Below are 57,671 nucleotides of genomic sequence, written 5' to 3' on the forward strand. Positions count from 1 at the left end.
CTTGCGCGCCAGGCCGTCGTAGCAGGCCAGGCGCGCGCTGGCGTCACCGAGCACCGAGCAACGTTCGATGCGCAGTTCGAGTTCCGGGGCGTCGGTGGTGGCAACCTGTGCCAGAGCGAGGGCAGGGGCCATGCCCAGGGAGAGGAAAAGGGCGGTTTTCGGTCGGACAGTCATGCAGATATTCCCGGTGAGATGTAAGCTTGCAGTTTAGTCCAGAGACTATATTAATTGCTGTTCGGTACGTCGCACACTTGGCAACAGATCTTGAAAAAATCGGGCGGCGCCGCACCTGAGTCTACCCAAACCAGTTGTGTACGAGGAGCTGTGATGACCCGCAAAACCCCTATCGAGCGCTATCGCAATATCGGCATCAGCGCCCACATCGACGCCGGCAAGACCACCACCACCGAGCGTATCCTGTTTTACACGGGCGTCAATCACAAAATCGGCGAAGTACACAACGGCGCGGCCACCATGGACTGGATGGAGCAGGAGCAGGAGCGCGGCATCACCATCACGTCCGCCGCCACCACCGCGTTCTGGAAAGGCATGGCCGGCAACTTTGCCGAGCACCGCATCAACATCATCGACACCCCGGGCCACGTCGACTTCACCATCGAAGTCGAGCGTTCGATGCGCGTGCTCGACGGCGCCGTCATGGTGTACGACGCCGTGGGCGGCGTGCAGCCGCAATCCGAAACCGTGTGGCGCCAGGCCAACAAGTACAAGGTGCCGCGCATTGCGTTCGTCAACAAGATGGACCGCGTGGGCGCGGACTTCCTGCGCGTGCGCGAACAGATCGCCATGCGCCTGAAAGGCGTGCCGGTGCCGATCCAGCTGCCGCTGGGCGCCGAAGACAACTTCCACGGCGTGATCGACCTGGTGAAAATGCGCGCGATTAACTGGGACGACGAGAGCCTGGGCGTGAAATTTACCTACGAGGACATCCCGGCCGACCTGCAAGCCGAGGCCCGGCAATGGCGCGACAAGCTGGTGGAAGCGGCGGCCGAAGCCACGCCCGAACTGCTTGACAAGTATTTGGAAGGCGAAGCCTTGACCGAGGACGAGATCAAGACCGGCCTGCGCCTGCGTACCATCCGCAACGAAATCGTGCCGATGCTCGCTGGCAGCGCTTTTAAAAACAAGGGCGTGCAGGCGATGCTCGACGCAGTGATCGACTACCTGCCGTCGCCGGTGGACGTACCGGCGATTGCCGGTACCGACGAGCAGGACCGGCCGATCGAGCGCCATCCGGCCGACAGCGATCCGTTCTCGGCGCTGGCGTTCAAGATCATGACCGATCCGTTCGTGGGGCAACTGACGTTCTTCCGCGTGTATTCGGGCGTGGTCAATTCCGGCGACACGGTGTACAACCCCACCAAGTCGCAGAAGGAACGGCTGGGCCGCATCCTGCAGATGCACGCCAACGAGCGCAAGGAGATCAAGGAAGTGTATGCGGGCGATATTGCCGCCGCCGTCGGGCTGAAGGGCGTGACCACTGGCGATACGCTCAGCTCGCCCGACCACGTGATCGTGCTCGAAAAGATGATCTTCCCCGAGCCGGTGATTTCGCAGGCGGTGGAGCCAAAAACCAAGGCCGACCAGGAAAAGATGGGCATTGCCCTGAACCGCCTGGCGCAGGAGGATCCGTCATTCCGCGTGCATTCGGACGAGGAATCGGGCCAGACCATCATGTCCGGCATGGGCGAGCTGCACCTGGAAATCCTGGTCGATCGCATGCGCCGCGAGTTCGGCGTGGAAGCGACGGTCGGCAAGCCGCAGGTCGCGTACCGCGAGACCATCCAGAAATCCGTCTCGGACGTGGAGGGCAAGTTCGTCAAGCAATCGGGCGGACGAGGCCAGTACGGCCACGTGGTGCTGGCGCTCGAGCCGCTGGAACCGGGCAAGGGATTCCAGTTCGTCGATGCGATCAAGGGTGGCGTGGTGCCGCGCGAATTCATCCCGGCCGTCGATAAAGGCGTGCAGGAAACCTTGCGCAGCGGCGTGCTGGCCGGATACCCGGTGGTGGACGTCAAGGTAACGCTCACCTTCGGTTCGTACCACGATGTCGACTCGAACGAAAACGCATTCCGCATGGCTGGTTCGATGGCGTTCAAGGAAGGCATGCGGCGCGCCGACCCGGTTTTGCTGGAACCGATGATGCAGGTCGAGGTGGAAACGCCGGAAGAGTTCATGGGCAACGCCATGGGCGATCTGACGGCGCGGCGCGGCATGGTGCAGGGCATGGATGAAATCGCCGGTGGCGGCTGCAAGATCATCCGCGCGCTGGTACCGCTGGCGGAAATGTTCGGCTACTCGACCACCTTGCGCTCGCTGTCGCAGGGCAGGGCGACGTACACGATGGAGTTCAAGCACTACGCCGCGGTGCCAAAACACATCCTCGACCAGATCGCAGTCTCGAAGTCACGTAACTAAAATCCTTCATCCCGCATCGGCGTACCGCCGCCCATGCGGGGATCCAATTTCCCTACTCAAATACTTTCAATTTCAGCTGGATCGACAACGCCCCATACAGCCGATCCTTGTACTTCGGCACCACCGCCACATTCACGCCCACGCTCTTGTACTCGAAGCTGGCAGTCGGTATCGCCGCCGGGAACCAGCCACCGTCGCGCATATTCGGATAGCCGTTGAACGCCCCGACCACCGCGCCCAGCCGCACCGGCCCGATCCTGAACGGCTGGTAATACACGCCCGCGTAGTTGGAATACTGCCGGTCGCTATTGTAAAAGCGTCCCACCGTCGCCGACGCGACGGTCGAGAAGCGGTATTCGGCGCCCAGGCCGGGATTGCTGTCGTTGAGGCTCTTGTCGCGATCGAAGTGGTACGAATAGAAGCCGGCATTGAGCCACACCTGCTGCAGTGGCGCCGACTCGATGACTTCGAACGTATCGGCCACGGCAGCGCCGGACCAGCCCGCCAGCGCCAGGACGGACAAAAGCAAACGCAAACGCAAATGCAAACGATTAGGCATGTAGTGGTTCCCGGCGATGAAAGACCGGTCATTATAGCCACTCCAGGCTCTATAATTGCGCAGCCGAAACTTAAAAACCACCGCCATGACGCTTGCCGCCCGAATACTTCCCTTGATGCTGATTGTGCTGCTGGCAGGCTGTTCCGCGGCGGTCAAGCAGCGCATCGCGGCTTGCAAGATCGGCGACTGGCAACAGATCGGCAAGACCGATGGCCTCGAGGGGGTACCGGCCAATTTCGCCGACCGCAAGGATTTCTGCGAGGACCATGACGATGGCGGCAAGTCTGCCACGGCCGACGCCGGGGCCCGCTACACCCTCGGCTGGCAGCAGGGCAATACCCAGATGTGGACCGCCATGGGCGTGGCCGATGGCGCGCGCGGTCTGCCGCAGCAGTTCGGCGTGCGCGCCGCCGCCGAGGACGTGCGCAAGCGTAAAACGCCACTGAACCAGGGCGCTTACGACGCTGGCTGGCTGAAAGGCAATGCACAGTATTGGGAAGGCATCGGCAAGCGCGACGGCGCGGCCGGCCAGCCGATCGGCAGCAAGGAAGCGGGCCGCAGCCAGGCCAGCCAGGCCGGCGTCCGCTTTGACGACGCTGCCTACAGCAATGGCTGGCAAGTCGGCAATCGCCAGTTCTGGCAGGACGCCGGGTCCAACGACGCCAGCAACGGTGTGCCGGACAGCGAACTGCTCAAGCGCGCGGCGCAAGCGCGCAGCGCCGGCGTGCAGGTGCAGGAGGACGTCTACCGCGCCGCCTGGAATGCCGAGATCGTCAATTACTGGCGCAACCTCGGGGCGCGCGACGCGGTGACGGGCTCCGAATTCGGGGTGCGCGGTCGCGAAGCCCGGCAAAAAGGCCTGAAGATTTTCGAGGCTGAATATCGCCAGGCGTGGGAACAGCGCCTGATGCAGCACTGGGAGCAGGTCGGCAAGGAAGATGGCTACGGCAAGCCGTTCCTGCTGGAAGAGCGCATCGCCAACGCCCGCCGCGACGGCGTCTTCGCCATCCCCGACACCCGCGCCATCTACACGCGCGCCTGGGAAGCGGAAAACGCCCGTTACTGCGTACCGGAAAACGCTTTCGAATACGGCCGCGCCAACCGGGCCATGGCGGTGGAAGTGTGCCAGCCACCGCTGCGCGACAAGCTCAAGCGCGCCTGGCTCAGCGGCCAGGACTTCGCCACTGCCGAAGCGCGGCAACGCCAGGCGGTCGACGACGCCCGCCAGCTCGAAGCGCGCCTGTACGACGGCCGCAAGCGCCTGGACCGGCTCGAGCGCGACCTTCGCAACAACCAGCCCACCAAGGAGAAGCCGGCCACCGACGACTCCGACAAACAGAACCGCCGCCGCGAACAGGAGCGCCGCGAGCTGATCGACTACCTGCGCCGCGTGGACCGCGAACTCGTCGAGGCCCGGATGTGGCTCGACCAGAACGAGCTTCACATGCAGAGCCTGCGCCGCGAGATCTATTAGTCACCACCGAATCATCACCAAATCATCACTAAAGCGAAACGATTTCCATTATCATCTGCGATCCTGTGTTCGATTGCTCATGACGATGAAAACCATTAATGTCCGGCGCTGGGCCTGGGTCCACAAGTGGACCAGCCTGGTGTGTACGGTGTTCATGCTGCTGCTCTGTATTACCGGATTGCCGCTGATTTATCACCACGAGATCGATCATCTGCTCGGCAACGCCATCGAGGCGCCGGTCATGCCGGCTGCCACGCCCAAGGCCAGCCTCGATGACGTGATCGCCGCCGGCAAAGCCTTGTATCCCCACAAGGTGATGATGTTCATGTCGCAGGAGGCCGACGCGCGCGAGATCTGGTACCTGACCATGGGCGATACGCCGACCGCCGAACAGTTCAAATCGATTGCGGTCGATGCCCGCACTGCAAAAGTGTTGGGCGAGCCCAGTTTCGAGGGCACGTTCCTGGGCGTGATGTTCCACTTGCACGTGGACCTGTATGCCGGCCTGTGGGGCAAGCTGTTCCTTGGCTTCATGGCGCTGCTGCTGCTCGTGGCAATCGTGTCCGGCGTGGTGCTGTACGCGCCCTTCATGCGCAAGCTGCATTTCGGCGAGGTGCGGCGCAGCCGTGGTCCGCGCGTGAAATGGCTGGACCTGCACAATATGCTGGGCATCGTCACGCTCACCTGGCTGTTCGTGGTGGGCGCCACCGGCATGATCAATACCTGGGCCGACCTGCTGGTGAAGTACTACCAGTACACCGAGGTCGCCGCCATGATCGCGCCGTACCAGGGCATGCCCACGCCGAGCAAGCTGGGGTCGATGGAAAAAGCCATGGACAACGCCATGGCGGCCGAACCGGCGATGCAGGTCGGTTTTGTCGCGTTCCCCGGCACGTCGTTTTCGAGCCCGCACCACTACGGCATCTTCATGCACGGCGACCAGCCGCTCACGTCGCGACTGTACAAGCCGGTGCTGGTCGATGCGCAAACCAGCGAGATCACCGACCGCCGCGAATTGCCTTGGTACCTGACCGCCTTGCTGGTCTCGCAGCCGCTGCACTTCGGCGACTACGGCGGCGGCTGGCTGCAGTTCCTGTGGGCGCTGCTCGATATCGCCACCATTTTCGTGCTCGGCAGCGGGGTCTACCTGTGGCTCAGGCGCGGCGTCCGGACCACCACCCCGGGAGAATCGCCATGACCGTACGTGTTACCCGCCTGTGGGGCGGCCCGCTGGCGATGGCGGTGCTGACCGTGATCGGCTTGCTGTCGGCGCTGCTGGGCGACGGCTTCTGGGACGCCCTGTCCGCGGTGGCGCTGGGGATACCGGTGCTCGCTTGCGCCTGGTTCGGCTGGCGCAGGCGTTGGCGTTGACGTTGCCGCAGCGCAGCGGAATCCGGTTGCGTTTTTTACACTATTGGTTATGATGACCGTTGATACCGCTCAGGAGCAACGATGACCAGCATTGCCCATCCCAACTACGACCGCCTGATCGACGCCGCCCGCAAATCGGGCCGGGTGACGGTGGCCGTGGCGCACCCGTGCGACCGCAGCGCGCTCGAAGGCGTGCTCGATGCCACCCGGCTCGGCCTGATTGCACCGATCCTGGTGGGACCTGCTGCGCGCATTCGCCAGGTCGCCGACGAAGCGGACCTGGACATCGGCGGGCTGTCCATCGAAGACACGCCGCACAGCCACGCCTCGGCTGCGCGCGCGGTCGAGCTGGTGCACGAGGGGCGCGCCGCCGTGCTGATGAAGGGCAGCCTGCACACCGACGAACTGATGGGCGCCGTGGTGGCCACCGCCACCGGCCTGCGCACCGCGCGCCGCCTGAGCCACTGTTTCGTGATGGACGTGCCGGGCCGGCCCGACCCGCTCATCATCACCGACGCCGCCGTCAACATCGTACCCACGCTCACCGACAAGGTCGATATCGTGCAGAACGCCATCGACCTGGCCCACGTGCTGCGCTTCGACCCGGTGCTGGTGGCCATCCTGGCGGCGGTGGAAACCGTCAGCGCCAAGATGCCGTCCACCATCGACGCCGCCGCGCTGTGCAAGATGGCCGACCGTGGCCAGATCACCGGCGCCATCCTCGACGGCCCGCTGGCCATGGACAATGCCATCGACCCGCACGCCGCCGCCATCAAGCACCTGGTGTCGCCCGTGGCCGGCCGCGCCAACGTGCTGGTGGCCCCTGACCTGGAAGCCGGCAACATGCTGGCCAAGAGCCTGAGCTTCATGGCCGGCGCAGCGGCGGCCGGCATCGTGCTGGGGGCGCGCGTACCGATTGTGCTCACCAGCCGCGCCGATACCGTGGCCGCACGCCTGGCCTCGTGCGCGGTGGCGGTGCTGGTCGCGCACGACCGCCTGCGCACCGTTGCAGTCGTGGCGTAAACCATGGCCCCGCGTGATTGCATCGTCGTCATCAACGCCGGTTCGTCCAGCATCAAGTTCTCGCTGTACGACGGCGCCGCGCTCGACCTGGCCATGCGCGGCAAGATCGAAAACCTGTACGCCGGCGTGACCCGTTTCGTGGCGCAGGACGCCGCCGGCGCCGTCATCGACGAACATCGCTGGCCCGACGGGCCGATCGACCATGCCACCGGCATGCGCTTCCTGATCGACTTCGCCCAGTCGCACCTGGACGGACGGCGGGTGGTTGCGGTGGGCCACCGCATCGTCCACGGCGGCGTCGATTACAGCGGCCCGCAACTGCTCACCGAGGCGGTGCTGGCGCGGCTCGATCAGCTGGTGCCGCTGGCACCGCTGCACCTGCCGCACAACCTGGCGCCGGTGCGCTCGATGCTGGCGATGGCGCCGCAGGTGCCGCAAGTGGGCTGCTTCGACACCGCTTTCCACACCAGCCAGCCGGCCGCGGCGCAGGCATTCGCGCTGCCGCCCCGCATCACCGATCTCGGCATCCGCCGCTACGGCTTTCACGGCCTGTCGTACGAATATATCTCCAGCCGGCTGCCGCAGTCCGATCCGCAGCTGGCAGGGGCCAGGGTGGTGGCGGCGCACCTCGGTAATGGCGCGAGCATGTGCGCCATGCTGGCAGGGCGCAGTGTGGCCAGCACCATGGGCTTTACGGCCGTCGATGGCCTGCCGATGGGCACGCGCTGCGGCGCGCTCGACCCCGGCGTGGTGCTGTACCTGATCGACGAACTGGGCATGGACGTGGCTGCGGTGCAAAAGCTGCTGTACCAGGAATCGGGCCTGCTGGGCGTCTCCGGCCTGTCGTCCGACATGCGCACGCTGGAACAGAGCGGCGACCCGCGCGCCAAAGCGGCGATCGCGCTGATGGTCTATCGCATCGGCCGTGAACTCGGCTCGCTGGCCGCCGCCTTGGGCGGGCTCGATGCGCTGGTATTTTCGGGCGGGATCGGCGAGAACAGCAAGGCGCTGCGCGCGGCAGTCTGCCGCGATGCCGCCTGGCTGGGCGTGCGGCTCGACACCGCTGCCAATGACAGCCGCGCTGACGGCATACGCCGCATCAGTACTCCCGACAGCAGCGTGGCCGTGTGGATAGTGCCGGCCAACGAAGAACTGATGATCGCCCGCCATACGCTGGACATACTGGAGCACTGATGAATACCGAAACCGTTTATCCGATATTGGCCGGCAAGCGCGCGCTGGTGGTGGGCGTGGCCAACGAACACTCGATCGCCTGGGGCTGCGCGCTGGCATTCCGCAAGCTGGGGGCGGAAGTGATCCTCACCTACCTGAACGAAAAAGCCTATCCCCATGTGGCGCCGCTGGCCGCCGACATCGACGCGCAGTTACTGCCGCTCGACGTCACCCAGCCGGGCCAGCTCGAAGCGCTGTTTGCAGTGCTGGCCGAACAGGGACAGCTCGACATCGTGGTCCACTCGATTGCCTTTGCACCGAAGGCCGACCTGCAGGGCGGCCTGCTCGATTGCTCGCTCGACGGCTTTTTGCAGGCGATGGACGTCTCGTGCCATTCGTTCGTGCGCATGGCCAAACTGGCCGCGCCGCTGATGACGCAGGGCGGCACCCTGTTCGCCATGAGCTACCACGGCGCCAACAAGGTAGTCCCCAACTACAACGTCATGGGTCCGGTGAAGGCGGCGCTGGAGGCAGCGTGCCGCTACCTGGCCTACGAACTCGGACCACGGGCGATCCGCGTGCATGCGATGTCACCGGGGCCCCTGAAAACCCGCGCGGCCTCGGGCCTGAAGGACTTCGACCGCCTGCTCAACGATGCGGTGGCGCGGGCGCCGATCGGCGAACTGGTGGACATCGTCGACGTGGGCAACACCTGCGCGTATCTGGCGTCACCGTATGCACATCGCGTGACCGGCAGCACCGTGTACGTTGACAGCGGCCTCAATATCGTCGCCTGAACTACCGGGTTCGGGGCAGGCGCGCCAGGAAGCCGTGGATCTGCGACACCACGGCCGCCCCTTCGCCCACCGCCGCCGCCACCCGCTTGGTGGAACCGGCGCGCACGTCGCCGATGGCGAATACGCCGGGCACGCTGGTTTCAAGGCTGGCGACCGGCCGCTCGATCTCATCATGACGGTGATCGTTTCGATCACCGGGTTGACCATTTCGAGCCAGCGCGTCATACCCGGTGACGATGAACCCCTTGTCATCGACCGCCACCCCGCAGTCGCCGAGCCAGCCGGTGTTGGGATCGGCGCCGATGAACAGGAACACGCGTTTGACATCGTAATCGCGCTCGGTGCCGTGCCGGGCGTCGCGCACCTTTACCCGGTCGAGTCCGCCATCGTCGGTGCCGTCGAGCTCCACGATCTGTGCGTGCGTGTGCAGCACGATGTTGGGCGTGGCGGCGATGCGCTCGATCAGGTACGTGGACATGGTGTCAACCAGGCTTTCGCGCCGGATCAGCATGTGTACACGTTCCGCGTGGGCCGACAGGTACACGGCGGCCTGGCCGGCCGAATTGCCCCCGCCGACCAGGATCACTTCGGCCCCCTTGCACAGTCCCGCCTCCAGCGGCGAAGCCCAGTAATACACGCCCTTGCCCTCGAAGCGCGCCAGGTTGGCCAGGTCTGGCCGGCGGTAGCGCGCGCCGCATGCCACCACCACGCTGCGGGTGCGCAGCCGCTGCAGGCTGCCGCACATTTCCACTTCCAGCGGCCGCACGTCGCACAGCAGCCGCGCTGCGGGTGCGGGAATGGCCATCTCCACGCCGAATTTTTTCGACTGCACATATGCGCGACCGGCCAGTGCGCGCCCGGAAATGCCGGTCGGGAAGCCCAGGTAGTTTTCGATGCGCGCGCTGGCGGCGGCCTGGCCGCCGTAGGCGCGCGTGTCCAGCACCAGCACCGACAAGCCTTCGGAAGCCGCATACACGGCAGTGGCCAGGCCGGCCGGCCCGGCGCCTACCACGATCGCATCCCACACCTGGTCGGAGTCGAGCGCGGGCAGGGTGCCCAGGCGGCGGCCCAGTTCGACGATGGTCGGATTTTTCTGCACGCCGCCATCGGGGAAAACCACCAGCGGCCAGTCGTCCGGCTGCGGTGCGTAGCGCTCGCACAACGCCCGCGCCTGGTCGGTGGAGGCCGGGTCGAGCACCTTGTGCGGCTGACCATTGCTGGACAACCAGCCGCGCAAAGCATGCATTCTGGAATTGTTGTTGGGTGATAGCAACACCGGTCCGCAGGCCGCGCTGTCCATCAATTCGACGCGCCGCAATATGAAGGCGCGCACGATGCGCTCGCCAAGCTCGGCCTCCGCCACCAGCAGCGCGCGCAGCGCGGCGGTGGTCAGCACCAGCACTTCCACCGTGCCCAGCGCGTGGCCGTTGACCAGCGTCGGGGCGTCGGACAACTGGCTCATCTCGCCGGCAAATTCGCCAGGTCCGTGCTCGGTGATGAGCGAGCTGTTACCGAGGCCGTCATAGCGGCTGATGCGGATTTTGCCGCTGACCACCACCATCAAACCGAACTTGCCGCGACCGGCTTCGAACAGCATGTCGCCATCGTTGAAAACAGCGCGCGCGCCGAAGCGCTCCATGCGTTTGAGCTCGGGCGGCGCGATGGTGGGCAGCGCTTGCGCGCTGCGTGACTGGAAGGTGTCTGGGAGTGTCATCGGACCAGTGTAGCGCGAATTTATGGTGCGCTGCCAGATGCGAAAGTGGGAGGGGCGAGCGGTGCATGGTGAGAATTGGTGATCATCATTTTGATTCTTTGAGCAGTTGCTGATTTTTACACGCAAGCGGCATCTAGAATGTGATCACAAGCTGATCATAAAACCAAGGCCAACCAATGGCCATGACATACACGGAGACCATAGTGACCTATCCGCACCAAGCCACCCACAGCAACACCACCCGCCGCGTCATCGTCAGCGCAGTCGCCTCGGCACTGGCGACCCTCATGGCCGGCAACGCCGCCATGGCGCAAACGGCAGCTGCTGCCGATGCTGCGCAGACCAGCGAGCCAGCGGCGCGCTCGCCGTCCGACGTGGCGCCAACCAGCGTCGTGACCGTGGTGGGTACCCGCAAATCGGTGGCCTCGGCGATCGACCGCAAGATCCGCAACGCCACCATCTCCGACTCGCTGGTGGCCGAAGACATCAATCAATTCCCTGACAAGAACGTGGGCGAAGCGCTGTCGCGCATCACCGGCGTGCAACTGACCCGCGATTTCGGCGAAGGCTCGCAGATCTCGATCCGCGGCGTGGAGCCCGACCTGAACCGCGTGGAAGTGAACGGCATGTCGGTACTGGGCACCAACGGCAACGCCGGTCGCGGCGCCGAGCTGCGCGAACTGGCTTCCGAGCTGATCGGTTCGATCGACGTGTACAAGGGCAGCACCGCCGACCTGACCGAAGGCGGCGTGGGCGGCACCGTGGTGATCACTACCCGCAAACCGCTCGACTTCAAGAAATTCACCGTCGCCACTTCCCTCGCTGGCGAACATTCGACCAGCCGTGGCGGCGTGCAGCCGCGCGGCAGCCTGCTGATCGCCGACCAGTACCTCGATGGCAAACTGGGCGTGATGGCCAACATCGTCTACGACGACGTGCGCACCCGTAACGACTACTCGCGCAACACCACCTGGCGCTTCCTGCGCGACTGGGACTTCTCGCCAAACAAGACCGTCAATTCGCTCGACCCGGCCGTGGCCGGCGTAGGTTCGGCGGCCGGTTGCGCCAGCGCGCCCGGCCTGTCCGCCGCCCAGAAAACCGCGTGCAGCCAGCAATGGTACGACTACTCGCCAGGCACGCCGCGCTACGGCATCTGGACCCGCGACCACAAGCGCTCGTCGGCCGAGCTGACCGCGCAATACAAGGTCAGCAACGAAATGAAGGCCTTCGTCAGCTACCAGGGCAATCGCCAGGACCAGCGACTGAACGACCGCAACTTCGGTACCGATTTTGGCAACGTCAATCGCCTGGCCAGTGCCGGTCGTGCACCGGTGTACGCCGCCAACGGCACCACCACGACCACCGGTACCTGCCTGCCGGCATCCACCAGCACCACGCCAGCCGGTGTCACCGTGGAGAACCACTACGTCACCGGCTACACCGTCGGCGACTGCAACTACGTTGCCGGCCAGGGCGGCCAGGGCGCCTTCAGCACTTCGGCGCGCGACTTCAAGCTCAAGATCGATTCCAACTACACCACCACCGGTTTCAACTACAAGGACGGTCCGCTGGAAGTGGACGGCCTGGCCGGACGTTCGCGTTCGACCTACCACAACGAGACCAATAGTATCGTCCTGACGCAAAATGCGCCGGGCCTGAAGGTCTCGCTCGATTCGCAGGGCCTGCCGCACTTCGACTTCCCGGCCGCTTACTCGCCGGACGCCGCCAGCTCGTACGTCAAGGCCGAACTGCAATACCGTCCTTACGAGACCAAGAACGACGAAGACCAGGTCAAGCTGGACCTGAAATACCGTTTGACCACGCCGTTCTTCACCAAGCTGTGGGGCGGCGCCCAGGCGCGCAATTCGTCGGCCCAGCGCTACAACGGCGGCGGCTACATCGCCAGCGGCGGCGCCGATCCGGCCAGCACGGCCGACGATATCTCGGTGCGCGGCGCCAACATCAACCAGACCATCACCTACGATCCGTACAATACGGGCGCGGTGCGCGGCCCTGATACCAACACCTTCATCAACGGCAATTACTCCAGCACCTACGTCAACAGCGCCAAGATGCAGGAGCTGATCAACGCCGTGCGCGGCAACTCGCCAGGCACCTTCTTTGGCGGCTACGACAAGATCTCGAACATTCCGTCGGGCTGGATGTCGCCGGTGTATAACAACGCCAAGCCGTATTTCGACACGTCGAACTTCAACTTCAACAACGTGTACAACGCCATCGGCAGCGACGGCAGGATGTATCCGCAAGTGCCGGCTTACATGGTCGACGAGCGTGTGCGCGCCGCGTACATCCGCGCCGACTTCGATACCGAGATCGGCGAGCACCAGATCTGGGGCAATATCGGCGTGCGCTACACCGGCACCAAGACCGATGCCAGCGGCTCGCAATCGATCAAGATCCGCCTGCAAAATCCGGGCGGCGCTGCCGGTTCTTCCGTCGACCGCGATCTCAGCTTCGGCACGACCACCGTCAAGACCAAGTACAACGACTATCTGCCGAGCTTCAACCTGATGGCCTGGGCGATTCCTGACCAGTTCATGGTGCGCTTCGGCCTGTCGAAAGTGATGTCGCGTCCGCGCATCGACCTGCTGGCACCGAACGTGGCCTGTATCATCGACAGCGGCAACCCTGCATTTGGCGGTGACAATATCGACGACTGCACGGCCGGCAACCCGAACCTGAAACCGTTCCGCGCCAAGAACACCGACCTGAGCTTCGAGTACTACCCGAGCGCCGACAGCCAGTTGAGCATGGGCCTGTTCAAGAAGGATATCTCGAGCTACATCCTGGAAAAACAGGTTGTCAAAAACGTCAACCTGCTCGGCGACGGTCGCTTGTTCGACGTGAACACCGCCTTGAACGGCGAAGGCGCCACCACCAAGGGTGTGGAACTGACCGCGCGTACCGCGTTCACCTTCCTGCCGGGCTGGATGAGCGGTTTCGGCGGCGACGTCAACTACACCCGCATGAGCTACGATTACGCCAAAGGTACGGAACGCATCAACCCGCTCGATGGTTCGATCCTGCCATACGCCGGCCTGTCGAAAAACAGCTATAACGCCGCGCTGTGGTACGACCTGGGCAAGATCAACGCCCGCGTCGCCTACAACTACCGCGACCGTTTCTACACCGGCACCAACGACGTTTCCGGCAACCCGAACTTCCAGGAAAAGACCGGTTTCCTGGACGCGAAGTTCCAGTACCGTTACAGTGATAACGTGACGTTCTCGATCGAAGGCAAAAACCTGACCAAGGAATCGCAGATCACCGACGCCGGTGACCTGTACCGTGTCAACGAACTTGCCTGGTCCGGCCGTCGTTACTTCTTCACCGTATCGATTAAAAACTAGGGAGACCCATGGCGCAAGCACCATTTGCGCGCGGACTCAAAACGGTGGCCTTCGCGGCCGCCGTTTTTTCGTTTGCGCAGAACATTGCATTAGCAGCAGAACCGACTTTCAATAACCCGCTGGTCAAGCACCGCGCCGACCCGCAAGTGGCGCTGCACAGCGACGGCTATTACTATTACACGGCCACCGTACCGGAATACGACCGCATCGAAATCCGCCGCGCACGCTCGCTCAACGACCTCGGCGCCGCCGAGGCCAAGGTGGTGTGGCGCAAGCACGCCAAGGGGGAGATGGGCGCGCACATCTGGGCCCCGGAGATGCACTATATCGACGGCAAATGGTATATCTACTTTACCGCCGGCCGCGCCGATGCGATCTGGGAGATCCGCCTGTACGTGCTGGTGAACGAGTCGGCCAATCCGCTGCAGGGGGACTGGAAGGAACTGGGGCAGTTGAAGACCGGTTGGGAATCGTTCGCGCTCGACGCCACCACGTTTGCACTGAACGGCAAACGCTACCTGGCCTGGACCCAGCGCGGCCAGGACGCCAAGGTCCACGCCACCAATATCTACCTGGCGCAGATGGACACGCCGTGGTCGATTACCGGCCCGGCAGTGCTGCTATCGAAGCCGGACTATGCGTGGGAGAAGGTCGGGCACGAGGTCAACGAGGCGCCAGCGGTGATCGTCAAGAACGGCCGCGTGTTCATGACCTATTCGGCCAGCGCGACCGATGCCAACTATGCACTGGGGTTGCTGACGGCGCCAGTGGCTTCTGACTTGCTCGATGCGGCATCCTGGAAGAAGTCGCCGGTGCCGGTATTTGCGAGCAGCGAGAAGAACAGCCAGTACGGGCCGGGGCATAACGCGTTTACGACCACGCCCGATGGCAAGACCGACATCCTGGTGTACCACGCGCGCAATTTCAGGGATATCGCGGGCGAGCCGCTCAAGGATGCCAACCGCCATACGCGGGCGCAGGTGCTGCGATGGAAAGAGGATGGTTCGCCGGACTTCGGGGCGCCGGTGGCGGATTGATAACCCGCACGGCCAAGGCCGCAAGGCCGGGGTCGGACCCTAATGCCGTTAAGTTAAGCTCAGCGTACCCGTCGTACCGCATCGGCGGACCGCCGCGAAGGCGGGTACCCAAGTTCTACGAAATTCGTCGAAATGCCGGCCAAATTGGGTCCCCGCCTGCGCGGGGACGACGTTTCGATGCTAACAAAATTAAAACTTCAGCTTAACTTAACGGCATTAGGGTCAAGGGGGTAAAAAGCGCCCGTACGGGGATTAAAGCGCCTCTTGCAACGCCGCTAACCAGTGCGAACGATACGCACTCCAGCCATTCAACACCAGCGGCGCCGCCACCGAGCTTCTTACCGCCGGCGCGCTGCCCCAGTGGTGCAGCATCCAGCCGCCGCAGGTCGTGCCGCTGGTGTCATCGGTGCTGCTGATGGCCTGGCCCGGCCGCAGTGCGGCCAGCAGCGGCGCAAACCACGGGTTGCCGGTGTAACTGCCTTCCACCACCACTGCGCCATCGGCGCCCAGCTGCGCGAGGCAGTAGTCAGACACCAGCACGCAGTACAGCGTGGCCAGTGCATACCGCTGGCGCGCATCGACCGGCGCCGGGCCAGTGATCGAACCGGTACGGCCCGCAAACGGACCGCCAGCCTGCGAGAAGCAGGGCAGGGCCATGGTCTGCTGGTCGATCAACCGCTGCAAATCCTCCACGGTACAGGTCTGCACGTCGGCGCCCGCCAGCTCGCCGAACTCGCGCCCGCCCATGAAGCGGATGCAGGCCACGGCCTGGCCCAGCGCATTGGTATTGGCCAGCATATCCGACCGCTCACGCAAGCCATCGAGCGGTTTGCCCGGCGCGGCGGCGATCACCCAAGTGCCGGTCGAGAGCACGGCAGGCTGCGCCACGCCATCGACGGCTGCCAGGTGGCGCAGCAGCGAGGCATTGCTGTCGTGGATGCCGCAGATGACCTGGCACGATGCCGGTAAACCGGTATGCGCCAACAGCGCCGCCTTCAACGGTCCCAGTGGCGCCCACGCCGGTTGAAGCGGCGGCAACAGGGCGTTCCAGCCCATGCGTTCGACCAGCTGCGAATACTGCTGGCGCGCCGGCTGCCACAAGTCGGTGTGACAACCGAGCGACGTCACTTCGCCGGCCGCCACGCCAGATAAACGCCAGGCCCAGTACTGCGGGTACATCAACAGGTGATTGGCCTGCGCGAACTCGGCCGGGAAGGTCTGCGCCTGCCACGCCAACTGGCGCCCCAGGTTCAGGCCGGCGGGCAGCAGCGGCGAACAGGTCGTGTCGTACGCAGGACGCAGCGCCTGGTACGTGGCTGCCTGCGCGGCCGGCGGCTCGAACTCGTAATCGAGCACCGGCAGCACCAGGCCGTCGTCATCGACCAGCGCGGCGGTGGCGCCGTGCGTGACCGGCACGATGGCGCCGATGGTGGCCAGGCTGGAAAACTCGGTCATTCCGTCCAGCATCCAGTGCCAGATGCGCTCGACGTCGTGGTGCGGATATGGTCCGTCGGTCAGGATGGTGTTGGGGCTGCGCCGTTCGGCCAGCACCGCGCCGGCGGCGTCCAGCAATACCAGTTTGACGTTGGTCTTGCCGATATCGAGGACCAGGGTGGCATCGGTTGTACCATCAGTTGCGCCGCTCATTTGGCGATCCTCCTGCCGCGCAGCAGGCGGGGCAGGGCGATGGTGACCAGCAGCAGGATGCCGACCACGATGGTCATGTAAATGCCGGGGATATTCGCCAGCGACAGGCCGTAGGTGACCGTGCCCAGGGTAAGCACGGCCAGCAGCACGCCGCCGATGGTGCCGGCGCCGCCGGCGATGCTCACGCCGCCCAGGATCACCATGGTAATCACTTCCAGCTCCCAGCCCATGGCGATGTTGGGACGGGTGCTGCCGATACGGCCGGTGAGGAACCACGCAGCCAGGCCGGCCATGGCGCCCGTGAGCATGAACAGGCCCAGGCGGTAGCTGTCGACCGGGATGCCGGAAAAGCGTGCGGCCACCGGGTTGTTACCGATCGCGTACACGCGGCGGCCCCAGGTCGTGCAGTGCAGGAAGCCGGCAAACAGCAGCGCAAACACCAGCAGCACGACGAATTCACGCGGGATGAAGCCGAAGAAGTAACCCTGGCCCCAGTCGGTCATCAGCTGCGGGTAGCCGGTAAAGGCTTTGTCGCCCAGCACCACGCTGGCCAGGCCGCGGAACAGCGACACGGTACCGATGGTGACCACGATCGAGGGCAGCTTGTACCGCGTGACCATGATGCCGTTGAGCCAGCCGCAGGCGGTGCCTGTGGCAATCGCGATCGGCAGCAACACTTCGGGTGGGGCGCCATTGGTGTGCGCCAGGCCTACCGCCACCGACGACAGCGCCAGGATGCCGGAGACCGAGATGTCGATCTCGCGGCAAATGATCAGCAACGCCATCGGCAGCGCGATCATCGCCTTTTCGCTGAAGTTGAAGGTGCCGTCGGCCAGGTTGACCATGTCGAGGAAATGCGGCTGGACGATGGCGCAGATGGTGAATGCGGCCACGAACAGCAACGCCAGCATGCTCTCCCAGCTGCCCAGCGCCGCGCCGAGGCGGAAGCCCTGGCGGTCGGCGATGACGTAGCGGGACGTGGACGCAGCGGGAGTCTCGGTGACAGGCGTTGGTGCTTCGTTGGTCATGACGGTACTCGTATTCACGCCGCGCTCCCTTGAGCGTCAGCTTTGTTCAGATGCAGCGGGAGAATCTGGCGACCGCCGGTTTTGCCGCTGCGCGCATTGATCAGCACTGCAGCCAGGATCACCACGCCGGTCAGTGCGCTTTGCCAGAATGGCGACACTTTGACTACCGGCAGCGCGTTGCCGATTACGGCCAGGAACAGGCCGCCCAGCACCGCGCCAGCCACGCTGCCGCTGCCGCCAGCGATGCTCACGCCACCGATCACGCAGGCGGCAATCACGGTGAACTCGAAGCCGTAAGCGATCTCGGTATAGGCCACCGCGTAGCGCGCCACCCACAGGTAGCCGCACAGGCCGGCCACGGCGCCGGAAATACCATAGGTCCAGAACAGGCGCTTGGCGATCGGGATGCCGACGTAGCGGGCCGACGCCGGGGCGTTACCGACCGCGTACAGGTCGCGGCCAAAGCGGCTGTGCATGGCGATGTACCAGAACACCAGGATGGTCGAGCCGGCAATCCACACCAGGTTGGTCACGCCGAGGAAGCGCGACAGCGGGAAGGCGATGAACTCGGGCGGCATCTGGTGCGATGACACCCAGGCGCCGCCCGACAGCACGAACACCAGGCCGCGATACACGCTCATGGTGCCGAGCGTGACCACGATCGGCGCCAGGTCCAGGTAGCCGATCAGGTAGCCGTTGATCAGGCCGAGCCCAAGGCCAATGGCGATCGCCACCAGCATCACGACCGGCAGCGGCAGCTCGGGAAAGCGCACGGCCAGCAGCGCCGACATCATGCCCGACAGGGCCAGCGTGGACGCCACCGACAGGTCGATGCCACGCGTGACGATCACCAGCATCTGGGCCAGGGCCAGCATGATCAGCAGGGTGCTGTCGGTGAGCAGGTTGCCCAGGCTGGAGCTCGAGACGAACACCGGTGCGCGCGAACCGACCAGGGCGATCAGCACCACGATCGAAATCGCCAACTGGGTCTCCCGCATTTTCAGAATTTCCTTCACGCGCAGTCCTCCGCCAGTTCGTTGCCAGATGCGGCGGAGACGATCATTTCCGGCGTCGCCTCGCCACGGTTGAATGTATGTTCGATGCGGCCCTGGTGCATGACCACGATGCGGTCGGCCAGGCCCATTACCTCGGGCAGCTCGGACGAGACCAGGATCACCGATAAGCCCTTGCTCACCAGCTCACCGATAAAGCGGTGCACGGCGGCCTTGGAGCCGATGTCGATGCCCTTGGTCGGCTCGTCGAGGATGATGACCTTGGGGTTGGTGGCCAGCCATTTGCCCAGCACGACCTTTTGCTGGTTGCCGCCCGAGAGCTCGGAGACGTTCTGCGTCAGGTAGGCAGCTTTGAGTTCGAGCTGCTCGGCGAAGTGGCGGGCGATCTTGTTCTCTTCGGCGCGGCGTCCGCGCAGGAAGAAGCCGACCTTGGACAGGATCGGCAGGGTGATGTTCTGCAGGATGGGCAGCGTCAGGTGGGCGCCCTGGTGCTGGCGGTCCTCGGGCACGTAGGCGATGCCGTGCTTGATGGCGTCGGCAGCGCAGGTCACGCACACCGGCTTGCCGTCCAGGCGTACATTGCCGCGCACCTGGGTGGACAGGCCAAACAGCGCCTGCATCACCTCGGAGCGGCCGGCGCCCACCAGGCCATAAAAGCCCAGGATTTCGCCGCGCCGCAGCTCGAAGCTGACGTTATCGAATTCGGTGGGGTGGCACAGGTTTTCCACAGACAGCAGCACTTCGCCGGGCGTCACATCCGCCTTCGGGTAGGCCTGCTTGACGGTGCGCCCGACCATCAGGGCCACCAGTTCCTGCTCGGTGATGTCGGCCAGCGCGCCTTCGGCGATGAACTGGCCGTCGCGCAGCACGGTGTAACGGTCGGCCACCTCGTAGATCTCGTCGAATTTGTGCGAGATGAAGATGACGGCAGTGCCGGCGTCGCGCAACTGGCGGATGATGCGATACAGCTCGCGGATCTCGCGCTGCGACAGCGACGCCGTCGGCTCGTCGAGGATGACCACGCGCGCATCCTGCGACAGGGCACGGGCGATTTCCACGAAGTGGCGCTGCGCCACCGACAGGTCTTTTACCCGGGCACGCACCGGCAGCGCCACCTCCAGGCGTTCGAACAGCTTCTCGGCTTCCGCTTCGATCTTGCTCCAGTCGATGCGCCCGGAGGCGCCGCGACAGGGCTGGCGCCCCACGTAGATGTTTTCCGCCACCGTCAGTTCGTCGAACATCACCGTCTCCTGGTGGACGGCGGTGACGCCCGCCTGCATGGCATCCTGGGCATTGGCGAACCTGACCGGCTGGCCGGCAAGTTCGATGGTGCCCTCGTCGGGACGATAGATGCCGGTCAGGGTTTTGACCAGGGTAGACTTGCCGGCGCCGTTCTCGCCAATCAGCGCCATCACTTCACCGGCGCGTACCGACAGCGCGACGTTGTTGAGGGCGACGATGCCGGCAAAGCGCTTGCAGATCCCGGTCAATTGCAGGACCGGGGTGGTATTCATATCCATGGGGCGATTCCAGCTCAGAAGATCTTGGAGAACTTGTCGACGTTCCCTTTGTCGTACACGAATGGCGCACCCATGGCGCCGATGCCATTGGCGTCGATGGCGATGGTGCCCATGCGGCCGGCGTTCACGCTGCCACCGGCCTTGGCGCCGGGTGCCGCTTTGACGAAGTCGTAGGCGGCGTAGGTGACGGCGTAACCGAGGTCGATCGGATTCCAGATCGCGAACTCGCGCACGGCGCCGCTCTTGACGTGGCCGGCCATCTCCGACGGCAAACCGAGACCGGTGACGTACACCTTGCCGACCAGCTTTTCATCGACGACCGCCTTGCTGGCGGCATTGATGCCCACGGTGGTGGGGGAGATGATGGCTTTCAGGTTCGGGTTGCTGCGCAACAGGCCGATCGCCTCGCGGTAGCTCTTGTCGGACTGGTCGTCGCCGTAGACGGTGGCGACGAGCTTCATGCCGCTGTATTCCGGCTTCTTGAGCGTCTCCTTCATGATGCCGATCCAGATATTCTGGTTGGTGGCCTGGGCGGAAGCGGACAGGATGGCGATGTCTCCCTTGCCGCCGATGGCGTCGGACGCCATCTGGATCTGCTTCTCGCCGATCAGTTGCTCATTGGACGGATTAAGCTGCATCAGGCGGCCTTCCTTGTCCAGGCCGCTGTCAAAGCTCAGCACCTTGATCCCGCGCGCCATCGCCTTCTTGGTGATCGGTACCAGCGCGTTCGGATCATTGGCCGAGATGACGATCGCATCGACCTTCTGGCTGATCAGAGAATTGATGATTTCGATCTGGCCTTCAGCGCTCGGCGTGGTCGGACCGGTATAGATGATTTCGACGTTTTTCAATTCCTTGGCGGCGTCGTTGGCGCCGGCATGGGCGGCGTCGAAGAAGCCGTTGCCCAGGCTTTTGACGACCATGGCAATGCGGATTTTTTCGCCGCCAGCGCCAGCTTCGGCGGATTTCTTCTCACCGCAGCCGGCAACGGTCGCGAACAGTCCGGCCGCAACTGCGGCCACTATGATTTTCCTGCGCTTCAATGTGATACCTCCGACTGGAACATGGCTGCCGCCTGGTAGTCAAACGGCGAAGTGAAAGGGCTGGCATTGACCTGGGCGGGCACCGCTTCCGGTTCCACGGTCACCACGCGCACGCCGGACTGCTCGAGCAGCTGCACGGCCGAATCGGAAGCGTAGGTATCGGTGATCACGGTGGAGACGCGGTTGAGGCCACACAGGATCAGGCCCGCCTTCTTGGCAAACTTGGAGCTATCGACCAGAACGATCAGTTCTTCGGCTTGCGAGATCAGGCGCTTTTCGGCCTGGATCAGCAGCGGATCGGCTTCCATGAGGCCGAGCAGCGAGAGGCCATAGACGCTCATGAACATCTTGGCGGCGTAGTGGTGCTGGGTGATGTCGTTGTCGAAGGGGCTGAGGATGACGTTCTGCTCGCGATAGACCTTGCCGCCGGGGACAATGATCTCGTTTTCGCTCGATACCAGCAGGCGCTCGGCCATCAGGAAGGAATTGGTGAGGATTTTCAGGTGATGATCGACCAGGAACTCGGCCATCATGAAGGTGGTGGTGCCACCGTTGATGATGATGGTCTCGCCCTCGGCGCACATGCCTGCGGCGTGGCGCGCGATGGCGCGTTTGCGCTCGGCGTAGCACTGGATGTTGTGCTGGAAGGTTTCGCTGGTGAGGGTGAAGCTGCGCTTTTTTTGCTCCAGGTTGGCGGCGCCGCCCCTGGTGCGGGTGAGCAGGCTGCGCGCGGCGAGCCAGCTGATGTCGCGGCGCACGGTGGCCGGGGAGGCGCTGAGCCAGTCGACCAACTGCGGCACGCTGGCCGTCTGATGTTCGGCGAGCAACTTCAGCAAACGTTTACGACGCTTGTGATTTACCATATCTGTCTCCATTTTTTTTCGTCCCTACTACCGTCGCTGCTGCATCACTGCCGCGGACCGATCCGGTGTGGGACTTTATTAATTACCAAGCCTAAACATTTAGAAATCTGCCGTCAATCAATATGCGATCAAATATTTGATTGATTCGATAACCGAGTCACAAACTGATCAAGTTTCGATCATGGGTGTGATTATTTCCGTCTTGGTCATGAAGTTGAGCGCTTGCGCATTGACACTGTTGCGGCGCTGATTTCTACTGGTTGCATGTGCCCGAGAGTGGCATGAAATCAACACTTAGCACGCTATACCAATCAAACAACGACGGAGATCAGCAATGAATGTAACTCAGCAAGCCCCGATTACTTCCCTGTGGGACGATGCCGCAGCAGCCACAATGAGCGAGCCAGAGCTGCTGCTGTACCGTTCCAACTTGCTCGGGTCCGATCTGCGCATCACCAACTTCGGCGGCGGCAACACCTCGGCCAAGGTCATGATGGCAGATCCGCTCAGCGGCGAGCAAGTGGAAGTGCTGTGGGTGAAAGGCTCCGGCGGCGACCTGGGCAGCATCAAGCTCGACGGCTTCTCGACCCTGTACATGAGCAAACTGAACGAGCTCAAGGGCCGCTACCGCGGCCTGGCGCTCGAAGATGAAATGGTGGCGTACCTGCCGCACTGCACGTTCAACCTGAACCCGCGCGCCGCCAGTATCGACACCCCGCTGCACGCCTACATCGACCGCAAGCATGTCGATCACATGCACCCCGATTCGCTGATCGCGATCGCCGCCTGCGCCAGCAGCAAGGCCCTGACGCAAAAAATCTTCGAAGGCGAACTCGGTTGGCTGCCTTGGCAGCGTCCAGGCTACGACCTGGGCCTGAAACTGGAAGAAGTCTCGAAAGCCAATCCGGCCCTGAAGGGCATCATCCTCGAAGGCCACGGCCTGTTCACCTGGGGCGATACCGCCAAGTCGTGCTACGAAACCACGCTGGCAATCATCAAACGCGCAGAAGAGTGGATCGCCGCCAACTCGAAACAGCCGGCATTCGGTGGCCAGGCCATCGAGGCGCTGCCAGCCGAACAGCGCGCCGCACTGGCCGCCAAGCTGATGCCACTGCTGCGCGGTAAAATCAGCCGCGACGAATTCAAGCTGGGCGACTTCAACGACAACGCCACCGTGCTGGAATTCGTTTGCAGCCGCGACCTGAAACCGCTCGCTGCGCTTGGCACTTCGTGCCCCGACCACTTCCTGCGTACCAAGATCCGTCCATTCGTGGTCGAATTCGATCCGCTGAACCCGGACTTCGACAAGCTGGTCGCCAGCCTCGATCAGGCGCTGGAAGACTACCGCGCCGACTACCGCGCTTACTACGACCGCTGCAAGCGCGATAACAGCCCGGCCGTGCGCGACGCCAATCCGATCATCTACCTGATTCCTGGCGTGGGCATGCTGTCGTTCGCCAAGGACAAGGCCACCGCACGGATCGCCGGCGAGTTCTATGTCAATGCGATCAACGTGATGCGCGGCGCCAATGGCGTGGACACTTACGTCGGCCTGCCGGAACAGGAAGCGTTCGACATCGAATACTGGCTGCTCGAAGAAGCCAAGCTGCAGCGCATGCCCAAGCCGAAAAGCCTGGCTGGCCGTATCGCCCTGGTAACCGGTGGCGCCGGCGGCATCGGCCAGGCCGTGGCCCGCCAGCTGCTGCAGGAAGGCGCATGCGTGATGCTGACCGATATCGATCCGGAAGCTTTGGCCCAGGCCAAGAATGACCTGACCAAGGCCGCCGGCAAGGACAGCGTCGAGAGTATCGTCGCCAACATCACCAGCGAAGAGGAAGTGGAAAACATCCTGGCCGCGACCTCGCTGCGTTTCGGTGGTATCGATCTGCTGATCTCGAACGCCGGTATCGCTTCGTCGGCGCCGCTGGAAGACACCACCCTCGAAATCTGGCAGCGCAACCAGGACATCCTGGTCAAGGGCTACTTCCTGGCCGGCCGCGCCGCGTTCCGCATCATGAAGCAGCAGAAACTGGGCGGCAGCATGGTGTTCGTCGCGTCGAAAAACGGCCTGGTGGCGTCCGCCGGCGCTTCGGCCTACTGCACCGCCAAGGCTGCGGAAATCCACCTGGCACGCTGCATCGCCCTCGAAGGCGCACCGCACGGCATCCGCGTCAACGTCGTCAATCCCGATGCCGTGATCCGTGGTTCGCGCATCTGGGACGGCAAGTGGAAGCAGGAACGCGCGCAGTCGAACAAGATCGAAGCCGACGACGTGGAAGCGTTCTACCGCGACCGCAGCATGCTCAAGCTGAGCGTACTGCCAGAGGATATCGCGGAAGCCGTGTACTTCCTGGCCAGCTCCAAGTCGGCCAAGAGCACCGGTAACATCCTCAACGTCGATGCCGGCAACGCTGCCGCATTCACGCGCTAAGCAAGCGGCGATCAAGCGCGAATACCTATAAAATGCCGCCGGCCCGGTTTGCGATGAACGCGCCGGCGGCACCAGAAAAAAACGAAGGAGACCCTCACATGAGCACCATTATCGACAGCGGCCGCGTGGCCGAACACAACGACAAGCTGCGCAGCGGCCTGGAAGAAGACTACGCCGCACTGGCCGGCATGTTGTCGCGCCGTGGCGTGGACATCGAGCAGCTGACCGCCAAGGCGCAGAAGTTCGCCGTGGCGCTGCCCAGCTGGGGCGCCGGCACCGGCGGCACGCGTTTCGCGCGCTTCCCCGGCCGTGGCGAGCCACGCAACGTCTTCGAAAAACTCGACGACTGCGGCGTGATCCACCAGCTGACCCGCGCCACGCCTGGCGTATCGCTGCACTTCCCATGGGACAAAGTGTCGGACACCCAGGCCCTGCGCCAGCAGGCCGAAGCCCACGGCCTGTACTTCGACGCCGTCAATTCGAACACCTTCCAGGACCAGGTTGGCCAGGAACACAGCTACAAGTACGGCAGCATGACCGCCATCAGCGCCGCCACCCGCGCGCAAGCGGTTGCGCACAACGTCGAATGTATCGAATTGGGCAATGCGCTCGGCTCGAAAGCGCTGACCGTGTGGGTAGGCGACGGCGCCAACTTCCCGGGCCAGCACAACCTGCGCGGCGCGCTGGAACGCTACCTGGAAAGCGCGCGCGAAATCTACGCCGCGCTGCCGGCCGACTGGCACATGCTGATCGAGCATAAACTGTTCGAGCCGGCGTTCTACGCCACCACCATCGCCGACTGGGGCACCAGCTTCGCCTGCGCGCAATCGCTGGGCGACAAGGCCAAGTGCCTGGTCGACCTGGGCCACCATGCCCCGAACACCAATATCGAAATGATCGTGGCGCGCCTGACCCAGTTCGGCAAGCTCGGTGGTTTCCACTTCAACGACAGCAAGTACGGCGACGACGACCTCGATTCGGGCAGCATCAACCCGTTCCAGCTGTTCCTGGTCTTCAACGAACTGGCCGATGCGGCCGAGCGTGAAGGCGCGGGCTTCAATCCGGCCTACATGCTGGACCAGTCGCACAACGTCACCGATCCGATCGAAAGCCTGATGAGCAGCGCCGTGGAAGTGCAACGCGCCTTCGTGCAGGCCAACCTGGTCGATCGCGTTGCTCTGCGCGGTTTCCAGGAATCGCACGATGCGCTGCAATCGGCGCAAACGCTCAAGCATGCGTACCGCACCGACGTCTCGTCCATCCTGGCCATGGCGCGCCTGCGTAACGGCGGCGCCATCGATCCGGTGGCCTGCTACCGCGCTTCGGGTTACCGCGACCAGATGGCCGAAGCACGCCCGGCCAAGGCTGGCGCCAGCAGCAGCGGTATCGTATAAACGGTGGCACCCGTCACTGTTGGACTGCGCCGGTGCGATCACCTGCGCAGTAAGCTGACGCCGTTCGCGCAAGCGGCGGCGTTGGCCTGCGCTGTTACCTTTTCTCTGGCCAGCAGTTCGGCTGCGGCGCAGCAAACCACACTGTCGAACCGCCTCGCCGACGTCGCCGCGCAGTTTGCAGCGCCGCCTGCCGACGCGCGGCCGATGGTGCGCTGGTGGTGGTTTGGCCCGGCCGTGGTCAAACCCCAGCTGGAACGCGAACTGCAAGCCATGAAGGCGGGCGGTTTTGGCGGCGTGGAGATTCAGCCGGTGTATCCGATGGAACTCGACGATCCCGCGCGCGGCATCCGTAACACTCCCTATCTTTCTTCCGAATTCCTCGACAACGTCAGCTACGCCAACCGCACGGCGCGGTCGCTCGGCCTGCGCGTGGACATGACGCTGGCCAGCGGCTGGCCCTACGGCGGCCCGCACGTGGCCATAACCGAGGCAGCATCGCGCCTGCGCGTGCACGTGGCCGAATTGCCTGCCGGCGCTGCCTCGGTAGCGCTGCCCGCGATCATGAGCGGTGAAAAACTGATCGCCAGCTTCGTCGGCGCAGGTACTGCCAAGGCGTACGACGCTACAGCGCTGAAACGCACGGAACTCGGCGCCCTCACGGCCACCACGCCGGGACGTGGCGCGCTTGCCGCCAGCAAGGAGCCCCGCGTGGTGGTCAGCTATATCGCCAGCCGCACCGGCCAGCAAGTCAAGCGCGCAGCACTCGGTGCGGAAGGCTTCGTGCTCGACCACCTGAGCCGCAAGGCTATCGACCATCACCTCGACGTGGTGGCGACGCCGCTGCTCAAAGCTTTTGGCGACCAGCCACCGACAGCGGTGTTCTCGGACAGCCTGGAGGTCTATAACACCGACTGGACCGACGACTTCCTGCAGCAGTTCCAGCGCCGCCGTGGCTACGACCTGACGCCTTACCTGCCACTGGTGACGAGCGGACAGGGTGCAGACGCGCCGGCGCTGCGGCGCGACTGGGTGCTCACGCAAACGGAACTGGTCAACGAACGCTATCTGACGCCGGTCAACGACTGGGCCGTCAGGCACAAGACGCAGTTCCGTTCGCAGACCTATGGCGAACCGGCCGTGTCGCTGTCGAGCTACCGGCTGGTGGGACTGCCCGAGGGCGAAGGCCCGCAGTTCCGCGAATTTTCGTTCACCCGGCTGGCGACGTCTGCCGGGCACCTGTATCAACGCCCGGTGATCTCGGCCGAGACCTGGACCTGGCTGCATTCGCCGGCATTTGCCGCCACGCCGCTGGACATGAAGGTGGAAGCGGACCGCATGCTGCTGCAGGGCGTGAACCTGTTCGTGGGCCACGGCTGGCCGTACACGCCGCCCGGCGTAACCGAGCCGGGTTACTCGTTCTACGCGGCGGCCGTGTTCAACAACCACCAGCCGTGGTGGAACGTGATGCCGGACGTGAACGCCTACCTGACCCGCACCAGCTACCTGATGCGCCAGGGCCAGCCGGCCAACACGGTAGCGGTGCTGCTGCCCAATGACGACGCCTATGCGGCCATGACGCCCGGCAAGGTGTCGCTGTCCGAGCACATGAAGCATTACGTCACGCCCGAGCTGACTACGCAAATCCTCGACGCCGGCCACAACCTCGATTACGTCGATGCGGAGTCGGTGTTGTCGCTGGGTGTGAACCACCCGGTACTGGTGCTGCCGCACGTCACGCGCTTGTGGCCCGAGGTGCTGGCCAGGCTGGACGAGTACGTGCGCCAGGGCGGCAAGATCATCGCCGTCGGCGCACTGCCGTCCAAAGCGCCCGGCTACCGCGATGCTGTGCGCATCACGGCGCAGGTACAGGCGGCATCGAAGGCGCTGTCGGCCAAACCGGCCGTGACCGTGGTCGCCGATGATGGCGACGTCGGCGCGGTCCTGGGCCGGGTGCTCACGCCCGACTTCAAGGTGGCGTCCAACGCCGCCGATATCGGTTTCGTGCGGCGCAAGCTGGCCGACGCCGACATCTACTTCATCGCCAATACGAGCAACAAGCCGGTGCGCACCACGGCCACATTGGGGCAGCTGCGCAAGTCGGCGGCGTGGTGGAATCCGCATGACGGCAAGACCAGCACTGCCGCCGTATCGCCGTCGGTGACGCTGGACCTGGCGCCGTACGAATCGCGGGTGCTGATGTTGAGCGATGCACCGGCCGGCACGGTGTCGCAGCCGGCACAGGTAGCGCCGACGGTGCTGGCCGACCTGGCGCGCGACTGGCAGTTGCGCTACCCGGACGGCGCGGCGCAGGCCATGCCGCAGCTGCGGTCCTGGACCGACGACCCGGCGCGCCGCTATTTTTCCGGCATCGCCAGCTATACGCGCGACGTCACGCTCACCGCCGCGCAGTTGAACAACGCAGCGGTCACGCTCGATTTCGGCCAGGGCACGCCGCTGGAGGCTGTACCCAAGGTCCCCGCCGGGATGCGCGCCATGCTCGAGAGCCCGGTGCGGGAGGCGGCCGAAGTATTCGTCAACGGAAAACGTGCCGGTTCGGTCTGGCGACCGCCCTACACGGTGGACGTGACTGGCGCACTGACGCCGGGCGTGAACCGCATCGAAGTGAAGGTGGCCAACCTGGCGCTCAATGCGCTGGCGGGGCAGGAGCGGCCCGACTACCGGCTGCTATCCGGCCGCTACACCCAGCGTTTCGTGCCGCAAGATACGCAGCTGATCACACCACAGCCATCGGGCATGCTGGGCGCCGTGCGCCTGCTGACCCAACCCGAAAAGTGAGGACATCATGATTATCAAGAAGTGGTTCAACCTGGCGGCCATTGCGCTGCTGGCGGTTTGCACATCGGCTGCCGCAGCGACCTTCAGCCCGTCGAGCTACGGCGCCAGGGGCGATGGCGTCACGCTCGATACCCGGGCAATCCAGGCCGCCATCGACGCGGCGGCCAAGCATGGTGGCACGGTGGCGTTCAAGCCGGGCACGTACCTGAGCGGCTCGATCTTTGTCAAAAGCGGCGTTACGCTGCAGGTGGACAAGGGCGTGACCATCCTCGGCTCGCAAAAGATCTCCGACTACACGGTGCTGCCCACCCGCATCGCCGGCATCGAGATGCGCTGGCCGGCTGCGCTGATCAACATCTACGAGCAAACCAACGCAGCCATTACCGGCGAGGGCACCATCGACGGCGACGGCAAGGTCTTCTGGGACAGCTACTGGACCCTGCGCAAGACGTACGAGCCGCGCGGCCTGCGCTGGGCCTCGGACTACGACGCCCAGCGTCCGCGCCTGATCCAGGTCTTCAACTCGTCGCAGGTGAAGGTGGGTGGTGGCCTGCTGCTGCGCCGCTCCGGCTTCTGGACCCTGCATATCTGCTACTCGACCGATGTGACAGTGGACGGTGTGATCATCCGTAACAACGAGGGCGGCCACGGTCCATCGACCGACGGCATCGACATCGACTCGTCGAAAAACATCCTGGTGCAGAATGCCGACATCTCGGTCAACGACGATGCGCTGTGCCTCAAGGCCGGCCGCGATTCGGACGGTCAGCGCGTGGCGCGTCCGACCGAGAACGTCGTGATCCGCAATTCCGTCATCCGCGAGGGCGCCGCCGGCGTCACCTTCGGCAGCGAGACCGCGGGCGGCTTCCGCAACGTGGAAGCCTACGGCATCACGGTGCTGGACAAGGTGCCGGTCGGGATCCTGTTCAAGTCGGCGCATACGCGCGGCGGCTTCGGCGACAACCTGCGCCTGCACGACTTCACCATGAAGGGCACGCCGGTGGCGATTCGCATCACCATGAACTGGAACCCGAGCTACAGCTACGCCAGGATCCCGGACGACATCAAGGATCACCCGGACTACTGGAAAGTGCTGGCCACGCCAGTGCCGCGAGAAAAGGGCATGGCCCACTTCCATGACGTCAAGATTTGGAATATCAAGGCCACCGGCGCCACCACCGCGTTCGAAGTGAGCGGCTATCCGGAAGCGCCGTTGAACCGCTTCAGCTTCGAGAACATCGACATCGAAGCGCAAAAGGGCGGCTTCATTTTCGACGCCAGCAACTGGCAGTTCCGGGACGTAAAACTGGCCATCAAGGAGCCGGTGCATTTGCTCACCACGTCGGACGTGCGCGGCCTGCCGGCCGGCAGCACGGTGATCAAGCCACGGCCACCGGAAGTGCCGCTCAAAGAGAAGAGCTTTGAAGAGCAGGACAAATCGTGACCAGGCTAACCGTATTGGCGGCCATGTTGGCCGCATTGGCAGCACTGGGTGGCTGCGCCAGCGTGGCGCAGTCGCCATCGTATCCGCTGCCCACGCCCGCCATGCAGGCCATCGTGGACAAGGACACCAGCCGCCACTTCGGCGATGCGCCGGTCGATGGCGGCCCGCTGGCAACCGACCTGTCGCCGGCCCTGCGGCCGGCCGACATCGACCGGGCGCTGCGAAAAGTGGCCGACTGGCAGCTGCTGCGCACCACGCCGCACTTCGACCGCATCTGGACTTCCAGCGTGCTGTACTCCGGCTTCATGGCGGCGTCCGAAGCCACCGGCGATGCCAAATACCGCGACGCCATGCTGGCCATGAGCGAGAAGTTCGCGTGGAAGCTGCGCACGCCGTATCCGGACGCCGACAATATCAGCGTGGCGCAGACTTACCTGGAGTTATACCAACTTGAGCCTGCACCGGCGCGCATCGCGTCCACCCGGGCCGAACTGGAGACGCTGATCGGCCTGAAAACCATGAAACCGGGCGACGCCCGTCTGCCCTGGTGGTGGTGCGACGCGCTGTTCATGGCGCCGCCGGTATGGGCCAAGATGTACCAGATCACGGGCGAGCGCCGCTACCTCGATTACATCCACACCCAGTGGCAGGCCACCTACGACCAGCTGTACGACCAGGAAGAACACCTGTACGCGCGCGACGCCAGCTACAAGGACAAGCGCGAAGCCAATGGCAAGAAGGTGTTCTGGTCGCGCGGCGAGGGCTGGGTGCTGGGTGGCCTGGCGCGCACCATCGACTTCATCCCCGACAACGATCCGAAAAAGCCGTTCTACATCACGCAGTTGCAGCAGATGTCGGCACGGCTGGCGCAGCTGCAAGGCGCGGACGGCTTGTGGCACGCGGGCCTGCTCGACCCGGCCAGCTACCCGCTGCCGGAAATTTCCGGCTCGGCGCTGTTCGTGTACGGCATGGCGTACGGGGTCAATCGCGGCTACCTCGATGCCGCGACCTATCGCCCGGTGATCGCCAAGGCGTGGGCCGGCATTCTGAAAAATATCTACGCGGACGGCCGCCTGGGCGGCATCCAGCAAACCGGCGCCGAGCCGGCATACTACTTGCCGGCGTCGAGCTACAACTACGGCGTGGGCGGCTTCCTGCTGGCCGCTGCCGAACTCAAGAAAATGACCAGGGACGATCAATGACATTGACCACAGCCACCGCACCCACCACGCGCGCCTTCCGCATGAAGCTCAAACCGGGCATGGTGGAAGAATACAAGCGCCGCCACGACGAACTGTGGCCCGACCTGGCTGCCGCGCTCAAGCAAGCCGGCATCTACGACTACTCGATCTTCCTCGACGAAGAAACCCTGCACCTGTTCGCGGTCCTGAAACTCGCGCCCGACCACACCACCGCCGACCTGCCGCAGCAGCCGGTGATGAAGCGCTGGTGGGACTACATGGCCGAACTGATGGAAGTGGAGCCGGGCAACCGGCCAACCGAGTGGCCGTTGCAGCAGGTGTTTTACTTCGCCTGAGGTTTTACCACCGCGTTGGAGGGGGTAAGCAGGCCGCGCTCGCGCAGCCATTCTTCGGCGCGGCGCGGCCACAGCGACGTGGTCCCGAGACCGTCGCGCATGCCCATGCCATGGCTGCCATGTTCGAACAGGTACATCTCGGCCGGCACCTTGGCGCGGGTGAGCGCCTGGTAGAACAGGATGCTGTTTTCGACCGGCACGGCCTGGTCTTCCTGGGTGTGGATCAGCAGCGTGGGCGGGGTGTTGGACGTCACCTGGTTTTCCAGCGACATCAGCGCGATGGATTCCGGCGCAGGACTGGCGCCCAGCAGCGCCTTGCGCGAACCGGCGTGCGCCGCCGGGTCCTTCATGGTGATGACCGGGTACATCAGCATCAGGAAGTCCGGACGGGCGCTGGTGGCGTCGAGCGGCGCGCCGGTACGGCCCAGCGGATGGTCGAACAGGGTGCCGGCGCTCGCTGCCAGGTGGCCGCCGGCTGAGCTGCCCATCACGCCGATGCGCGCCGGATCGATGCCCAGTTCCGCCGCGCGCGAACGAAGGGTGCGCACCGCGCGCAGCACGTCCTGCAGCGGGGCAGGGTGGCCGTATTCCTGCATCCGGTACTTGAGCACATAGGCGGTCACGCCCAGGGTGCTGAGCCACTTGCCGTATTGTTCGCCCTCGCGCGCGGTAGACATGCGCACGTAGCCGCCGCCGGGGCAGATAATGACGGCGGTGCCGTTGGGCCGATCGACGGCAGGGCCGATACGGGTGAGCGAGGCGTCAGTGACGTTGGAATTGTAGCCGCCGCCGATTTTTTCCGGGCCGATCGCTTTGGCGCCAGGTACGCCTTCGGGCCACAGGGTCATCACGTTGCTGTCGGCGTGGGCCGTGCCTGCGCCGACTGTCAATGTCAGTAATAGGGCAATCAGAGTTTTTTTCATGGGGAGACGATAAAAATGATCAAAAAGATTTTAGGTGCGACGTTGGTGCTGTTGGCCATGCAGTCTGGCAGCGCCGCGCCATTGTTCAATGGCCGCAATTTCGACGGCTGGGAACTCAAGACCACGCCCGCCACGACCGTGGACCAGGTGTTCAGTGTACTGCCGCAAGGCGTGATCGCGTCCACCGGCCAGCCCGGCGGTTTTCTCGCCACCACCAGAAGCTACGCCAACTATACCTTGCATGTCGAGTGGCGCTGGAACGGCAAGCCCGGGAACGGCGGCGTGCTGCTGCATATCAGCGACGGCCCGATGGACCGCGTGTGGCCGCTAAGCCTGCAAGTGCAGACCAAGCATGGCAGCGCCGGCGACCTGCTGCCGATGGCCGGCGCGGCATTTGCGGAACCGCTCACCAGCGCCCCCGGCGCCGAACCGCGCATCAAGGGCAAGATGGCGGCCGACAGCGAACTGGCGGTCGGCCAGTGGAACGTGGCCGACATCGTCGCCCGTGACGACGTGGTGGAACTGTCGATCAACGGCGTGGTGCAAAACCGCGTGACCGGCGTCAAGCCGGCCGCCGGCCGCATTGGATTCCAGCTCGAAGGCGCACCGTACGAGCTGCGCAACGTGATTCTGATGGCATTGCCTTAGCGTTTCAGCCAGGCTTCCGGCACCGGCACCACCACGATATTCATCGACCGGTTATCGTCCGACAGCATGGCCGACTGGATCTGGATCCTGGTGCCTTCCTTGTTGAAGGTCGGGTGCGGGTGATCGGCTGCCGTGGTCTTGTGGCCGGTGGTGAGCATGATCATCTCGCGCGTCTTGCGGTCGATCAGATAGACGCTGCGGCTGAAATCATCGCCGACCGCCCATTTGCCGTCCGACGAACCATGCACGTGCCACAGGCCGCTGCCCGACGGCGTCTGGCCGGCGATGGCCATTTCGCGCGTGCGCAGGTTGACGATCGCCAGGCCGGTCGGCTTTTCGCGGGTGCCGGTCGCGCCCCAGCCGTCATCCTGGCCCGGGTTGGCGCCATACACGCCGGTCGCCGGCGCGGCCACGCCGCTGGTGCCCTGGGCGCCGGGAATCGGACGGTGGCCCATGATCGCCATCGCCACTTCATCTTTCGAGATCACCGCTTCGTGGGTGACCCATTCGTACGACGCTTCCGGGTACAGCGGGCGCAGGCCGGTGCCGTCGGCCTTGACGGTCCAGGTGCGCTGCGGCGACTTGCCGCCGGTCTCCCAGCAGAACACGATTTCGCCAGGATTGTACAGGTTGGCCTGGATATGACCGATCTGGAACGGTACCGATACCACGTGTTTTACCTCACCGGTGCGCACGTTCAGGCGTGCGATGCCGTTCGGACCTGCGCCCATCTTGCGTGGACCGAATGCCGGTTCGATCTTTGTACCCGCTGGCAGGTGCTGGGCGGACCATGCAGGGCCGGTGCGGAAGTAGGCCCATTCCTCGTCGGCGTCGAGCGCCATGTCGCCGCCCGCTTCCAGCTGCGCGTCGGTGGTGCCGCAGATGCGCTGGTAGGCGTCGGCCTTTTGCAGCTTGCCGCTAGCGCTGTCGGCAAACAGCCTGGCCAGGTCCACTTCGACGATCTGCACCCGCTTGCTGTCGCCGGTGGCGCGCATGAAGTACAGCTTCATCGACTTCTGGGCCAGGTTGAGCATGCCCATGTAGCCGCCCTCGGTCACTTGTACCAGGTCGCCGGTGGCCTCGTTGACGGCCATCGCTTCGCCTTTGACGCGGTTCGAACGGAATACCAGCCATTTACCGTCCGACGTCCACTGCGGGTGGGTAGGGTAGATCTTGGAGTCGCCCTTGGGCGTGCTGGTCAAAAAAGTCAGCATGGTGCCGGTGACCAGGTCCTTGACCACCTTGCGCTCGGACGGGAAACGGGTGCCGATCTGCGCCTGGGCGGCGCTGGACGCGATCAGCGCTGCGCAAATAAGTAATTTGGAAATCATCGTAGTCTGAAAAGGGTAGAGAGAGTACGATTGTGGGCCGATACGGCACCGGGTATTGCTCATGTTCCTGATTCTTTAAACGGCTGGAACCGGGTCGGAAAAAACCTCGCATAGAATTGGACCCATGAATAAATATCTCGCTTCCTTTTTGCTCATGCTGTGCTGCGCCGCAGTTGTCCCTTCCAGCGCTGTCGCACAGGCCCCGGCCAATACCGACCCGCGCAACGCCAAGGTCACGCTGCCCGACCCCGCCAACCCGAATCTGCCGTCACTGATCATGATCGGCGACTCCACTGTGCGCAACGGCCAGGACGACGGCCAGGGCAAGGGCGCGGCCGGCCAGTGGGGCTGGGGCAATCCGATTGCGGCCTACTTCGACCCGGCCAGGATCAACGTGGTCAACCGCGCGGTCGGCGGCTTGAGCAGCCGTACCTACATGAGCTCCGGCCACTGGGAGCGCACGCTGCCGCTGATCAAGGCCGGCGACGTGGTGCTGATCCAGTTCGGCCACAACGACAGTGGCCCGGTCAACGACACGGTGCGCGCACGCGGCACCATCAAGGGCGTTGGCGAAGAATCGGAGGCGATCAACAACCTGATCACCAAGCAGGACGAGGTGGTGCATAGCTACGGCTGGTACTTGCGCAGCTATGTCGCGCAGATCAGGGCGCGCGGCGCCACGCCGGTGATCTGCTCGCCTATCCCGCGCAACAATTGGGATAAAGAAGGCAAGGTCGCGCGCGCGGCCGACAGCTATGCCGGCTGGGCCAAACAGGTGGCGGCCCAGGAAAAGGTCGGCTTCATCGATTTGAACGACACCATTGCGAAGCAGTACGACGCCATGGGCCGCGACAAGGCGAGCCTGCTGTTCCCGCCCGACGAACGCACCCACACCAATATGGCCGGCGCCGAGTTCAACGCCAGGGCGGTGGTGGCTGGTTTGAAGGCGCTGCGTACGCCAGTCGCCGTCAATGCCTTGAATGAGGCCGGCCGTGCCATCCCTGCCGCTGCGATAGAGGACGACCGTCCGGTGGTGGACGGCGCCAAGGTCGCCGGCGTGCAGCCGCGCGATCCTGCGCTCCCCAGCCTGTTCCTGGTTGGCGACTCCACCGTCAAGAGCGGCGGCGCCGGTGGCGCCATCGGCTGGGGCGAGCGCATCGCCACCCACTTCGACACCAGCAAGATCAATGTCGTCAACCACGCCATCGGCGGCCGCAGCAGCCGCACCTTCTTTACCGAGGGCCGCTGGAGCAGGGTGCTCGAACAGATGAAACCGGGCGACTTCGTGGCGATCCAGTTTGGCCACAACGACGGCGGCCGCATCGGCGACCCGGCCAACAAGAACCGCGCCTCGGTACCTGGCACCGGCCCCGAAACCGTGGCAGACACCAAGCCCGATGGCAGCCGTGAGCAAGTCCACACCTTCGGCTGGTACATGGCGCGTTACGTGGCGGACGCCAAGGCGAAGGGCGCGACCGTGATTCTGCTGTCGCCGGTGCCGCACCGCGACGTCTGGGAAAACGCCCGCGACTTCGCCACCTTCGCCCAGTGGGACCAGGAAGTGGCCAGCAAGGGCGGCGCGCTGTATGCCGACCTGACCATGGTGGTGAGCGATGCCTACCGCAAGCAGGGCGCAGCAGTCGTCGATACCTTCTTCTCGGACGCCCGCACCCACACCAACGACGCCGGCGCCCGGTTCAACGCGGCGCGCGTGATCGATGCCTTCAACGGCCTGCCGGGCAAACCGCTGGCGCCGTTCATCAAGCAATAACCACTGTCACGGCCGGCGCCGGGCCGGCCACGTCACTTGCCGCGGAGGCCAGCTTGAAACAACGCACCAGATTATCCGTCGCCGTGGCGACGATGTTCGCCATGCCGTTCGTCGCCATCCAGGCCGAGGCCCAAGCGCCGGCTGCGCCAGCGGCCACCGAAATCGCAGTCCAACGCAGCGACGCCGGCCTGCTGATACGCACGGCGCAAGGGACGGTGCGCATCGAGCCGTGGAGCGACCGCGTGATCCACGTGCTGGCCGGGCACGATGCCGGCTGGCACGGCAACTACAACCCCGCCGTGATCGCCAAGCCGGCGGCCGTTCAATGGACTGTCTCGGAAACGCCCGAGTATCAACAACTGGCGACCAGTGTGTTGCAGGTCAGGGTGGCCAAGGCCACTGGCGTGATCAGCTTTCATGACGCCCAGGGCAAAGCTATTCTGAAGGAACTTGCCGATGGCCGCAGCGCGGTGCCCGGCTCGCCCGTTTCGCAGAAATTCGAGCTCGACGCGCCCGTGTTCGGGCTGGGGCAGCACCTCAATGGCGCTTTTGACTACCGCGGCACCACGGTCCACCTGCAGCAGGCCAACCGCGACGTGGCCGTACCGATGCTGGTTTCCGCCAACGGTTTCGGCATATTGTGGAACAACGCTTCGGTTACCGATGTCGATGCCGGCCTGCCGGCTACGCCGCACCATCCGCTGCATTTCCGTTCGGAGGCCGGCGGCGGCATCGACTACCACTTCATCTACGGACCGGAACTCGACGGCGTGGTGGCCGGCTATCGTGAATTGACCGGCCGCGCGCCGATGATGGCGCGCTGGACCTGGGGCCTGTGGCAGTCGAAGGAGCACTACAAGACCCAGGCGGAACTGCTCGGCATCGCCGCCCGCTACCGCGCCATGCAGGTGCCGCTCGACGCGGTGGTGCAGGACTGGCAGTACTGGAATCCGGGCGGCTGGGGCGCGCACCAGATGGACCCGGTGCGCTTCCCCGATCCGCAACGGATGCTGCGCACGCTGCACGAACAGAACGTCCACGCCATCGTCTCGGTGTGGGCGCGCTTCGACACCACCACCGCCAACGCCGCTGAACTGGACCAGGCGGGCGCGCTGTATCCGAAGACCTATCCCAATGTTTACCCGGTCGGGTTCGGGCGCTGGTACGACGCGTACTCGCCGACTGCGCGCAGCCTGTACTGGGATCAGATCAACCGCACCCTGGGCCGGCACGGCTGGGATGGCTGGTGGCTCGATGGCAGCGAGGCGGAGCTGGGCGGCACCTGGGGCGAAATGCGCGACGTCAAAACTGGCGCAGGGCCGGGAGCGCAAGTGCTTAATGCCTACCCGCTGCTGCACACCACTGGCGTGTACCAAGGTTCGCTGCGCGCAGCGCCGGCCAAGCGGCCGTTTATCCTCACCCGGTCCGCCTACAGCGGCCAGCAGCGCAATGCCGCCATCACCTGGTCGGGCGACACGGCCGCGACCTGGGAGGTGCTGCGCGCCCACTTGCCGGCCGCGCTCAATTTCACCCTGAGCGGCATTCCTTACTGGTCGGCCGATATCGGCGGCTTCTTCGGCGGCAAACCGCTCGATCCGGCCTACGCGGAGTTGTATACGCGCTGGTACCAGTTTGGCGCATTCAACCCGATGTTCCGCGTGCACGGCACCGGCGATGGCAAGGAAATCTGGCAGTTCGACCAGCCCACCCAAGCCATCCTGCGCAAGTACACCGAGCTGCGCTACCGCCTGCTGCCCTACATCTACAGCGCCTCGTGGGACGTGAGCCGCCGCCACGGCACCATGATGCGCGCGCTGGCCATGGACTTCCGCGCCGATGCCCAGGCGGTGACGGTGCCCGACCAGTACATGTTCGGTCCGACGCTGATGGTGGCGCCGGTGACCGGCGCCAAGGCCGACGTGCGCACCGTGTACCTGCCCGGCAAGGAAGACTGGTTCGATTTCTGGACCGGCAAGCGCCAGGCTGGCGGCAAGGTGATCGTGGCGCAGGCCGACATCGCCACGATTCCGCTGTTCGCCCGCGCCGGCAGCATCCTGCCGCTCGGTCCGGTGGTGCAGTATGCGGACCAGAAGAGCGCACAGCCGATCGAGCTGCGCGTTTATCCCGGCAAGGACGGCAGCTATGAACTGTACGACGACGCCGGCGATGGCGACGGCTACACCCGCGGCGAGTTTGCCACCCGCCGCATCACCTGGACGCAGCAGGACGGGCGGGTGACGGTAGAACCTTGGCGGGGGAGCTTCAAGGGGCTGGTTAAGAAACAGGCGTTCATCGTACGCTGCGGTGCGCAGCCTGACGGCAAGGGCATGGCGCTGCAGGCTGGTGAGAAGGCGGCGAGCGTCTCGCTGCCTGGCTGCCGCTGATTCCCCCTTTTTTGCCGTGCGGGTTGCAGGCGAAAGTACTAGCGCTCCAGTCCCGCCGCCACGTCCTCCGGCACGGCAATCACCGTGCCGTGGCGCATGCGCTTCTTCGTGCCCTCGTCGGGGAACTGCATCTTGTCCGATACATCTTCCCAATGCACCAGGTCGCGCGAGCGCATGGCGCCGTAGTGCTTGGTGATATAGGCGTCGTAGTACAGCACCACGTCCTCGCCGATCTGCAGCGCGGTCGGACCTTCCACCCACAGCTTGGGCGGCGTGATCGGCGCGCCCAGTTTGCCGAACGGTCCTTGCAGGTCGGGCGCATCGGCCACCTGCAAGTGTTTCTTCGGCGGGTTGCGGGTTTCATCCTTGACCAGCAGGTGGTTCTTGCCCTGGAATTTGACGAAAGTGGCGTCGATCACCGAGAAGCCCGGATCGTAGAATAGCCGGGTTGGCGTGTAGGTCTTGAAGTCGCGCGTGGTGGTCGCGTACATGCGGTGGTTGTACTTGTCCTCCGACGAGCCATCGGTGGCCGGGAAGCGGCCGGGGATGGTGGACGCCCAGAAGATCACGAACTCGCCGCGCTGGTCATCGTAGACGATTTCCGGCGCCCAGGCATTGAGCGAACCTGCTTCGTGCGCCATCACCGGCACCTGCTGCTGCGGCGACCAGTTGACCAGGTCTTTCGAGGACGCGTAGCCGATATTGCTTTCGTTCCAGCCCGACGTCCACACCATGTGGAAAGTGCCGTCCGGGCCGCGCACGATGCACGGGTCGCGCATCAGCTTCGAATTGCCGACGGCGGGTGTGAGGAAGCTGCGGCCACCGGCCACCTTGTCCCACTTGTAGCCGTCGGTGCTGCGGGCAAAATGCAGGCCGTCCTGGCCGTTCTCGGTAAAGTACGCGAACAGGTACTGGTCCGCCGCCTGGGCGGCGACGCTGGCGGCGGCCAGAATTACGCCAGCGGCAAGGCGCCGCAGCTTGATCTTCATGATTACTTGTTACCCTCGTCGCCCAGTGGACGTTCATTGGAAAAAGTGGGACTGGCCGGCACGGCGAATTTTGCCACCGGGTCCGGGTGAGATGGATCGAAATTGCCGTAGCCGTCCGCGATCCATTGCGCCGCCGGCACGCCGGCCTGGCGTAGGCCTGTCACCACCGCCTGCGCCAGCTCGTAGCTGCCGTAGGCGTTGTGGTGGGTGTTATCGAGCTTGCCCGGTTCCGGTTCGGCAAAGGCCAGCTTCGAGCCTTCCACGCCCAGCGCCGCGTACAGTGGCAAACTCATGGCATGCAGGTCGATGAAGGCGGCGCCTAGTTCCTCGGCCGACTGGCATGCGGCGGCGGCGTAGTCGGTCAGCGTTTCCTGCGGCTTGCCGGCGTTGTCGAAACGGCGCCGTTCCATCGAGGAGATGATGACCGGGATGCCGCCATGCCGGCGGATCGCCTCCACGTGCTGGCGTATCTCGTCCTTGTAGGTGGTAAACGGTCCGCCCTTGTTGTCCTTGATCTGCTTCTGGTCGTTGTGGCCGAACTGCATCATGACCGTGTCGCCGGGACGCATCATGCTGAGGATTTTATCGAGGCGCCGGCGCGACAGCGAGTCGCGGTAGGTTTCACCCGATTGCGCCAGGTTGGCCACGGCGATGCCCGGCTTGAAAAAGCGCGGCAGCATCTGGCCCCAGCTGTTGTATGGTTCGCCCGGCTGGTCGGACACGGTGGAGTCGCCCAGCAGAAAAATCGTCGGCGCCGTGACGGGCACGATGTCGATCGATTCGATGACCGGGTGGCTGCCGTTGATCTCGAGCGTCAGGCGCCGGTCCCACGCGCGCGCTTCGGATACGGTCTCGCGCGGCACCTTGAGATCCACCACGCCGGCCGCCACGCCCGGCACCGCCCTGATGCGCGGCGTGCGCACGTTGACGGTAAAGGTGCGGGTGTCGATGACGCCGGCGACCGTGCTCACGTTCTCCAGCATCAGGCGCCGCAATTCGGACTTGATGGTGGTGTTGGAGGCGGTATCCCTGGCGCCCAGCTTGACGGTGACGTTGTAGTTGCCCTCGGGGAGGTCGGCGGTAAAATAGAACGGCTTGCTTGCTGCCAGGTAGCCGACAGTGCGCACTTCGGCGCCGGGCTCGAAGCCGAAGCCTCGCTTGGCGTCATAGGCCATGCCGGCATCCACCGTGGTGTACCCGGGTTTGGCCGCGCCGAAGGTGAAGTGCCAGGCTTCAGCCGATTGCGCCATGCCCGGCACGAAGATGGCGAATGTAGAAAAGCCTGCCAGCAGCAGCACCGACGACAACCGGCGCGCCACCGGCAGGGCAGCGGCGCCCTGTCGGTGTGGTTGCATGATTACTTGGTGGCGGCCAGCGCGACGGTGATCGGCGCCCGCACACGCGCAGCCTGTGCCGACACGTATTTGGTCCAGTCTTCGCGCTTGGCAAAGTCGCCGCCACGGGTCCAGCCGGCGCCCACGTAGTAGCGCAGCGGTTGGCCGGAGACGATTTTCGCGGTGATCAGCGCATTGAGCTTGTCTTCGGCGTAGTCCTTCTCGCCAGCGGTCGGCACGATGATGGCGGTGCCGAAAGCGCCGTTCGACTTCTGCTCCACCCACTGCAGCAGCGCGCGGTCGGCCGGTTGCGTGATCGGTTCGACCTTGGCATCCTGGCCCTTGTCGGCCGGAGTTTTGTTCAGGCCGATCGCGGCGGTGAGTTGCTGCGCACCGGTGAAGCTGAAGGTGCTGTCGATCTGGTCGAAGTAGTGGCCGGCATCGACGGTGAAGCGCTTTACCTCCGACACCTTGGCGCCGCCGGCATCCCAGGCATCGTACGACAGCTCGAAGATGGCGCGGATCGGGCCATTGGCGATCACTTTCCAGTTCGCGTAGTTGACGCCCGTGTACAGGGTCTTGCCGTCCCAGATGCCTGCGCCGCCGGCGCCGCGCGACTTGCCGACGTTGTACATGTCCATGCCTTCACCTTCGTCGTGGTGGTAGTGGTCATGGCCCTTGTTGTACCAGCGGTCGACGATCGGGTACGGCACGCGCTTGAACCAGATGTCCATGCCGCTCGTGACCAGCACTTCCTTGCCGCTGCCTTCGGGCGCCGGGGCCGACAGCGCGGGACCGTAGGTACGGTGTGCAACCTTGTCGTTCTCCCAGGCGAAATCGTCGAGGCGTTCCTGGATGTAGCGGGCCGAGACCTTGCTCGGGAAGACAGGCGCCAGCGTGTCGATTTTCTCGACCGTGAAGGTGGCCTTCTTTTCGCCCGGCGCGAAGTTATGCTGGAAAATCAGCTCGCCGTAAGCGACGCCTTCGTTCTTCGGATCTTTGGCCTGTGGCGCCACGTTGGTGACCTGGTACGGCAGCACCTTGCCCGAGGCATCCTTGACGGCGATCTTCTGCAGCAGCGCGCCGGGCAGGGCGCGATTGACTTCGGTCCAGGGAATGGTGATGGTTTCGGATGGGCGGGCCTGGTCCAGCGTATGGGTGACGGTGACGGTCAGGCGTTCGGCGGCGTTGACGATGCCGGCGCTGGCCATGGCGGAGAACAGGATTGCGGGAACCAACAGCTGCTGACGTAGTTTCATGTATTTACCAGTCCTTCGATACGATGTTTGGGGGCGAGAGGAGTAGAACGCCTAGACTGTACCCCATTAGGTAAGCCCGGCAAAGCACGCCATGGTCGTTGGAGTATCGATAGTCTGGTTGCGGGTGTCAACGCTTGACGCCATCTAATCACTTTCGTGAGTAGATGGCGTTCACCTGGATGAACAGCCGAGGTTCAGACTTCCAGCACGATGGCCGGCGCCGTCATGCGGCGGCGCTGTTCGGCGTCCTGGGCCGCATTGAGATCAGGCGAGAAGTCGTCCACGTGTACCGACAGGTCGGTGAAGCGCGCGAAGTCGGCCAGCGTGCGGCGTTCCTCGGCCGTGAGCAGGCCCAGCGACACCGCGTGCGCGCTCCACTGGTCCAGCAGCGGCAGCGTTTGCGGCATGGCGTCGAGCTGGCCGGCGCGCACGGCCGGTTTCAGGCGGTGCTCGATGGCGTCCACCTGCGGCAGCAGCGCAAAAGCCAGCTCGCCGCAGGCCACCGGATCGCGCAGGTCGTCGGCCAGGTAGCCATCGGCCAGCAGCCGTTCGCGGCTCGCGCCAGCGGTCTGCATGGCGCGCGCCACTGCACCGCCAAGTTCGTCGCTCGGCTCGGCGTACGGCATCCCGAACGGGAACAGCAGCACGCGCACGGCGCCGGCAATGAAGCGGTTGGGGAAGTTGTCGAGCACCCCGGTCAGCGCCAGCTGCGCCTTGTGCAGCGCGTCCTGCACCGACCAGTGCACGTACGGCGCGTCGTCGGCCTGGCGGCCATCGTCTTCAAAACGCTTGAGGGTGGCGCTGACCAGGTACAGCATCGACAGCGCATCGCCCAGGCGCGCTGAAATACGCTCGCGGCGTTTGAGCTCTCCGCCCAGCACGAACATCGAGGTGTCGGTCAGCAGCGCAAAGGCGGTGGACATGCGGCCCACGGCGCGGTAGTAGCCGGCCATCCCGGGATCGGCCTGCTCGGGCACGGGCGCGGAACTGGCGCCGGTGAGTGCGTACCAAAGGCCGCGCGCGGCGTTGGCGCACACGAAGCGCACATGGCCGAAGAAGGCGTCGTCGAATTCCAGTTCGGCGCGGCGCTGGTCCTGGTCGGCGGTGGCGTGCATTTCGCGCAACACGTAGGGATGGGCGCGAATCGCACCCTGGCCGAAGATGATCAGGCAGCGGGTGAGGATGTTGGCGCCTTCTACCGTGATGGCGATCGGGATTTGCTGGTAGGCGCGGCCCAGGAAGTTACTGGGCCCCATGCAGATGCCTTTGCCGCCCAGGATGTCCATACCATCGTTGACCACTGCGCGTCCGCGCTCGGTCACGTGGTACTTGGCGATCGCCGATATGACCGCCGGTTTTTCGCCGAGGTCCACGGCCAGCGCCGAGAGTTTGCGGGTGGCGTCCATCATGTACAGGTTGCCGCCCATGCGCGCCAGCGCTTCCTGCACGCCCTCGAACTTGCCGATCGGCGTTTTGAACTGGCGCCGGATGGCGCAATAGGCGCTGGTGCCGCGCACGGCCAGCTTGGCGGTGCCCACGCTGGTCGATGGCAGCGAGATCGCCCGGCCGGCGGCCAGGCATTCCATCAGCATGCGCCAGCCCTTGCCGATCTGCTGCGGCCCGCCGATGATCCAGTCCATCGGGATGAACACGTCCTTGCCACTGGTGGGGCCATTCTGGAACACGGCGCCCAGCGGCCAGTGGCGTCGGCCGATCACCACGCCCTGGTGGGTGGTGGGGATCAGGGCGCAGGTGATGCCGGTGTCCGCGCCGGCAGGCAGCAAGCCATCGGGATCGACCACGCGGAACGCCAGCCCGAGCAGGGTGGCGATCGGGCCCAGCGTGATATAACGCTTGTTCCAGGTGATGCGCAGGCCCAGCACCTCGCGGCCTTCGTGGGTGCCCATGCAGACCACGCCGGTGTCGGGAATGGCGGCGGCGTCGGAACCGGCGTAGGGGCTGGTGAGCGCAAAGCACGGTATTTCCTGGCCGGCTGCCAGGCGTGGCAAGTAGTAGTTTTTCTGGTCTTCGGTGCCGTAGTGGAGCAGCAGTTCCGCTGGGCCCAGCGAGTTGGGTACCATGACCTGCACCGCCAGCGCCGACGACCGGGTGGACAGCTGCATCACCACCTGCGAGTGCATGTACGCGGAGAAGGCTTTGCCGCCGTACTCCTTCGGGATGATCATGCCGAGAAAACCCTTGTCGCGCGCGTACTGCCAGGCTGGCGCGGGGATGCCTTGCCAGACTTGGGTCGATTCCCAGTCGTCCACCAGTTCGCACAGGTGCCGCACTTCGACGTCGAGGAACGACTGCTCCTCGGCGGTAAGCGTGGGCTTGGGCAGCTTCATCAGCCTGTTCCAGTCTGGCCGGCCCGAGAACAGGTCGGCGTCCCACCAGGTGGTGCCCGCTTCCAGCGCGTCGCGCTCGGTGTCGGACATGGCGGGGAGGATGCGCTTGAACAGCGCGAAGATGTGCGGGGTCACCAGGCTGCGGCGCAGCGCCGGCACCCCGAGGACGATGGCCGGTATGCCGATCAGCAGGGCCAGGATTATCCAGATGATCATGATGTGCTCCTCCAGTTTTTAGGAGCACCATACTGCGGAAGGCGACCCGGCACTGTGCGGCTGCGCGCACAAGCGCCGGATCGGGTGTCGCCGTTATAGCGACTATGGCAACTATAGCGACTATGGCAACTATGGCGACTATAGCGACTACAGGGACTTGAGGAAGGCCAGCACGGCCTCGCGGTCGGTGCGGGACAGCTGCTCGAAGCGCCGGCGCGCCCGCGCCGCCTCGCCGTCGTGCCACAGGATGGCTTCGGTCAGGTTGCGCGCACGGCCGTCGTGCAGGTAGCCGACGTTGCCGGCGCCGCCCATCACCTTGTCGGTGTAGCCGATCCCCCACAGCGGCGCGGTGCGCCACATGCTGCCTCCGGCCTGGCCTTCTACCAGGTTGTCGGCCAGGCCGGCGCCCATGTCGTGCAGCAGCAGGTCGGAGTACGGCGCGATGGTCTGGTTGCGCAGTTCGGCCAGCAGGTGGCCGCCGCCGGTGGTCATTTGCGCGGTGTGGCAAGCCACGCAGCGCATGCCGTCAAACAGCCTGGCGCCGGCGGCCACCTGGGCCGCATCCACGCGGTGTTCGTCGAGCGGCGCGACGCCTTGCGGGAAACCGCTGGCAATACTGCGTTGGGCCGGCACCGCTACCAGCGCCAGGTATTGCGTGATCAGTTGCAGGTCGGCCTCGCTGATGCCTGGTTGCGCGGCGGCGCCCTTGCAGCCGGCGGGATCGGTGTGGCACGCCCGGCTGCGGTAGACCGGGGATGTGACCGCCATGTCGGCCAGCAGCGCGGCTGCCGTTTGATGGCGCAGGCTGGCCTTCGACGCTTTCCAGCCGAAGCGCCCCAGGCGCACGGCGCCGGACTCGGGATCGAACACGAAGTTGGCCACGCCGCGCACGCCGTCGCTGTCCGGCGCCGAGCGCACGCGCGCCAGGATTTGCGCCTCCGGGATTGCCTCGAGCAGGCCGGTGCCCAGCATCGGCTGGGCGGCGCGCAGCGATACCACGGCCGGGGTGGCGCTGTCGAAGGCCACCGTAGGCTTGCGCAGCTCGACCACGGCGCCATCGGCCAGCTTCACCTGGCGCGTTTCGAAGCCGGCCACGCGCACGCCGTTGCCCCAGTTCTGGCGAGCGCCGGAACCGGACACCCCATTCATCTGCACCGCAGAACCGTACTGCGGATGCGGCGACTGAGCGCCGCTCGCGTCCACGCTGGCTACCCGCACCGACATGGCGTCAAGGCGCTGGTTGATGGCGGCGGGCGCCGGGCTGCGGCCGTTGTTGACGTGGCAGGCAATACACGCCGACTGGTTGAAACGCGCTCCCTGCAGGCCCACGGCCGGCGCGTAGCGGTCGTTACCCGGCTCATTATGGTCGCCGGTGGTAAAGCTGGTGTGCACCAGGCGCCGTCCTTCCACGAAGCGCTGCATGTTCTGCATACCGATATGGTTGTGCGGCTGCTGGAACATGAACAGGCCGTTGTCGCTGTAGTTGTACGAAACCGAACCGAGGCCGCCGGCCAGCGTGGCCGCCGGCAGCGGCACCGAGTTCAGGCGCGGCTGCACGCCGTACCAGGGCCGCAACCCTGCGCCCACCACGTAAATCCATTCGGACGAGTAGTAGCGCACGCCGCCGTTGTCGCCGATGGCGCCCATGGCGGCGGCGGTGGAAAACATCGACGGCGAAACTTCGATGGCGTCGCCCGCAGCCAGCGCGCGGGCCGGCACGTACTGGCCGTTGGGCAGGCCGTCCGCATTGAGGCCGGCGTGGCCCGGGTAGTCCTTCACCTGCAAGGTGCAGGCGCCGTTGATGCCGGTGGCGTTCGTGAGCTTGCCGTTGGCCGGGTAGGGTGTCGACTTGCAGATCGTGACCTCGCGGTCCACCAGTTCGCCGGGGGCCATCCAGCCGTAGCCGGTCACGCCGGGGCGATCGAAGCCGCGGAAGAACGCCACGCCGCCGGGCAGGAAATCGACGGTGGTGTACTGGTTGACGATCAGCGTGGGTTTCGTCACGCCGGCCACGCGGCTGTTGTCGATGACCTCCACGCCCCAGGTGCGGTTCTTGAAATACTGCGGCACGAAGGTGAGGTAATTGCCGGGGCCTTTATCGACCGCCAGGCCGGTGGCCGGGTCCACGGTCTCGTTGGGACCGTAGCCGATTTCGTTCCAGTCCTCGCCGCGTTCGCGGCCGTGGCGCGCCAGCCCACGTGCGCCGAAGCGCGTGACCAGGGTGCCGTCGGCCAGCGTGAACTGCAGCGTCTCCAACGGCTCGGCGGCCGAGGGCAGCGGCGCCCAGCCGGCACCGCTGGCAGGGAAGGGCTGTGGCGAGGTGGTGGCCGTGGGCAGGCTGTTGTCGCTGCCGGGAGACTTGAATTCGACCTCGAACAGCGAGTAGCCATACTGGGTGGCGCGCGCCACGCCCTGCACGCGCATGTAGCGGGCGTAGGCGCCCAGGTTGAAGAATTCCTCCGCACCGCCCCGGCCGTCGGTGACATAACGCAGTTGCGTCCAGCGCTCGCCATCGTCGGACACTTGCAGCGCATACTGTTTTGCGTACGCGCCTTCCCACTGCAGTTTCATGTAGCCGACAGCGGTCCTGGCGCCGAAGTCGAACTGGATCCAGGCGCCATCGACGGCGGTGCTGGACCAGCGGGTGGTGGTTTTGCCATCGACCGCCTGGGTGGCGGACATGGCCGGGTTTTCCACCGGCGACGAGGTGGCGGCGACCGGCTTGATGACGACGCCGGGCTGGGTCGGATCGTTGGGGGCTGGCGCCGGATCGGGCGCGGGCGGCGCAGCCGGCGTGCCGGTATATGCCTGGATTTCGAAGATCGAGTAGCCGTACTGGGTTGAGCGCGCAAGGCCCTGCATGCGCAGGTAGCGGCCCTCGGCCGAGAAGCCGGTCATGTCCTCGGTGCCGCCCTGGCTGTTGTCCACGGTCTTGACCGTGGTCCAGCTGCGGTTATCGAGCGACACTTGCAGCGCGTAGCGCGTGGCGTGGGCGTTTTCCCAGTCGATGCGCACGCGGGTGATGGTTTCCACCTGGCCGAAATCGAGCGTGAGATGCTGGTCGTCGGAAGCGCCGCTGCTCCAGCGGCTCTGACTATTGCGATCGACGGCGGCAGCCGCCGCCAGGTCGCCGCGTTCGCTGGAGCTGGCCGTGGCCGCGACCGGCGTGAGCGCAGTTTCCACGCCGCCCAGGTGCAGGGAGGCGGCCAGCGCCACGCGGCCATCGGCACCCGCCGGCGCTTCGCCACCGCCGCCGCCGCAGGCGGCAAGCAGCAGCGCCGCACCGAGCGGCACAAGGCGGGTATTCAGACAGGATGGTATTCTCAAGGTGGCCCCCGGGTTGGATGGCACGCAATTAGTGCCGCGTGGAAATATTTATCATAGCATATGCTTACCATTAGGCTCGGCTAAAATTATGTCTTTTGGTAGATCTCGCGGGACGCCATGCGGGCGACTGCGCCAGAAGGATGCTGAAATTGCCTGTCCGGAGAGGCGGTTTATCCGCTATATTCTGCACCATCCGATCCGGTTCCCACCTCCAGTTACGGCCTTCCACTGCATGAGCGTGTCCCTCCCTAAAGCATTGTTGTGTGTACTGTTGGTCGTGGCGCCCGGCTGTTCGTGGGCGGCCGCCCCCAGGCCGCTGCTGTCCGAATATACGCACACGGCATGGACGGCCGTCGATGGCGCGCCTACCGGCGCCACCAAGTTTGCCCAGGGCGCCGATGGCTGGCTGTGGATCGCCACGCCCACCGGCCTGTTTCGCTTCGACGGCGTGCATTTCGTGCGCGTGTCCCACGTCCATGGCCATGCGCTTGCCACCAGCAACATCATGGCGCTGACCACTGCGCCCGACGGCGCATTGTGGGTGGGCGACCGCGTGGGCGCCGTCTCGGTATTTCGCCAGGATGGCGCACACACGTACGCCGAGAACGGCGGCCTGCAACCAGTGGGGGTGATGCATATCGAAGTGGCGCCCGACGGCGCCGTCTGGGCGGCGATGCGCGACGGCGTGGCCGTGCTGGCGCCGGGCGCACAACGCTTCGCGTACCTGCCGCCCGATGCCGGGCTGCCCGCGCTGGGCGTGTTCCAGGTCCTGTTCGCACGCGATGGCACTACCTGGATCGGCACCAATGCCGGCGCGTACTTCAGGCCCCGCGGCGAAACGCGCTTTCGGCCCTCCTGGCCGCGCGAGGGCAGGGTGTCGCTGGCGGAGGCGCCCGACGGCGCCATCTGGGCTCAGGATTTCGAGCATCGCTACTACCAGGTGCGGCGCACGGCACCGCCTGGCGGCAAGGCGATCAAACCCGACCTGGACGGAAAATCCTTGCGCTACGACCGGCAAGGCACGCAGTGGGTGCTGCACGCGGATGCGCTGGAACGCCGCATTGGCAACGCTGGTGACGGTGATGCCGGCGGCGCCGGCGCAGCGGATCAGCGCCTGTCGCCATTGAACGGTATCAGCGGGCCGATGCTCACTGCCAGCTTCCAGGACCGCGAGGGCAACCTGTGGATCGGCACGTCGCAAGGCATCGACCGGCTGCGACCGAATCGACTGTCTACCATGCCGGGAAAGGTGCGCCTGCAGTTTCCGGCGCTGCTGGCCGGCCCCGAGGGCGACGTGTGGGTGGGCGATTATTCCGGCGACGTGTGGCGCTACGATGCGGACGGCCCGCGCCGGCGTGAAGTGGCGGGCCAAATCACCGCCGCCCATACCGCGCCGGACGGCGTGCTGTGGCTGGGCGGGACCGCCGGCGTCAAACGCCGCGCGCTCGACGGCACGGTCACCACGTTCGGTTTCCCCGACGAAGTGCAAGGCCTGCGCGTGCACGCCTTGCAGCTGGACCGCGACGGCGCGCTGTGGGCATCGTTCTCGGCCGGCAAGGGCGTGTATCGTCTCGAGCACGGCCGCTGGGTGAAATCGGGCGGCTTGCGCGGCATGTCGGAACTGCTCACCACCACCATGGCGCTCGATGCGGCAGGTGACCTGTGGCTGGGGCATTTGCGCAGCCAGATCAGCGTGGTGCGGATGGCGGAAGGTAATGTGCGCACCCTGGGCGCCGCGCAGGGGCTGGAGTTGGGCACCGTGCTGGCACTGCACCCGGATGGACAGCGCATGTGGGTGGGGGGCGAAAACGGCGTGGCGCTGTATCGCGACGGACGTCCATCGAGCCGCTTCGTACCACTGCAAGGTGAGCGTGGCGAGCGGTTTCGCGGCGTCTCCGGCATCGTGCGCATGGCCGACGGCGACCTGTGGCTGCATGGCGCCGAAGGGTTGTACCGCATCGCCGCAGCCAGCCTGGAAGCGTGGTTGAGCAACCCGCAAACGCAGGTGGCGTTCGAGCGCTTCGACGCCCGCGACGGCATGCAGGGCCACGCGCCGCAACTGCGCCCGGTGCCGTCGCTGCTGCGCGCCCGGGACGGCAAGCTGTGGTACGCCACCGCCAGTTCGGTCGGTACCATCGACCCGGCCAACATCCTGCGCAACCGCCTGCCGCCGCCGGTGCGGATCGTCGCCGTGGTGGCGGAAGGCACACGCCATGAGCTTCGCGAAACCGGCTCACCAACACTGGCGCTGCCGCAGGGAACCCGCACCATGCAGATCGACTTCACTGCACTGAGCCTGTCGATCCCGGAGCGGGTGCGCATGCGCTACCGGCTGGTGGGACTGGACCGCGACTGGCAGGAGCCGGTGGGCCGGCGCGCCGCGTACTACACCAACCTCGCTCCCGGCAAATACCGTTTCGAGGTGATCGCTTCCAACGAAGACAACCTGTGGAACACCACCGGCGCCGCGCTCGATATCGGCATCGCGCCGACCTTCGTGCAAACCGGGTGGTTCAAGTTGCTGCTGGCAGGAATGGCGGCGCTGCTGCTTTACGTCGCCTACACGATGCGCATCCGCAGCGTGACGCGGCGCATGCACGAACGCCTGCACGAGCGACTGGCCGAGCGCACCCGCATCGCGCGGGCACTGCACGACACCCTGCTGCAAAGCGTGCAGTCGCTGCTGCTGTCGTTCGACGCCCATAGCCGGCTCTTGAAGGAAGGTACGCAGGAGCGCATGCGACTCGATCAGACGCTCAACCTGGCCGAGTTGCTGCTGGTGGAAGGGCGCGACCAGATCATGGATTTGCGGGCCGCGGCGTCGCCCGAGGAGCTGGGCCTGGCGCTCGAGCAGTTCGGCAAGGGGCTGACCGGCCACCGCGCCCACCAGTTCGAGATGCGGGTGCGCGGCGCGCCGCATCGGCTGCAGCCAGGCGTGCAGGACGAGGTGTACGCGATTGCCCGCGAAGCGCTGTTCAATGCCTCGCGCTACGCCGAGGCAGGCAAGATCACACTGGCGCTGGAGTATGCGGCGGCCGGCCTGGTGCTTTGCGTGGAAGACGATGGGCGCGGACTCGACGAAACCGTCGCTGCCACAGGCCACCGCCCCGGACACTGGGGCATGGTCGGCATGCGCGAGCGCGCCCGAAACATGGGCGGCACACTCGACATCGACAGCGCGCCTGGCGCGGGCACCCGGATCACGCTGCGCGTGCCCGCCCGCACTGCCTACTAGGAAGCGGAGCCGGGGCGCTGGCGGTGGAACTTGATCGGCGTATAGGCCACGTTGGACGGTGGCGCCGACTTCAGGATGTTGGTCTTCATCGCGCCCACCACGTGCATTTCGCACGGCTTGCAGTCGAAGCGCAGGGTGTAGGTCTCCTTGCCGCTCACCAGCGTCATCGGCTCTGCCTTGACCTGTCCCTGCACGCCCTGCACGCCCTTGGCCTGCTTGGGGCACAGGTTGAACGAGAACCGCAGGCAGTGCTTGGTGATCATCAGCGGCACTTCACCGGCTTCCTCGTGCGCCTCGTAGGCGGCGGCGATCAGCTGCACGCCGTGCTTCTGGTAGAACGCGCGCGCTTTTTCGTTGTACACGTTGGCCAGGTAGCTCAGCTGCGTTTCCGGGTACACCGGCGGCGGCTCGACCGAGGCCTTGCGCAGCGGTCGGTCCCAGGCGGCCAGGCGCACCGCTTCGTGCGCTTCGACTGCGTCGCGGCGCAGCGCATTGATGGCGGCCGACGGCACGAACCACGGCTGCGACAGATTGAGGTCCACGTCGGACGCGGTAAACATGCTGGCGCCCAGTTTGGACAGGCTGGCGCGCAGGCCGGCTGCGGCCTGGTCGGCCTGCTGCGCCGGTTGCAGCGCCATCGGCGCGTCGGTCACGCTGAGGCAGCCGTCTTCGTCGAGCAGCGACAGGCGCAGGCCGGCGCCGTGATCGAGTTCGGACAGGGTGACGTGCAGCGATACTTTACGGTCAGCCGACTTCTTGTTGAGGATCGCTTCCCACTGGTGGTCGCGGTTACGGTGAATCGCGATGCCGGGCTTGAAGCCGGGCAGGGCGAGGAAGGCCTCGTTGGGGAAAACGCGCCACACTTCGCCGTCCTTGCTGTCGCCAATTTTCTTGGCGACGTTGGCCTGCACGCCCACGGTCTCGCGCTTGTTCATGTAGTTCAAGCCGTCGCCGTTGGCCAGCGGCGCATTGGACACCATGTCGAAATGGTCGGTGGCCACGCGGGTGACGGTGCCCAGTTCCAGGCCCAGGTATTTCGGGCTGTCGAAGGCGCCGATTTCGTCGGTGCGGCCGTTGGCGAAGTAATCGGTATGGCCGCGATTGAAGTTCTTCTCCACGTCGGGCGTGAAGTGGATGCTGGTGGTGCCGCTGCCGGCGCGTTTGAACTCCGTGCGGCGCTCGAGGATTTCATCGAGCAGCAGGCGGTAGTGGGCCGTGATGTTCTTCACGTAGCCCATGTCCTTGTAGCGGCCTTCGATCTTGAGCGAACGGATACCGGCATCGATCAGCGCCTCGAGATTGCGGCTTTGGTCGTTGTCCTTCATCGACAGCAGGTGCTTGTCGTAGGCGACCACGCGGCCGGCGTTGTCCGACAGCGTGTACGGCAGGCGACACGCCTGCGAACAGTCGCCGCGATTGGCGCTGCGGCCCGTATCGGCATGCGAGATATAGCACTGGCCCGAAAACGCCACGCACAGCGCGCCGTGCACGAAGTATTCGAGCGGGGTGTCGGTGGCGGCGTGGATCTCGCGGATCTGGTTGATGGTCAGTTCGCGCGCGAGCACGAGCTGCGAGAAGCCGGCGTCGCCGAGGAACTTGGCCTTTTCCTTGGTGCGGATGTCGCACTGGGTGCTGGCGTGCAGCTGGATCGGCGGCAGGTCCATCTCCATCAGCCCCAGGTCCTGCACGATCAGCGCATCGACGCCGGCCTCGTACAACTGCCAAATCTGCTTGCGCGCGCCTTCCAGCTCCGAGTCGTGCAGGATGGTGTTGAGCGTGACGAAAATGCGCGAATGGTAGCGGTGCGCGAACTGCACCAGCGCGGCGATATCCTCGATCGGATTGCTGGCGTTATGGCGCGCGCCGAAAGCGGGACCGCCGATGTAGACAGCGTCGGCGCCGTGGAGGATGGCTTCGCGGCCGATTTCGGCAGTTTTGGCGGGCGACAGCAGTTCGAGCTGGTGGGCTAGCAGAGACATGGCGGATTCCTTCTGTGAAGGGCGACATTATACCGGTGTTCACGGGCACGAAACCATAAAAGGGCCGGCCATCAGCACAGCTCTAATGCATCCGCTAGAATGGACCATCCGCGCAACCAACCACCTGCGCGCGTCCAAGGAGATCTGAATGACCGAACCAAGCACTTACGTCCCGCCTGCAGTCTGGACCGCACCCACCGCATCCGGCGGCACTTTTGCCAGCATCAACCGCCCGGTAGCCGGCGCCACGCATGACAAGGAACTGCCGGTAGGCAAACATCCGTTGCAGCTGTACTCGCTGGGCACGCCCAACGGCGTGAAAGTGACCATCATGCTCGAGGAATTGCTGGCGGCAGGGCACAGCGGCGCCGAGTACGACGCCTGGCTGATCCGCATCAACGAAGGCGACCAGTTCGGCAGCGGCTTTGTCGACGTCAATCCCAACTCCAAGATCCCGGCGCTGGTTGACCGCAGCGGGGCACAGCCGCAACGCGTGTTCGAGTCGGGCTCGATCCTGGTGCATTTGGCCGAAAAATTCGGCGCCTTCCTGCCGAAGGCGGGCAGTGCCCGCACCGAAACGCTGAACTGGCTGTTCTGGCAAATGGGTTCGGCGCCGTTCATGGGGGGAGGGTTCGGACACTTTTATGCATACGCCCCGGAAAAACTCGAGTACCCGATCAACCGCTACGCCATGGAAACCAAGCGCCAACTCGACGTGCTCGACCGCCAACTGGCCCGGCATCGCTACGTGGCAGGGGACGAGTACACGATTGCCGACATGGCGATCTGGCCGTGGTATGGCTCGATGGTGCTGGGGCAGCTGTACAACGCCGCCGAGTTCCTGTCGGTGCACGAGTACCAGCACGTCAGGCGCTGGGCCGAGGAGATCGCTGCGCGTCCCCCGGTCAAACGCGGCCGCCGGGTGAACCGTACCTTCGGCGATCCGGCCGACCAGGTGGCGGAACGCCATGACAAGGCTGACCTCGACTAAAGAGCTCACGCCATGGACAGGAAAGAGCTCACGCCATGGACAGGAAAGAGCTCACGCCATGGACAGGAAAAACCTGCCCATGGCGTTCCATATTCCACTCCAATCTACTCGACATTACTACCTATATTGTCGATGAATATTACTGTATGCAATACTGTATAATTGACTGTACATTCACACAGTCTTTTAGCCCGGTATCCGCCATGCAGCAGCCTCCGCCAGAGAAGAAGTTTGCCGTCATCAACCTCGAGCCGTTTCCCGCCCACAGTGACGGTGCCGCCCAGCGGCGCCAGCGCGACCGCGACGCGCTGCGAACCATCGCCGAGGACGCCATCACGGACGCCCAGACCGACAGCGAAATTGCCCGCGAATTCATCAGCCACGGTGAACTGGGCCCCAAATCGATCGCCAACACCCAGAAAGAGCTGTTTCGCTTCCTGACCTGGTGCCGGGAAGAGGCGGGCAAGACCCTGCGCCAGCTCAGTGTGGCCGACCTGAACGGCTACAAGGATTTCATCAAGGCGCCGCCGGCATCGTGGATTTCCACCACCAAGTGGCCGCGCAGCGACGAGCGTTATCGGCCGTTCAGTGGCCCGTTGTCCGACGCCAGCCGGCGCCAGGCGATGATCGCAGTGAAGGGATTGTTCGCGTACGCCACCCAGACCGGCTATTTGCGGCGCGATCCGGCGGCGCTGGTCAAGCACGTCAAGACGGCCAGTGCCAGCCGCATCACGCGCTACCTGACGCACGACGCACTGGCGCTGGCGCTGCACACGGTGGCCACGCGCGAAGCACCGACGCCTGCCGCCATGCGCCGCCGCGAACGCGATCGTTTCCTGCTCACGGCCTACATCCACACCGGCGCACGGCTCAACGAAATCGTCAGCGCCAACATGGGCGCGTTCTACACCGAGGGCAACGGCCGCTGGTGGCTGGACGTCCTCGGGAAAGGCAATAAGCCGCGCCGACTGCCGGTGCCGCCCGAGATGCTGTCCGCGTACCGCCAATACCGCGCCGCCTTCGGCTTGCTGCCGCACGCGGTCCGCACCGACACCACGCCGCTGGTCCTGTCGAGCCGCGGCGACGCGCTGGTGCGCATCACCGACGAGGCGGCATCGGACGCACTCAAGGCAATCTTCGCCGCAGCGGCCGGCGCGGCGGATGCGTTCGGCGACGCGGACATGGCGGCCACGCTGCGCCAGGCATCGGCACACTGGCTGCGCCACAGCATGCTGACCAACCATGCCAACAACGGCGTGCAACTGAAGACGCTGCAGGAGACGGCTGGCCATGCCAGCATTGCGACCACGGCGGCGTATCTGCACAAGACCGATAATGAGCGGCATGACGAGATACTGGCCTCGGTTGGAGTGCGGTCGGGACTGGAACCATAACTTCGCATAATTTATATTATGTCAAATGCGAGGTCTGAAACGCTGCCCTGCGTCTTGCACTGTCCCGTCATCGGCATTTTGAATCGTCGTCACTACGAGCCCTGCTTCTTGCCCTGGTCCGTCATCGCCATTTTGAATGGTCGTCGCCTACGAGATCAGGTCACGTAAAATTTTGCATTCACGTACCCGGCCAGTACTTTGACATCGCGAACGCAAATGCATCAGTTCGTGCTGCAATGCTTGCAGCTCTGCCATTTTGCGGCCAAGAATTTCGATGTGGTGATCGACCAGATCGTTCACTCCACCGCACGGCTGCTCCGGTTCATTCTGGAGCACCAGCAGCGCTTGGATCTCGTCTAGCGACATATCGAGGCTGCGACAGCGCCGGATAAAGGTGAGCCGGTCCACATGCACAGGGCCGTACAACCGATAGTTGCCGCTTGAGCGCGCCGGGGCGCTGAGCAAGCCGCGCTGTTCGTAGTAGCGAATCGTCTCCGGCAGACAACCGGTGCGCGCCGCCAGCTCCCCTATTTTCAAATTCATCGCATGCCTCTTGACCCTGTAGTAGCTAGAGGGATTCTAATGCACTTTTGTATCGGGAGAGTGTCATGGCTGATTGCTGTTCAGGTTCCTGCGGATCCGCGCGTGCGCCGGACCCGCGCTATCGCAAAGTGCTGTGGATTGCGCTACTGATCAACGCCGCGATGTTCGTGGTCGAAGTGGTTGCCAGCATGCAGGCACACTCGGCGGCGCTGCTGGCCGACTCCATGGATTTTCTCGGTGATGCGGCCAACTACGGCGTATCGCTGTTTGTCCTTGGCCTGGCCGTCGTGTGGCGCAGTCGCGCGGCTTATGCCAAGGGCATGGTCATGGGAATTTTCGGCCTGCTGGTACTGGCTCGCGTGCTCTGGACGGGGCTGGGCGGACATACGCCGGTTGCCGAAACCATGGGGGCGATAGGTATGCTCGCGTTCGCAGCGAACGGCGTGGTCGCCTGGTGTCTATACGCTTTCCGCGATGGTGACGCCAACATGCGCTCAGTCTGGCTCTGCACGCGCAACGACATGATCGGCAATGTCGCCGTGATGTTGGCTGCACTCGGTGTTTTTGGCACGGGCACCGCCTGGCCCGATATCGCCGTCGCTGCCATCATGGCTGTCCTCGGTCTCACGTCCGCGCGCGAAGTAATCGGCCGCGCCCGACAAGAGCTGAGAAGCTCGGAGACGCAGAATGGGTGAATAATTGCCGGTTCGCTAGTTGGCGGCGTACTGCTGACACCGGATTCAGCACACCTGTTGGTATTTGCAAAACATCGCTGATCAGTTAAGCTTGGCAACAAACCAAAATACTTCAGCCAGGATGATCATGCAATGTGTCGTTTGCAGCGCCCCGCAATCACGAGGTTTGACCGATTGGCATACCTCCTGCACCGCCTGTGGCTACGAAGGCGCAGCGCTCGCAGTCAAGATCAACGCCAAGCGTGATGGCGCTGCGGTCGACGAACTCGAACGTGAAGTTGGTTTGAAGTCGCTGCGGCAGGAAAATTTTCGCGACATCCTGCACGTGGTGCGCAAACATGCACAGCCACAGGCCAGGCGCCTGCTCGACGTGGGATGCGCGCACGGATGGTTTCTCGAGACAGCCAAAGAATATTTCGACGTCATGGGCATCGAGCCCGATGCGGTGGTTGGAAACCGCACCGCATCGCGCGGCCTGCCGGTACGTCCCGGCTATTTTCCCGATGCGCTGGCGCCGGATGAATCATTCGATGTCATCGTGTTCAACGACGTCATCGAGCATATTCCCGATATAGCCGCGGCCCTCGACGCCTGCCGTGCGCGCTTGAGCGAGAATGGGCTGCTGGTACTCAA

Annotated in this window: 40 protein-coding genes (1 of these 40 running past the window's edge); 23 read left to right on the top strand and 17 right to left on the bottom strand. The window is 64.7% G+C overall.

The genetic code is table 11. The annotated features are described in order from the left end of the window. The first annotated feature begins 327 nt into the window (after positions 1-327). Positions 328-2,436, top strand: coding sequence for an elongation factor G (fusA, locus tag DUPY_RS06405; RefSeq protein ID WP_070247000.1), 2,109 nt, complete (start codon positions 328-330; stop codon positions 2,434-2,436). 52 nt (positions 2,437-2,488) lie between these two features. Here the strand turns inward: fusA and DUPY_RS06410 are convergent, their stop codons facing one another. Further along, the gene (locus DUPY_RS06410) at positions 2,489-2,971 is read right to left on the bottom strand and encodes a hypothetical protein (protein ID WP_084640570.1); all 483 of its coding nucleotides are present in this window, start codon (positions 2,969-2,971) and stop codon (positions 2,489-2,491) included. 139 nt (positions 2,972-3,110) lie between these two features. Here DUPY_RS06410 and DUPY_RS06415 point away from each other — a divergent pair, with 139 nt between their 5' ends. From DUPY_RS06415 to fabI, 6 genes are all read left to right on the top strand, one after another. Then, the gene (locus tag DUPY_RS06415) at positions 3,111-4,469 is read left to right on the top strand and encodes a DUF2799 domain-containing protein (RefSeq protein ID WP_229255262.1); all 1,359 of its coding nucleotides are present in this window, start codon (positions 3,111-3,113) and stop codon (positions 4,467-4,469) included. Between the two features lie 85 nt (positions 4,470-4,554). Further along, positions 4,555-5,667 (top strand): PepSY-associated TM helix domain-containing protein, encoded by a 1,113-nt coding sequence (locus DUPY_RS06420; protein ID WP_070247052.1) that lies wholly within the window; start codon positions 4,555-4,557, stop codon positions 5,665-5,667. Continuing rightward, a complete protein-coding gene (locus DUPY_RS27760) occupies positions 5,664-5,840 on the top strand; it encodes a DUF4175 domain-containing protein (RefSeq protein WP_141749441.1) in 177 nt (58 codons plus the stop codon). Before DUPY_RS06420 ends, DUPY_RS27760 begins: the two co-directional genes overlap by 4 nt. 81 nt (positions 5,841-5,921) lie before the next feature. Further along, on the top strand, positions 5,922-6,863 hold the full coding sequence (locus tag DUPY_RS06425) for a phosphate acetyltransferase (RefSeq protein WP_071651589.1): 942 nt from the start codon (positions 5,922-5,924) through the stop codon (positions 6,861-6,863). A 3-nt stretch (positions 6,864-6,866) separates the two neighbouring features. Next, the gene (locus tag DUPY_RS06430; protein ID WP_070247002.1) at positions 6,867-8,057 is read left to right on the top strand and encodes an acetate/propionate family kinase; all 1,191 of its coding nucleotides are present in this window, start codon (positions 6,867-6,869) and stop codon (positions 8,055-8,057) included. After that, positions 8,057-8,833 carry an enoyl-ACP reductase FabI gene (gene fabI, locus DUPY_RS06435; protein ID WP_070247003.1) on the top strand — a complete coding sequence of 259 codons (777 nt, stop codon included), beginning with the start codon at positions 8,057-8,059 and terminating at the stop codon, positions 8,831-8,833. The genes DUPY_RS06430 and fabI overlap by 1 nt, the downstream gene beginning before the upstream one ends. 1 nt (position 8,834) lies before the next feature. Here the strand turns inward: fabI and DUPY_RS06440 are convergent, their stop codons facing one another. Continuing rightward, a complete protein-coding gene (locus DUPY_RS06440; RefSeq protein ID WP_070247004.1) occupies positions 8,835-10,547 on the bottom strand; it encodes an FAD-dependent oxidoreductase in 1,713 nt (570 codons plus the stop codon). A 203-nt stretch (positions 10,548-10,750) separates the two neighbouring features. On the opposite strand from DUPY_RS06440, the gene DUPY_RS06445 reads away from it, so the two are divergent. Next, positions 10,751-13,918 carry a TonB-dependent receptor gene (locus DUPY_RS06445; protein ID WP_070247005.1) on the top strand — a complete coding sequence of 1,056 codons (3,168 nt, stop codon included), beginning with the start codon at positions 10,751-10,753 and terminating at the stop codon, positions 13,916-13,918. 8 nt (positions 13,919-13,926) lie between these two features. Further along, on the top strand, positions 13,927-14,955 hold the full coding sequence (locus DUPY_RS06450) for a glycoside hydrolase family 43 protein (protein WP_070247006.1): 1,029 nt from the start codon (positions 13,927-13,929) through the stop codon (positions 14,953-14,955). Between the two features lie 252 nt (positions 14,956-15,207). On the opposite strand, the gene DUPY_RS06455 is transcribed toward DUPY_RS06450, so the two are convergent. Genes DUPY_RS06455 through DUPY_RS06480 form a run of 6 tightly spaced genes read right to left on the bottom strand, consistent with a single transcriptional unit; the run spans position 15,208 to position 22,069 of the window. Continuing rightward, positions 15,208-16,602, bottom strand: coding sequence for an FGGY-family carbohydrate kinase (locus DUPY_RS06455; protein WP_070247007.1), 1,395 nt, complete (start codon positions 16,600-16,602; stop codon positions 15,208-15,210). Further along, positions 16,599-17,630 carry an ABC transporter permease gene (locus tag DUPY_RS06460; RefSeq protein ID WP_070247056.1) on the bottom strand — a complete coding sequence of 344 codons (1,032 nt, stop codon included), beginning with the start codon at positions 17,628-17,630 and terminating at the stop codon, positions 16,599-16,601. The genes DUPY_RS06455 and DUPY_RS06460 overlap by 4 nt, the downstream gene beginning before the upstream one ends. A gap of 14 nt (positions 17,631-17,644) precedes the next feature. Then, a complete protein-coding gene (locus DUPY_RS06465; RefSeq protein WP_141749442.1) occupies positions 17,645-18,646 on the bottom strand; it encodes an ABC transporter permease in 1,002 nt (333 codons plus the stop codon). After that, the gene (locus DUPY_RS06470) at positions 18,643-20,163 is read right to left on the bottom strand and encodes a sugar ABC transporter ATP-binding protein (protein WP_208600007.1); all 1,521 of its coding nucleotides are present in this window, start codon (positions 20,161-20,163) and stop codon (positions 18,643-18,645) included. Before DUPY_RS06470 ends, DUPY_RS06465 begins: the two co-directional genes overlap by 4 nt. A 14-nt stretch (positions 20,164-20,177) precedes the next feature. Next, complete coding sequence (gene rhaS / locus DUPY_RS06475) at positions 20,178-21,185, bottom strand: rhamnose ABC transporter substrate-binding protein (RefSeq protein WP_141749443.1); 1,008 nt, start codon at positions 21,183-21,185, stop codon at positions 20,178-20,180. Between the two features lie 17 nt (positions 21,186-21,202). Beyond that, positions 21,203-22,069, bottom strand: coding sequence for a DeoR/GlpR family DNA-binding transcription regulator (locus tag DUPY_RS06480; RefSeq protein WP_070247009.1), 867 nt, complete (start codon positions 22,067-22,069; stop codon positions 21,203-21,205). A 334-nt stretch (positions 22,070-22,403) separates the two neighbouring features. On the opposite strand from DUPY_RS06480, the gene DUPY_RS06485 reads away from it, so the two are divergent. From DUPY_RS06485 to rhaM, 6 genes are all read left to right on the top strand, one after another. Further along, the gene (locus tag DUPY_RS06485) at positions 22,404-24,500 is read left to right on the top strand and encodes a bifunctional rhamnulose-1-phosphate aldolase/short-chain dehydrogenase (protein ID WP_070247010.1); all 2,097 of its coding nucleotides are present in this window, start codon (positions 22,404-22,406) and stop codon (positions 24,498-24,500) included. A gap of 98 nt (positions 24,501-24,598) precedes the next feature. Then, on the top strand, positions 24,599-25,894 hold the full coding sequence (gene rhaI, locus DUPY_RS06490; protein ID WP_070247011.1) for an L-rhamnose catabolism isomerase: 1,296 nt from the start codon (positions 24,599-24,601) through the stop codon (positions 25,892-25,894). A 3-nt stretch (positions 25,895-25,897) separates the two neighbouring features. Continuing rightward, complete coding sequence (locus tag DUPY_RS06495) at positions 25,898-28,690, top strand: glycosyl hydrolase (RefSeq protein WP_229255257.1); 2,793 nt, start codon at positions 25,898-25,900, stop codon at positions 28,688-28,690. Between the two features lie 7 nt (positions 28,691-28,697). Next, a complete protein-coding gene (locus DUPY_RS06500) occupies positions 28,698-30,134 on the top strand; it encodes a glycoside hydrolase family 28 protein (RefSeq protein WP_070247012.1) in 1,437 nt (478 codons plus the stop codon). Next, positions 30,131-31,336 carry a glycoside hydrolase family 88/105 protein gene (locus DUPY_RS06505; RefSeq protein WP_070247013.1) on the top strand — a complete coding sequence of 402 codons (1,206 nt, stop codon included), beginning with the start codon at positions 30,131-30,133 and terminating at the stop codon, positions 31,334-31,336. The genes DUPY_RS06500 and DUPY_RS06505 overlap by 4 nt, the downstream gene beginning before the upstream one ends. Beyond that, positions 31,333-31,671, top strand: a complete 339-nt coding sequence (rhaM, locus tag DUPY_RS06510) for an L-rhamnose mutarotase (RefSeq protein ID WP_070247014.1) — start codon at positions 31,333-31,335, stop codon at positions 31,669-31,671. Before DUPY_RS06505 ends, rhaM begins: the two co-directional genes overlap by 4 nt. On the opposite strand, the gene DUPY_RS06515 is transcribed toward rhaM, so the two are convergent. Then, a complete protein-coding gene (locus DUPY_RS06515) occupies positions 31,659-32,594 on the bottom strand; it encodes an alpha/beta hydrolase (RefSeq protein ID WP_070247015.1) in 936 nt (311 codons plus the stop codon). The genes rhaM and DUPY_RS06515 overlap by 13 nt on opposite strands. Positions 32,595-32,609: 15 nt before the next feature. Between DUPY_RS06515 and DUPY_RS06520 the strand changes: the two genes are divergently transcribed. After that, entirely contained in the window at positions 32,610-33,242 is a 633-nt protein-coding gene (locus DUPY_RS06520; RefSeq protein ID WP_070247016.1) for a 3-keto-disaccharide hydrolase, read from the top strand. On the opposite strand, the gene DUPY_RS06525 is transcribed toward DUPY_RS06520, so the two are convergent. Next, on the bottom strand, positions 33,239-34,573 hold the full coding sequence (locus DUPY_RS06525; RefSeq protein ID WP_070247017.1) for a TolB family protein: 1,335 nt from the start codon (positions 34,571-34,573) through the stop codon (positions 33,239-33,241). The two genes, DUPY_RS06520 and DUPY_RS06525, sit on opposite strands and share 4 nt — an antisense overlap. 124 nt (positions 34,574-34,697) lie before the next feature. On the opposite strand from DUPY_RS06525, the gene DUPY_RS06530 reads away from it, so the two are divergent. After that, a complete protein-coding gene (locus tag DUPY_RS06530) occupies positions 34,698-36,344 on the top strand; it encodes a GDSL-type esterase/lipase family protein (RefSeq protein ID WP_070247018.1) in 1,647 nt (548 codons plus the stop codon). A gap of 53 nt (positions 36,345-36,397) precedes the next feature. Next, positions 36,398-38,728 (top strand): glycoside hydrolase family 31 protein, encoded by a 2,331-nt coding sequence (locus tag DUPY_RS06535; RefSeq protein WP_229255258.1) that lies wholly within the window; start codon positions 36,398-36,400, stop codon positions 38,726-38,728. 38 nt (positions 38,729-38,766) lie between these two features. On the opposite strand, the gene DUPY_RS06540 is transcribed toward DUPY_RS06535, so the two are convergent. The 5 genes from DUPY_RS06540 to DUPY_RS06560 all read right to left on the bottom strand — a co-directional run bounded on the left by DUPY_RS06540 (position 38,767) and on the right by DUPY_RS06560 (position 48,090). After that, the gene (locus DUPY_RS06540; RefSeq protein ID WP_070247020.1) at positions 38,767-39,717 is read right to left on the bottom strand and encodes a glycoside hydrolase family 43 protein; all 951 of its coding nucleotides are present in this window, start codon (positions 39,715-39,717) and stop codon (positions 38,767-38,769) included. 2 nt (positions 39,718-39,719) lie between these two features. Beyond that, a complete protein-coding gene (locus DUPY_RS06545; RefSeq protein WP_229255259.1) occupies positions 39,720-41,072 on the bottom strand; it encodes a rhamnogalacturonan acetylesterase in 1,353 nt (450 codons plus the stop codon). A gap of 2 nt (positions 41,073-41,074) precedes the next feature. Then, entirely contained in the window at positions 41,075-42,310 is a 1,236-nt protein-coding gene (locus DUPY_RS06550) for a BT3233 family polysaccharide utilization protein (RefSeq protein ID WP_070247021.1), read from the bottom strand. Positions 42,311-42,504: 194 nt separating this feature from the next. Further along, positions 42,505-44,874 carry an acyl-CoA dehydrogenase gene (locus DUPY_RS06555; protein ID WP_070247022.1) on the bottom strand — a complete coding sequence of 790 codons (2,370 nt, stop codon included), beginning with the start codon at positions 44,872-44,874 and terminating at the stop codon, positions 42,505-42,507. 147 nt (positions 44,875-45,021) lie between these two features. Beyond that, positions 45,022-48,090: a di-heme oxidoredictase family protein gene (locus DUPY_RS06560; RefSeq protein ID WP_371851750.1), complete on the bottom strand. Its 3,069-nt coding sequence runs from the start codon at positions 48,088-48,090 to the stop codon at positions 45,022-45,024. Between the two features lie 343 nt (positions 48,091-48,433). Between DUPY_RS06560 and DUPY_RS06565 the strand changes: the two genes are divergently transcribed. After that, positions 48,434-51,436, top strand: coding sequence for a sensor histidine kinase (locus tag DUPY_RS06565; RefSeq protein WP_229255260.1), 3,003 nt, complete (start codon positions 48,434-48,436; stop codon positions 51,434-51,436). On the opposite strand, the gene DUPY_RS06570 is transcribed toward DUPY_RS06565, so the two are convergent. After that, entirely contained in the window at positions 51,433-53,415 is a 1,983-nt protein-coding gene (locus tag DUPY_RS06570; RefSeq protein ID WP_070247025.1) for a peptidase U32 family protein, read from the bottom strand. The genes DUPY_RS06565 and DUPY_RS06570 overlap by 4 nt on opposite strands. Before the next feature lie 148 nt (positions 53,416-53,563). On the opposite strand from DUPY_RS06570, the gene yghU reads away from it, so the two are divergent. Beyond that, positions 53,564-54,406: a glutathione-dependent disulfide-bond oxidoreductase gene (yghU, locus tag DUPY_RS06575; protein ID WP_070247026.1), complete on the top strand. Its 843-nt coding sequence runs from the start codon at positions 53,564-53,566 to the stop codon at positions 54,404-54,406. 203 nt (positions 54,407-54,609) lie between these two features. Then, positions 54,610-55,800 (top strand): tyrosine-type recombinase/integrase, encoded by a 1,191-nt coding sequence (locus tag DUPY_RS06580; RefSeq protein ID WP_070247027.1) that lies wholly within the window; start codon positions 54,610-54,612, stop codon positions 55,798-55,800. A 147-nt stretch (positions 55,801-55,947) separates the two neighbouring features. On the opposite strand, the gene cadR is transcribed toward DUPY_RS06580, so the two are convergent. Continuing rightward, a complete protein-coding gene (gene cadR / locus DUPY_RS27130) occupies positions 55,948-56,343 on the bottom strand; it encodes a Cd(II)/Pb(II)-responsive transcriptional regulator (protein WP_071651590.1) in 396 nt (131 codons plus the stop codon). Between the two features lie 65 nt (positions 56,344-56,408). On the opposite strand from cadR, the gene DUPY_RS06585 reads away from it, so the two are divergent. Both DUPY_RS06585 and DUPY_RS06590 read left to right on the top strand, forming a co-directional pair. Beyond that, positions 56,409-57,038, top strand: coding sequence for a cation efflux transmembrane domain-containing protein (locus DUPY_RS06585; protein WP_070247028.1), 630 nt, complete (start codon positions 56,409-56,411; stop codon positions 57,036-57,038). Between the two features lie 127 nt (positions 57,039-57,165). Continuing rightward, a protein-coding gene (locus DUPY_RS06590; protein WP_070247059.1) for a class I SAM-dependent methyltransferase crosses the window boundary here: on the top strand, positions 57,166-57,671 show its 5' portion. Its footprint extends 376 nt past the window's final position; 506 of the gene's 882 nt are visible here — the first part of the coding sequence; the start codon lies at positions 57,166-57,168; its stop codon lies off the right edge, out of view.

It is taken from the genome of Duganella phyllosphaerae, assembly GCF_001758785.1.
Lineage (GTDB): Bacteria > Pseudomonadota > Gammaproteobacteria > Burkholderiales > Burkholderiaceae_D > Rugamonas > Rugamonas phyllosphaerae.

Coding starts and splice junctions, on each gene's coding strand:
- fusA (WP_070247000.1), top strand. CDS start 328: ATGACCCGCAAAACCCCTATCGAGCGCTATCGCAATATCGGCATCAGC.
- DUPY_RS06415 (WP_229255262.1), top strand. CDS start 3,111: ATGCTGATTGTGCTGCTGGCAGGCTGTTCCGCGGCGGTCAAGCAGCGC.
- DUPY_RS06420 (WP_070247052.1), top strand. CDS start 4,555: ATGAAAACCATTAATGTCCGGCGCTGGGCCTGGGTCCACAAGTGGACC.
- DUPY_RS27760 (WP_141749441.1), top strand. CDS start 5,664: ATGACCGTACGTGTTACCCGCCTGTGGGGCGGCCCGCTGGCGATGGCG.
- DUPY_RS06425 (WP_071651589.1), top strand. CDS start 5,922: ATGACCAGCATTGCCCATCCCAACTACGACCGCCTGATCGACGCCGCC.
- DUPY_RS06430 (WP_070247002.1), top strand. CDS start 6,867: ATGGCCCCGCGTGATTGCATCGTCGTCATCAACGCCGGTTCGTCCAGC.
- fabI (WP_070247003.1), top strand. CDS start 8,057: ATGAATACCGAAACCGTTTATCCGATATTGGCCGGCAAGCGCGCGCTG.
- DUPY_RS06440 (WP_070247004.1), bottom strand. CDS start 10,547: ATGACACTCCCAGACACCTTCCAGTCACGCAGCGCGCAAGCGCTGCCC.
- DUPY_RS06450 (WP_070247006.1), top strand. CDS start 13,927: ATGGCGCAAGCACCATTTGCGCGCGGACTCAAAACGGTGGCCTTCGCG.
- DUPY_RS06455 (WP_070247007.1), bottom strand. CDS start 16,602: ATGAGCGGCGCAACTGATGGTACAACCGATGCCACCCTGGTCCTCGAT.
- DUPY_RS06460 (WP_070247056.1), bottom strand. CDS start 17,630: ATGACCAACGAAGCACCAACGCCTGTCACCGAGACTCCCGCTGCGTCC.
- DUPY_RS06470 (WP_208600007.1), bottom strand. CDS start 20,163: ATGGATATGAATACCACCCCGGTCCTGCAATTGACCGGGATCTGCAAG.
- DUPY_RS06480 (WP_070247009.1), bottom strand. CDS start 22,069: ATGGTAAATCACAAGCGTCGTAAACGTTTGCTGAAGTTGCTCGCCGAA.
- DUPY_RS06485 (WP_070247010.1), top strand. CDS start 22,404: ATGAATGTAACTCAGCAAGCCCCGATTACTTCCCTGTGGGACGATGCC.
- rhaI (WP_070247011.1), top strand. CDS start 24,599: ATGAGCACCATTATCGACAGCGGCCGCGTGGCCGAACACAACGACAAG.
- DUPY_RS06500 (WP_070247012.1), top strand. CDS start 28,698: ATGATTATCAAGAAGTGGTTCAACCTGGCGGCCATTGCGCTGCTGGCG.
- rhaM (WP_070247014.1), top strand. CDS start 31,333: ATGACATTGACCACAGCCACCGCACCCACCACGCGCGCCTTCCGCATG.
- DUPY_RS06515 (WP_070247015.1), bottom strand. CDS start 32,594: ATGAAAAAAACTCTGATTGCCCTATTACTGACATTGACAGTCGGCGCA.
- DUPY_RS06520 (WP_070247016.1), top strand. CDS start 32,610: ATGATCAAAAAGATTTTAGGTGCGACGTTGGTGCTGTTGGCCATGCAG.
- DUPY_RS06525 (WP_070247017.1), bottom strand. CDS start 34,573: ATGATTTCCAAATTACTTATTTGCGCAGCGCTGATCGCGTCCAGCGCC.
- DUPY_RS06530 (WP_070247018.1), top strand. CDS start 34,698: ATGAATAAATATCTCGCTTCCTTTTTGCTCATGCTGTGCTGCGCCGCA.
- DUPY_RS06540 (WP_070247020.1), bottom strand. CDS start 39,717: ATGAAGATCAAGCTGCGGCGCCTTGCCGCTGGCGTAATTCTGGCCGCC.
- DUPY_RS06545 (WP_229255259.1), bottom strand. CDS start 41,072: ATGCAACCACACCGACAGGGCGCCGCTGCCCTGCCGGTGGCGCGCCGG.
- DUPY_RS06550 (WP_070247021.1), bottom strand. CDS start 42,310: ATGAAACTACGTCAGCAGCTGTTGGTTCCCGCAATCCTGTTCTCCGCC.
- DUPY_RS06555 (WP_070247022.1), bottom strand. CDS start 44,874: ATGATCATCTGGATAATCCTGGCCCTGCTGATCGGCATACCGGCCATC.
- DUPY_RS06565 (WP_229255260.1), top strand. CDS start 48,434: ATGAGCGTGTCCCTCCCTAAAGCATTGTTGTGTGTACTGTTGGTCGTG.
- DUPY_RS06570 (WP_070247025.1), bottom strand. CDS start 53,415: ATGTCTCTGCTAGCCCACCAGCTCGAACTGCTGTCGCCCGCCAAAACT.
- yghU (WP_070247026.1), top strand. CDS start 53,564: ATGACCGAACCAAGCACTTACGTCCCGCCTGCAGTCTGGACCGCACCC.
- DUPY_RS06580 (WP_070247027.1), top strand. CDS start 54,610: ATGCAGCAGCCTCCGCCAGAGAAGAAGTTTGCCGTCATCAACCTCGAG.
- cadR (WP_071651590.1), bottom strand. CDS start 56,343: ATGAATTTGAAAATAGGGGAGCTGGCGGCGCGCACCGGTTGTCTGCCG.
- DUPY_RS06585 (WP_070247028.1), top strand. CDS start 56,409: ATGGCTGATTGCTGTTCAGGTTCCTGCGGATCCGCGCGTGCGCCGGAC.